Below are 57,671 nucleotides of genomic sequence, written 5' to 3' on the forward strand. Positions count from 1 at the left end.
GTTCGACGAGATTCATACTTGTTAGTTATCCATTTTTCTCCACCCTCTATAAATCATTATTATTTTTCTCTCGTTGTATGAAACCACCCTGCCTCTCCGAAACGGAAAGGGAGGAGAAACGAAAAATTAAGCTTTTTGCTCCCCTCTCCGCGTCGGAGAGGGGCTGGGGGAGAGGTCAAATAAGACTTGTCGAACTCACGTTAAAATCATTCCTTAAAAACAAGATTCCTGACTTATTTAAAAAGTTGGGAATCTTGGTATTTCAATTCTCACAAATCAGATTTAATTCGTATCAAGTCAGAGTTTTTACACACAGCTTTCAACGGTTCCTCTTGCAGTTTAAAGCCAATTCATAGTAGTTAATCTTCAACCGCTACATAAGGTTGTGGTTCCCGCGAACGTTGGGCAATTTGTTCTCGCCGATACTTTGCAAGTTCGCTGTAAAGCCTCTTACGAGAGAGATTTACACTTCCAACAGGCTCATGATCTAGAAGTGTATGCCAAGGGGAAAACAATATACCCTCATCTAAGCGTTTGCGTTCTTCAAAGTCAAATTTCTGACTAGGAATGCGAACAGTTGCAACTTTAATAAATGGTGAATCTGCTTCTTGCCATTCCTTAACGTGGTCTTCAATCGGCGTTTTTTGATCATCTACATAAAACTGAATTAGAAAGTCAAAAGACGCTTCTCGACCTTCTTCAGTCAAATATTTTACCAGCGTTTCTCGAAGGTAATTTTCTGATTCTGGAAGTGTTTCTGGTGGTTGTTCAGGCTGTTGAGATTTTACAGATAATTTTACAATCCGCTCACCAAATTTAAATGGAGCCATACTCCAATATTGAATTAAAAGTGGATTGCCTACCTTTTTGCTCCCAATTTTTTGCAAGATAGCAAAGGCGTAACCAAGTTCTTCCAGCCGTTCTGAGGAAAGTTTTCCACTACCTGCTTGGGAAAGATCGGCGTAATCACGAACGTCTTTAGTCAAGAAAATAGGATAATTGTTAAGTATAAAATCTTGAGTTTTTTCTTCATCATCCAGCACTTTTTGCCCGTCCACATTCATCACCTTAATGGCTATACCGCGAACATCAGGCTGGCTATCGGAGTGAAATTTACCACGTTTTTCAGGCGAACCACCACTAGAGAAACGAATCCACGCAGGATAGGTTTGGGGCGTTTTGAACAAACCTACTTTCAGATATTCAGGAAGATTGGGTTCAATAATGAACTCTCCCCAAAGGAGTCCATGACTTTTGCTATGAATTTGGCGGAGGTCTGGACCTGTTTTTTGTTGAGCTTGGAGGCTAGTTGCGATAATCTCGTCAATTATTGCTTCCTGCTCAGTGGTAGATGACGTTGGGTTAGTCATAAAACATTTGATGAGATATCTTCATTATCCTGAACGCTTCAACCTTTTCAAGTCAATCCGGTTTCCGTACAAATAGCTTGTAATGGTTTATCCCAAGGTTCAATCGGTATTTGGGACAAATAGGCAAAATCAAAGACAATTCCGATAGTCGGCTTTGTCTGCCACTGCGGTAAACTGAACAAGCGATCGTAATATCCACCGCCATAACCCAAACGATATCCTTGATAGTCGCAAGCTACACTGGGAACAAGAATCAAATCTACTTCGGCAGCATTTAAGATTGGAGCGTCGGGGTGTGGTTCAGTAATGCCATAAGTGCCGCTTTGGACAGAATCATTCGGTGTCCAAATATGCCAAGACAGAGATTTATTAACGCAGCGAGAAAATCCCCAACGGTATTTGGTGTTTGCAAATAGTGGACTGAGGTCAGGTTCTTGGCGAAAGCTAAAATAAGCGAGTATTGTTTTTGCTTGGGTAAACAAAGTAGAGTTTTGTAAATGAGAGCTAATGCGATCGCTTTTTTCTCTCCATTCTCCAACGGACATTGATTGACGTGTTTTGAGTAGAGTGCGGCGCAGTTCTACTTTATTTAGTTGATGATTAACTTTATCCATAAAAATAGTCAAAAAAATAAGCTGGGTATCACCCAGCTTGTATCACTCTACATTCACCAGTACATAGTTATGCAGCGTGTTGACGATACCACTCAATAGTATTCTTTAGCCCTTCTTCAAAGCTTACCTGAGCCGTGAAATCAAAGGCTTGCTTTGCCCGTTCAGTATCTAAACATCGGCGGGGTTGACCATTAGGCTTGTCAGTTTGCCAAACAATTTCACCCTTAAACTCCATCAATTCGCAGATTAGAGTTACTAAATCAAGAATGGAGATTTCATAACCGGTTCCCAAGTTAACTGGTTCCGATTCGTTATAGAATTGAGTCCCCATCACAATCCCCCGCGCTGCATCTTCTGAATACAGAAACTCACGGGTAGGACTGCCATCACCCCAAACTGCAAGTTGTTTTTCTGCATTAATTTGGGCTTCGTGAACTTTGCGAACTAATGCCGGAATGACGTGGGAACTTCCGGGGTCAAAGTTATCTTCTGGGCCATATAAATTTACTGGCAGTAGGTAAATCCCATTAAAACCGTACTGCTGACGGTAAGATTGCAATTGAACTAAAAGTGCTTTTTTGGCAATTCCGTAAGGGGCGTTGGTTTCCTCTGGGTAGCCATTCCAAAGATCGTCTTCTTTGAATGGCACTGGAGTGAATTTGGGATAGGCGCAGATTGTGCCAACACAAACAAATTTTTCTACTCCAGCTTGATAGGCAGCGTGAATTAGCTGGGTTCCCATGATCAAGTTATCGTAGAACAGCTCTGCGGGTTTTTCGCGGTTCAAACCGATGCCACCGACATGAGCTGCTAGATGTATGATTATGTCTTGCTGGTCAACTGCAAATTGGCTATTTTCCCAGACACGCAAATCGCGATCGCGCGATCGCGGTATTGTAATTTTCTCGCGGTCGGCTCCTGCTTTACACAGTTGATCTATCACCTGACGACCTAGAAACCCCGACCCACCAGTGACGAGAATCCGTTTATTTTTTAATACTAAGGCGGTCATATTTTATCCTCTGTGATGCGAATCAGAAGTGCAAAGCGCCCAGTGTTTGACGAATAGTCGCAATATCATCTGGAAATTGCGAACCTTTTCCATTGGGTGAAGTATGACCCAATGCTTGTAAGTCTGCTTCTACCATTAGGGAAACTAGTTCTTCAAAGGTTACTGATGGTGCCCAGCCCAAGTTCTGACGTGCTTTGGTAGAATCGCCAATCAACAACTCTACCTCAGATGGACGCAGGTAACGCTCATCAAACTCTACATAATCTTGCCAATTAAGATTCACATAACTAAATGCCAGTTCTAAAAACTCGCGCACCGAGTGGGTTTCACCAGTAGCAATTACGTAATCGTCTGGCTGGTCTTTCTGTAACATCAACCACATTGCTTTGACGTAATCTTTCGCATAGCCCCAATCTCGCTTGGCATCTAGATTACCCATGTAAATCTTTTTCTGCTTCCCAGCAACGATACTAGCTACCGCTCTAGTAATTTTGCGGGTTACAAAGGTTTCACCGCGGCGGGGTGACTCGTGGTTAAAAAGTATACCGTTACAAGCAAATAAATTATAAGATTCACGATAATTTACAGTTTGCCAGTGAGCGTAAACTTTCGCACAGGCATAGGGACTGCGGGGATAAAAGGGCGTTGTCTCAGTTTGAGGTATTGCTTGTACTAAACCGTACATTTCTGAAGAACCCGCCTGGTAAAATCGCACCTGAATTCCGGTACGATGCTGGTAGTCTCGAATTGCTTCCAACAGACGCAATGTCCCCATTCCTACTGCATCTACTGTGTATTCTGGTGAATCAAAGCTTACTCTGACGTGGGATTGGGCGCCGAGGTTGTAAATTTCTACTGGCTTTACTTCTTCTAAAATACGCCGTAACGTTGTACCATCCGTCAAGTCGCCGTAGTGAAGAAACAACCGTACTCCCTCTTTGTGGGGGTCTTCGTAAATGTGGTCGATACGGTCTGTGTTGAAGGTAGAAGTCCGGCGAATGATGCCATGAACTTCATAACCTTGTTCCAACAAAAACTCACTTAGATATGAACCATCTTGTCCAGTAATACCAGTAATCAACGCTCGCTTCTGTTGCGTCATACTTAATTATCCCTTATTGTCTTTGATTAAAAATTTACAGCCAATCTGATACAACCTAGCAACTAATTGCTGAATTGCCTAATGGGAAACCTACGAGTTCTTATGGTTATGAGACTTTTTCCGTAAATAAATATACTTAAAAAAAAGTAATCTAGCACGTAAGTTCAACATTAGATAGCTCAAGATTATTTAATTATGTATATTTTCTTTTACCAGATAGATCGAAATTATTTTTATGTATGTTGTTTTTTGTCAAAACTTCATATATCTCTAGTTTTATGAAGACTTAATAAAATAGCCATTTTAAAATTAGACTTCTGGCAAAAGTGCCAAAGATCCACACTTACAGAAGGCTGAATATAAGTACAAAAGCACAAATTATAGAAACAAAGATGAACAATCCTTGAGCTTGAGGGGGGAATTGGTACTTAGGGGCATTAACTGCCCCACAGAATCCACCCTAAGTAGTTACTCAGTATGCGCCGTTATTTTTGGGTAAAATTACCACATCAACAGTTTTCAAGATGATCCATAAATCAAGCCAGAAATTCCTAAATTTGACATAATGCAGGTCTATTTGGACTCTCCGAGGATAGGGAATGTCATTACGCCCAGATACCTGCCACAAACCAGTAATTCCTGGACGGATTGTTAAAATCTCGTCAATGTGACAACCGTATTTTGGCAGTTCTTCTGCTACCAAGGGTCGGGGACCGACTACACTCATGTCCCCTTTTAAAACGTTCCAGAACTGGGGAAATTCGTCTAAGCTAGTAATTCGCAAAAATCGACCAATTTTGGTAATCCGGGGGTCTTGTTTCAGCTTAAAACTGCTCTCAAATTCTTGCCGCAATTCGGGTGATGTTTCCATCATTTGCATGAGGATTTCGTCCGCATTGCTTACCATTGTTCGGAATTTAATACAACTAAACGCTTTGTAATTTTTCCCTACCCGTTCCTGGACATAAAAAATTGGTCCTTCTGAGCTAAAGGCAATCAGCAAGGTCAAAATTAAGTAGACGGGGAAGAACAAAATTAATACCGACAGCGAAAACACTATATCGAACAGTCGTTTGGCTAACTCTCCGTTTAAACCCTGAAAAGATAAACCTTTGGGCTTAACTTTTGGCGTCTTTGTTTTTTGACCGCGTTTTAAGAAACGCGTAGACGCTCTAGTGTCTTGCCTTACGCCTCGCTTGCCGGAGAGGAGTGAGCTCTGGGCAGTCATCATACTCCTTAATAATCCACACCACACATAGTCCCAATATTAAAGCCAAAATGAGATGCTTCTGGGGGAAATTGCCAAAAGCCTAAAAAAATAAGACGTTAATCAAGACCATCATTCCGAAAACGGTCTTTTTCGTTGCACTTGTTTACAAAATCTAGATAACGATCTGCAAAGATTTGCGGTGAAAACTGCGCGGCGTGCGATCGCATATACTCGGAATTGAACGAAACCTCATACATTTCAAACTTTTCTACTGCCTCCACCAAAGCCGCCTCTGTTTGCGTCTTGAAAAATATACCTGTCCCTGTATCCGCATTAGAGCGGATATCTCGTACTGTTTCTAAAGCACCCCCTGCACCATAAGCAATTACTGGCGTGCCGCAGGCTTGTGCTTCCACTAGGGCAATTCCAAAATCTTCACAAGCTGCATACACAAACGCCTTAGCCTTAGACATATATTTTTTTACCACATTATCGGGTTGCCAACCGAGTATTTGGATATTTGAGTTTGCCATCTCGCGAATCTTATTCATTTCATCTCCTGTACCAATGACTACTAATGGTCGTTTTAGTTGATTAAAAGCCTTGACAATCAACGATATTTGCTTGTAACTCACTAACCGAGAAACTGTCAGGTAAAAGTCCTCTTTCTCAGAGAGAAACGGAAATTCCGCAATATTCACTGGTGGGTAAATGACTGTTGCTTCTCGCCGATAGCAACGCCAAATCCGCCGAGCTGTATGCTGCGAGTTGGCAATGAAGTAATCAACGCGATTGGCACTCAATACATCCCACTGGCGCAAACGATGTAATAAATATCGCGTCAACCATCCAGGTAAACCATTACCCAGTTTGCTGTGGCGCAGATAATCAAAGGTCAAGTCCCAGGCATAGCGCATAGGGCTGTGACAGTAGCAAATATGCATCTGTTCGGGAGTGGTAAGGATTCCTTTGGCAACAGCATGGGATGAAGACAGAATGACATCATAATGCCGCAAATCCAGTTGTTCAATTGCCAAGGGCCACAAAGGCAAGTATTTTTGTATACCGTTGCGGGCATAGGGAAAGTTCTGGAGAAACGTCTTGCCAATTTGACGTTTGTATAAATAACTTTCTCTATTGCTGGATTCAAAATCTATGAGAGCATACAAATCAGCATCAATGTGATTCAAAATTTCTCGTACAACGAGTTCTGAACCACCGGTGGCTTTAGGTGTTAGCCACTCATGAACCAGAGCATATTTCAAGGGCACAGCTAACTTGAATAAGTGGAAAATACAAAGGCTAACTTGATGACGTTAACTGAAAAGTTTCCCCTTGTGATTAATTAATGGGAAGCGCCCCAGATTAGCACATAAGACGGAATCTTTCCCTCAGAGGTTCCAGATGGATGCGGCAACCTGATAATCTCATGAATGGGGAGTCGGGAACTTGTACTGAGCGCAGCCGAAGTATGGGGAGTCGGGAATAGAGAATAACCAATAGTTATTCTTCCCTTGCTCTCCCTGCTTCTCCTGGTTTTCCACTCCTCTACTCCCTACTCCCTTGATAACAACTGATATAAAAAGGGTGAATTTATGCGAATTCTGATTATGGGTGGTACTCGGTTCATTGGTGTCTATTTGACTCAACTACTAGTGGAAAAAGGACACGAGGTAGTGCTGTTCAATCGTGGGAATCGGCCAGCACCTTCTTTAGAGGGAGTAGGACAAATTATAGGCGATCGCACAGATGCTACTCAATTAAAAGCAAAGTTATCACAAGAAAACTTTGATGTCATTTTTGACAATAACGGGCGAGAACTTACTGATACTCAACCACTAGCAGAAATTTTTCAAGACCGAGTGCAACATTTTGTGTATATGAGTTCTGCGGGGGTTTATCTCAAATCCGATCAATTACCACACATAGAAGGCGATGCTGTAGATCCCAAAAGTCGCCATAAGGGTAAACATGAAACAGAAGCTTACCTGACTCAATTGGGATTACCCTTTACTTCTATTCGTCCTACTTATATTTATGGGCCCCGTAATTATAATGAGTTGGAAGGCTGGTTTTTTGACAGAATTGTGCGCGATCGCCCCATTCCCATCCCCGGAAATGGCTTGCATATTACGCAGCTAGGTCATGTAAAAGACTTGGCGCTGGCAATGACTCAGGTTTTGGGCAATAAACAAGCCGTAGGGCAGATTTATAATATCTCTGGCGATCGCTTTGTCACTTTTGATGGTTTAGCCCGTGCCAGTGCTGTAGCGGCTGGTAAATCACCCGATGCTGTCAAAATCGTTCACTACGACCCGAAAAAGTTTGATTTCGGCAAACGCAAAGCTTTTCCAATGCGGGTGCAGCATTTCTTTGCTTCGGTGAATAAAGCGCAAACAGAATTAAACTGGCATCCTGAATATGATTTGATTTCTGGGTTGCAAGACTCTCTGGAAAATGATTATTTGGCTAATGCAAAAGACAAAGCTGATGTTGATTTTTCTGTAGATGAGGAGATTTTACAAGCGTTGTGAGTTGTGCAGCCAGGGCGAATAGAATTCGCGGCTATACTGGCATTGTCCGCCTCCGCGGACTAAGGTCAAATTAAGGGTTTGAAACCCACTTCCGTGGGTTTTGTATTTCGACTCCGCTCAACACAAGTTTGTGTAGACGCGGTTTCTAACCGCCCGTTTCGCTTAAGTTGACTGATGCGATCGCATTTTCATAAATCATCAGGGTTAACGCCTAACTCGCGCAGTTGTGCTGCTAATCTGTTAGCACATTGACTTTCTCGTTCTAGCGGCGTGAGAAGCCAATTCCCGGATGCATCATACCAACGTAGCCACAATCGCTCAATTCCTTGGTAAGAACCTTGCCAAAGTCCTAATCCTAGTTCCAAACCCGGCATCCACACCCGCGGGGTACTCAAGTCCAATTCGCTGTAGCGGTCTGCAACTAATTGGAATGCTTGGAGTTTGTCAGTGTAGCGGTCAAACACAATGTAGTAAGGAACTCGCAAAATCCGCTCATAAACTTCCCATTTGGTCGGTGGTTGGTTAATCTCCCGCAGAGTTTGTCCTAAGTCTTCTTTTTCAGTGCCAGGAGAAAGCAATTCTACCACTACAAAAGGAGCGACCCCTTCTTGCCAGATAACATAACTCAGACGCAAGTTTTGCTGTTCGTAGAGACGCGAAACTCCCACAGCAGCAAACCAGTCTGGGCGTTTGTACCACAGTGTATGCCGGAGGTCGTAGTAAAGATTTAAGTCAGTGGCAACAAATACCTCCTCTGTTGGATAATTAGGAGGACAGAAGGTTTCCCGCAGAAGTTGGGGTTGAAAAAGGTGAAATTCGTCAGGCAAACCAGAGTCCTCCGGGTATTCACTGGGAAGATCGTACATGGTGGGTAGGGTTTCTTTTGGAGGGCGTGGCGGGTCTGTTTGGTACATAAGCGGAATCGTGACCGACTAAACTTAAAGTTAACGGATCGCGGTAAAGGTTTAGCAAACTAAACAACAGATATGAATAAAGTTGAGTACCTGATTCTCAGGTCTGCTTTAGAGTTTTCTGAAACTCTCAAAAATGTTGCAGAAGAGCATAACATCTCTCATGCTGAGGTGGCATTAGCAGCAAATTGTCTATTTCAGAATGGAGATATCTTGGCAGAGATAAACATTAGTGAAGACGAGATTCGAGATGATGTAGGAGTCCATCAAGTTAGATACGATCTAGATGGATATGAGGGATACCCTTCACCCCTAGCCCCTTTTCCAGAAGAAGGTGAGAATGATAACGATCAAATCTCACGAATCTATAAATGGCTAATTCCTAACTATAAAGCTAAAAGACCACTAGTGTTAACCCTGTCAGAAATCGAGGCTTCTTTAGAAGGGAAACTTGGAGCTTGGTACTACTTAACTCCTCAAGGAGGAACTCGTTGGGAATCGGTGACTTATCCTGATTGGAATCGTTATCATACGCAGCGTCTTGGTTGTGGCCCTGGTGAAATATCTGTGTCACAAATAGTAAGTCCCGATCGCAAATTTATAGAAAAATTTCTTAACATCGATTGCTATGTGTGTGCCGTGGTTCATATTTCAGGGACAGAGGTCTGGGATATGCTGGAACCTTGGCAAGCAACTTACTGGAAGATTTTACCTAGAGGCTACATAGTTCGTTACCAGAGTAGGCAAAGTGATTGGCATATAGACTCAGATACTTCACCAGAGTGGATTGAAGCAAATGACCAAGCTAATAAATGGTACTGGGAATTTCGGAAATGGTATAGAGATCCTGAATTTGAATAAAAAAGAAGAAGTAGTGTAAATGTTTTTCTGCAATTTTGTGAAGTACAAATATATTTGAAAATGAATGAGCGCGAAAATATTCAACAATATTTCAGAAATCTTCTAGAAATTATTGAAAATCAAAGACCTGGATACATTGCTGTTTTAAAAGAAGGTTTACTCGATGATGAAATTCAGAATAGCATTACAACTCATCCAATTCCTGAAGGTTTAATCGCTATATATTCATGTGTTAAAGGATGTTGCTTTGAACTTCCTAATAATTTTGATTTTCCTACATACTTACTTCCTGGATACAATTTAATCGAAATTGATAAAGTGGATAGCGTTATAAATCGTTTGCATAGCGTACATAAAAATCCAGATTGTTGGGGATGGCAACCAGATATGATTCCTTTTTTATACGGTAGCGGAGGTGATTACTATTGCGTCAGAACTTTGTCAGACGATCGATCGGTTGTACGGATTCCTAAAGATGATGTTTTATATATAATTTGTCAAAGTATTAAAGATTTTATTTTAATACTTACGGAATGCTATAAACAAAGTGCTTATTTTTTGGATGAAGATAGATATCTGGAATGCGATTATGATTTAGAAGAAAAAATTATAGTAAGTTTAAACCCTAATTATTATTATCAAAATGATTTAGATTAAAAAGAATGATAAAACGCATAAAATCCATTTATTATTAAGTTAAAGCAAGAACTTAATAGTATAGATTGAGTTGATATTGGGTAAAGATGTATACTTGATTTAATATTTAAATTAACTGCTTATGGGACAATATCCACTCCACAATGTTCTAGGAGCCAGAGCGCGTTTAGGTGAAGGCCCCATCTGGGATTCTACCCAAAACGTAATTTACTGGGTTGATATATACAACCATCGCGTACATCAGTTCAATCCTGCTACAGGGAAAGATTTGTTTTTTGATGTGGGAGATGTTGTAGGTGCGATCGCAACGGCAGGTAAAGATAGATTAATTATGGCACTGCGTCATCACCTGGCATTCCTCAACACCCAGACAGGTGAAGTTACTCCTATTTTGGAGATTGAAGGAAATTTTGCAGATAACCGTCTCAATGATGGCAAATGTGACCCTCAAGGTCGATTTTGGATCGGCTCAATGTGTTCTTTGGAAAAACCCCAGGCTAGCCTCTATCGCTACGATCGTGATGGTTCATTACATATCATTGAAACAGGATTGACGATCTCTAATGGTCTGGGTTGGAGTCCGGATCAAAAAACTTTTTATTTGAGTGATTCTCCTCACAAAAAGATATACGCTTACGACTTTGACTTAGTAACAGGTCGCATTACTAATCGCCGGATTTTTGTTGATTTAACTCATGAATCTTTCTACCCAGATGGGTTGACTATAGATAGTCAAGGAAATATTTGGTCAGCGATGTGGGATGGTTGGTGTGTGATTCGTTTCAACCCCAAGGGTGAAGAGATATTGCGGATAAAACTACCTGTGCAATTACCAACCAGTTGCACTTTTGGTGGCGAAGATTTGCAAACACTCTACATCACTACTGCTTCAGTTGGGCTCAGCCAAGGCGAGATAGAAAAAAGTTTCTACTCAGGTGATTTGTTTGCTCTCCAAACTGATGTTACTGGATTACCTAGCTATGGTTTTGATAAATAAAGTAGTATCTGTGTGCAAGTGAAGTGGATTGAGGGTTTAAGTTTAAACGCATAGGCGCTTCTCTACGAGACGCTACGCGAACGCCTTCCCGCAGCGTAGGGGCGCAGAGGAACGCAAAGTTTTTTGAGTCTATTGGCTATGAATTTAGGCAAAATTTTATTCAGGGAGTTTTAAATAGTAAACATCAGTCTTATGCAGCTTTTTTTGAGTTCACTTTGTACCTAACGGTGTATTTTCACTAGTTTGATTTTGTGGTAATAGGTAAATAGCTCCAGATATTAAAGTCAAAGCAACAGAAATCCAAAAGGCAATCAGAGAGGGACTTTGCCATACTTCAGGTAGTGGTGCAATCAGAAGTGCGATCGCAACTATTTGACTAACAGTTTTGAGTTTACCCCAAATATTCGCTCCGGTAATTGTTGTTTGATTTACTCGCCAACCAGCGATCGCTAATTCTCGCGCTAAAATCAAAAACACTCCCCAAGCTGGCACTTTTCCTAGTTCAATAAAAACCATCAACGGCGCAAGTACCAAAAATTTATCCACTAAGGGATCGAGAAATTTACCCAACTCACTAATTTGGTTGAGTTTCCGCGCTAAATAGCCATCTAACCAATCAGTTAACGCAGCGGTGATAAAAATCGCCAAACATATCCATCTAGCTTGAGGTGTGGGGTTGTACAAGCCATAAAGCAGAAATGGTACACCCAGAAGGCGAGAGAAGGTAATCCAGTTGGGTAGGGTCATTGAAAATTCAAAATTAATTAGTGTAAAGCAACAAATAGCCAAGCAAATATGCAAAATATATGCAGATTAGTGTATCTGAGTGTGGCTGCGTGGGAAAATCTGTTTTCTGTAGCTCTCTTAAAACAATACTATGACTGAACACACAGATTCCCAATTCCGCATCGAACGCGATTCGATGGGCGATCGCCAAATTGCTAGTAGCGTTTATTACGGCATTCAAACGCTACGAGCCATAGAAAACTTCCCCATTAGCGGCATAAAGCCTTTAGCTACTTACGTAGATGCTGGATTAATAATTAAAAAAGCTACAGCGATTGTCAATGGAGAACTAAATTGCATTCCCCAAGATATTAGTCAGGCGATTGTGCAAGCAACTGATGAAATCTTAGCTGGGAAGTTCCGCGATCAGTTTGTTGTGGATGTTTATCAGGCGGGTGCTGGAACATCCCACCACATGAATATCAACGAAGTTTTGGCAAATCGCGCCTTAGAAATACTTGGTGAAGAAAAGGGCAATTACAAACGTGTTAGTCCCAATGACCACGTTAATTATGGGCAGTCTACCAATGATGTGATTCCAACTGCAATTCGCATTGGTGGATTATTGGCATTATCTAAGACATTACACCCAGTAATAGATGGTGCGATCGCATCTTTAGAAAAAAAGGCTGTAGAATTTCAAGATATCGTCAAATCTGGCAGAACCCACTTACAAGACGCTGTACCCGTGCGTTTAGGTGAGAATTTTCGGGCTTGGGCGCAAATTCTTACAGAACATCAAAACCGGATTTACACCGCCTCTGGGGATTTGATGGTGCTGGGTTTGGGAGGTAGTGCAGCAGGAACGGGGTTAAATACTCATCCCTTATATCGCGCCCGTGTGGTAGAAGTTCTTTCAGAATTGATTGATACTCCTTTAGAACCTGCGCCGCATCTCATGGCAGCTATGCAAAGTATGGCGCCATTTGTGAATGTTTCTGGTGCGTTGCGGAATTTAGCCCAGGATTTAGCCAAAATATCTCATGATTTACGGCTGATGGATTCGGGGCCAAAAACAGGCTTGAAAGAAATTCAACTGCCTCCAGTGCAACCCGGTTCCTCGATTATGCCAGGGAAATATAACCCCGTGATGGCAGAGATGACATCAATGGTGTGCTTTCAGGTGATGGGTTATGATAGTGCGATCGCTTTAGCCGCACAAGCCGGACAATTAGAATTAAATGTGATGATGCCGCTAATTGCCTATAACCTAATTCACAGTATCGAAATTCTCGGCAATACCATCGCTGCACTCACCGAACGCTGCATTGAGGGAATTACTGCCAATCGGGAACGTTGTTTAGCTTATGCCGAAGGCAGTTTAGCTTTAGTAACCGCCCTCAATACCCACATCGGTTATTTAAATGCCGCAGCTGTCGCCAAAGAATCTTTAGAAACTGGTAAATCTCTGCGGCAAATTGTTTTAGAACGAGGATTAATGAGTGAAACAGATTTAGCCACAGTGTTAAATCTAGAACAAATGAGTGGTATCTTACCGCTCAAAACAGAATAATAGGTTATGGGTTTGGGTTACAGGTTATAGGTTACTAGCCTCTATTACCTGTTCCCTGTCCCCTATTCCCTATCTCCTACCTATACCATGCAGACTCAAAAACCAGCTGTTAGTCTCATTCGGGCTACATCTTACGAACGAGAGGCTTTACGAGAATCCTTAGTCACGTTGCTGGAACCTTTCGGAGGAATAGCAGCGTTTGTAAAAAAAGGCGATCGCGTTTTACTAAAACCGAATCTACTTACAGGATCGCGTCCTGGTAAAGAGTGTATCACCCGTGCCGAACTAGTTTATGAAGTTGCCCAAATGGTAATTGAGGTTGGCGGTAAGCCATTTTTGGGCGATAGTCCTGCTTTTGGTAGTGCCAAGGGCGTAGCAATAGCAAATGGCTATCTGCCTATTCTAGAAGAACTCAATCTTCCCATCATCGATTTTCACGGTCAGCGTTACCAAACCGTCAGTGACAATTTTAACCATCTGCGACTGTCTAAAGAAGCAATGGAAGCAGATGTAGTAATTAACCTACCGAAAGTGAAATCACATGCCCAGTTGACATTAACACTGGGCGTAAAAAACTTATTTGGTTGCGTCCCTGGCAAAATGAAAGCTTGGTGGCACATGGAAGCAGGAAAAGACGCGAACAGATTTGGTGAAATGTTAGTAGAAACTGCCAGAGCGATTAACCCTGACTTAACCATATTAGATGGCGTCATCGGTCATGAAGGTAATGGCCCCAGCAACGGGGAACCTCGCCAACTAGGCATTTTAGCAGCCGCATCAGATATATTTGCCTTAGATCGCGCAATGGTGGAAATCCTCAATGTTTCTCCTGAACAAGTGCCCACAGTTGCAGCTTCTCAAAGGTTAGGAGTTTGTCCAGAACTTGCTGCCATAGAGTTTCCGCATTTAAATCCTGACTTATTAAAAATAGAAGATTGGCGGCTACCAGACAAGTTAATGCCCATCGATTTTGGTATGCCCCGCGTAATTAAGTCTACGTTTAAGCATCTTTACACCCGATTTATCAAGGAACCAATCAGTGTTTATGGAAGGGAGTGAGGAAGAAGCTGGGGAGCCAGGGGAGCAGCACTTCTCTACGAGAGGCTTCTCTTTCAGAGACGCTAACGCGAACGCCAACGGCTACGCTCAGTGACCGAGGAGAAGTTGCAGTAAGTTTTTCTCTGTCCCTCTGCTCCTCTACACCTCTGCCTCTCATGCCCAATCCCTAATCAATCCTTAATTTAGTGCAAACGTCGTTACAGCAAATTCATTTATTAGCAGAGTAATCTGTAATTACCCTCCGATTGCTTAACCAAACCGCCCTATTATATTTAGTGGCGGTTTTTTTAGCTGATTAATTTGTTATACAATTTTTCGTCTTAGATTTTGATTTATTCGAAAAGTTATACGGATTTAGGATCTGGAAATTGGGATTGAGTATTTTGTTCAGATATGGGTAAAGTTTGGTAATAACTTACTACACCTCTAGTCCATCTTCTAAAACTTATTTACTCTACCTTTATATAGATTGACAAAATACCTGTGATATTACACAGATTTCAAAATTTAAATTCTTAAATATTTGTTTAGTGATATCACTGAATCCATTCTGCCTTATACAGTTGACGTATCTGTATTTATTCGGTAGTTATAGTTGGTTATAAAAATCATTACTACTTATTTCTTCTCTGGCGTCAAATATTTTGAGTATAACTACTATATAACAACCAAAAGTACGGAGAAATATTCAGTGCAATTGCGGTTTTGTGTCCTGTATCACAAATTAGCAATTCCAGTAAAATGACCTTATCAAAGGCTTTATAGGATGTTATAATCATGAAGTATCGGATAAATATGTTTTGCTAATTAATCTTTAATCAGCGAAAAAATGTAACTTATGATGCTGTCAAAGTTTGCTTTGCGTATGCAACCCGTTACACCATACAGGGAAACATCTGAAAATAATAATTACAAAATAAAACATGATTTGTTTACTTGTAACTTTGTATTAAGAAGTCCATGTATAAAAAGACTACTATGACAGTTGTATAACTGGTTTAAATTGTAGAATGCTACACATTTTACAGTTTAAAAATAGCTAAAATAGCATTAATACTCTCACTCAGAGAGTAAACCTACACAGTGTTACGAAGAACTTCAATTTTGTATGAATTCAAATAGCCAGTCTGCCAATGCCGCTACATATTCCCAACGTTTGGCAGACATTGTGGGAACTGCGATCGCTCTGTTGACTCTTACCCTACCCGTATTTGTCATCGCCCACTATTCTTCAACTAATGTTCAAAATAACCAGCAACCTCTGATCCAAAACATACAAGGAAATCAAGATTGATCGAGCTTCACAGCTGCATTTCCTCATGAGGAGACCTACAAAAAAGCAGAATACTGATTTTGTAGATAATCTCTGTAGATGTGGATGTAGTTCGTCAAGAGTAAGCTAAATCTGGATTGTGTGACTCCAGATTTAAGTTGTCTTAACAAAGTTCGGACAGAAATTCGTATAACAGCAATTAAGGGCGGAGGATATCCATAATACCCTCTTGGAAAAAGCGTTGCGAAGTTTGCTCGTAACGCTTTTTCTATTTTTTGGCTAATTCAAGGGAATAGGTTACATCTGAAAGTTTCTTCCCCAGTGCGCTATGCCATAGATAGAACAAATACCTTGGGAAGAGATCCATATTGCCCTAAAATTCTACACGGGGAGCGAAGCTGACAGAGTGCCCCCATGATTCACCGTTATCAGAGGAGTTTTTTGTGGACTTATCTCGTATTCCTGCCCAACCGAAACCTGGTCTAATCAACGTTCTCATTGAAATTACTGGCGGAAGTAAAAATAAATACGAATACGACAAGGAACTAGAAGCTTTTGCTCTAGACCGAGTACTTTATTCCTCGGTACAATATCCTTATGACTACGGCTTTGTACCTAATACTTTGGCTGATGATGGCGATCCCCTAGATGGTATGGTCATAATTGACGAGCCGACCTTTCCGGGCTGCATTATTGCTGCACGACCAATTGGCTTTTTGGAGATGATTGACGGTGGCGATCGCGATGAAAAAATCCTTTGTGTTCCTGACAAAGATCCGCGCTACACTCAAGTAAAATCCCTGAAAGACTTAGCACCACACCGCTTAGATGAAATTGCTGAATTTTTCCGTAGTTATAAAAATTTGGAAAAAAAGGTGACTGAAATTCTCGGTTGGCAAGATGTGGACAAGGTTGCAGCTTTAGTAGAAAAATCCGTCAAAGCTTATAGAGGATAATAGAAAAGTTAGGAGTTAGGAGTTAAGAGTTATGAATTTTTATTCTTAACTCCCCTACAGACGCGATTAATCGCGTCTCTACTCATAACTTTCGCTTGTTACGGTTCGCAAAAACTGCCACCAAACCCAAACCAGAATGCAGCGTACTCTCCTTTTGGCAAAAATTCATAATTGCACCCTTACGGGGGCGAATATCAACTACGTGGGTAGTATCAGCATTGATGAAATCCTTTTGGAAAAAGCTGGTATCTTACCTTATGAGCAGGTGCAAGTAGTTAATAGTGCCAACGGTCAGCGCTTTATTACTTATGCGATCCCCGCTCTAGCTCATTCAGGAATCATTGAGCTAAATGGAGGTGCGGCACGTCTAGGCATTATTGGCGATCGCTTGATTATAATGACTTACGGGCAGTTCACTCCAGAAGAGTTAAAAAGTTACTCTCCTACGGTAGTCATTGTGGACGAAAAAAACAGGCTGTTGGAAGTGCGGCGCTACGATGACCTGCTCAGTAAGGTCTAATTTCAAGAAAAATGTCAAATTTTGAGTTGTCGGATTCCCAGAGCTACATACCTGAAAAGTCATCTACCCTGCCAAGTAGCCCAGCAGGTGAATTTCTCGTGCAATTCTGGGGTGTAAGAGGTTTGATTCCCACTCCCAGTAGCAATACCAGTCGTTATGGTGGTAATACCGCTTGTGTAGAAATACATGTAGCTGGGAAACGCTTGATTTTTGATGGCGGTACAGGCTTACGCATATTGGGTAAAACTTGGCAAGAACTGCAACAGCCACTAGAAGCCCATTTATTTTTTACCAACTGCCAATCAAACCGAATTCAAGGATTTCCCTTTTTTGCTCCTGCATTTATTGGGGAAAATTGCTTCCATATTTATGGCACAGCTGCCTCAAATGGAGCCTCAATTAAACAATGTCTGTACGATCAGATGCTCCAGCCGCACTTTCCTTACCCTTTACAGGTAATGCAGTCAGAATTGCAATTTTACAATCTGACTCCAGACAGTGACGTGAAGTTAGATGATGTCACCATTACAACTGCATTAATTAATCAAACTCAGCGGTCAGTTGGCTACCGAATTACTTGGCAAGAGTATAGTGTTGCCTACATCACGGATTTGCACCAGAATGCCGATCAATTGGAGCGAGAGCGGATTTTAGAGTTTATTCAAGGCGTTGACTTGCTGATTGCCAATGCCACTTACACTCCTCCTACATCTCACAACCATGATTCTGCTGATTTACTCTGGCAAGCTGCGGTGAACGCAGCTCTGAGTGCTGGCGTCAAACGGTTAGCCATTTCTCATCATCATCCAGATGACCATGATGATTTTCTCGATCGGGTGCAAGTCGATATTAAATCTGCTTTTCCTCAAGCCATATTAGCCCATGAAGGTCTAGTATTATCTGTTGGTAAGTGATTTTTTTGATACTTGTTGGTAGAGCGTCCAGAAAGAAGACCAGGGGGCAGAGGGGCATCCGACAAATGTATTGTAGATTTATTTAGATTTTGCGTTTTGACCGATGCCCAGAGTTGTCTGAGCATCGGCTTAGGGCGATAGCGCAGCCTCTTTGAGTCCCTTGGCGTCCATCGGTGAGAGGTTAAGATAATCTTACTTTTGTCAATTATAAATTACGCTGAAATTGGAGGAAAAGCACAGGTATGAAGTTAACTCTTGTACTAAGATGTAGTGCAGGAGATATTTGTTTGCCAAGGGCTATATAGGCTGACGTTAGGTGCTTGAGCCACTAGCTGGATGTCTCCATTAGGATCAACTACCCAGCTTTGGGCTTCCACAATCTGATTAGTAGATTTGGTAACAGATGTAGTAGATTTTTTATCTGTAATTTCCACAGATAATTTATCCGTTATTCTCTCTGTTGCTTGTGGGGGCAAATCTACCCAACTTGTAATCACTGCTCGTCCCCGCAGAGGCTCGTTAGGACTAAGGGGTAATCCACCGCGTCCTGTGGCGATAAAGCGACTAGCGGTTTGTCCTCTTCTGGGAGTGCAACCTTGAGCGATTTGTTGGGATGCATCGACGAGGTTAGAGGGTAGTTGAATTAAGCCACGACTAGGGTCTACATCGGGTGTGTTTAGTTCTACAGTCCCAGCCACCCCACGTTCAGAACTAGCAGTGATATCACTCAGGGAAGTTGGGCGTGAGCGAGATTGAATCCCAAAGAGACCTTTGACTGTAATCTCAACATTACCACCCTTACCAGTGAAAGCATTGGCGCTGATGTTGCTATCTTCGCTTGGAACAGCAACAATGAAGGGGGTCTTGATAGTAACATTACCACCATCGCCTCCTGCTTGAGCAGTGCCAGCAGTGGAAGATATTTGACTATTACGGCGGAGTAAGAGCAAGTCTTGCAGGCTGAGGTTAATATCGCCACCTTGATTGCTAGCTGTTTGTGCCGATATTAGCCCTTGGTTATCTAAAGTCAAATTTTCTGCTTGAATTTGAATATTGCCACCTTTTCCGCTACCTTGGCTATTTACAGCGATTCTTGCATCGTCTTGAACTGTGACCGTTTTGGAGGGAGTGATATTTCTAGGTTGAATGAAAATATTTCCGCCATTACCTGTAGAGCCAAGTTCAGTGTTAGCAAACAACCCACTGTCCTTTCCTGTTAAAATCAGATGGTCTTGTACCCTTAAAGAAATGTCCCCGGCTTGACTGTTAGTGGAAGTAGATGTGCGTAATTGACCGCTATTGACTACTTCAACTGTGTCTGCCGTGACCGTAACACCACCTGCGTCTCCCTTTCCCTCGGTTTCCGCAGTTATTACAGCACCATTTGTTACAGACAGTCTAGCAGTAGTAATGTCGAGCTTACCCCCTTTACCTATACCTGTTGCATCTACTGAGCTAGCAATGAAGCTGGCAGAGTTATTAATACTATCTACTCCATCTAAGGAGACAGCTTTACTGGCTCGAATTGTTAAGTTGCCAGCATTTCCACGTCCAGAAGTAGAAGTGTTTATTTGAGCGCCACGAGTCAGCGAAAGCAATCCTGTGCTGATGTTTATATTACCTCCATCACCGACTGCACTTGGTCCCACTCCATTAGTTATTGCACTACCAAACCTATCGAATGAGATTAGCCCTGAAACCTGAATTGTCACGTTTCCTGCATTTCCCTGCCCTTGAGTGTAAGCTGAGATTCCACCACCATTTGTAAGGGAAAGTGACTCAGCGATGACCGTGACGTTTCCTCCTTGTCCTGAGCCTTGTACTAAGGTGCTGAAGGCACCACTGGGTAATTCATTACTACCTACCCCCTTTATAAACACAGGTCCACGGATTTGAATCTTAACGTTGCCTCCTTTCCCTTGTCCAAAGATACTAGTTGCCAGTTCACCACCATTTGTAAAGGAAAGTGACTCAGCGATGACCGTGACGTTTCCGCCCTGACCTACTCCTCCAGGATTCACTGTACTGAAGACACCACTGGAAAAGTTATTGCTACCTACTCCCTCTATCAACACAGGACCACGGGTTTGAATCATAACGTTGCCTGCTCTCCCCTGACCGGAAATGCTAGCGGCTAATTCGGCACCATTTGTAAGGGAAAGTGACTCAGCTACAATAGTAATATCTCCTCCCTGTCCAATAACTCCAGGTCCTATCAAGCTGCCCACCCCGCTGGAAAAACCACTAAGCGGAGAACTGCTCCTGCCCACTCCATCCGCAAAGACAGAACCGCGAGCTTGAATCGATACATTGCCTGCGTCTCCCTGTCCATAGTTGCTCACATTTAAAACACCGCCGTTGGTCAAGGAAAGCAAGCCAGTAGTAACTGTGATGTTTCCAGCTTTACCTACACCTCCTTTACTTACAGAACTGAATACAGCACCTCCATTGAGGGAAACTCGATCGCGCACATTAATTACGACGTTACCCAGATTTCCACGCCCACGATTGTTTAATGCAACAATCAAGGCAGCATCATCAGCGATCGCAAGTGACTCAGCAGTAATACGAATGTTGCCACTGTTGCCAGTGGCTCCAGTCTGGACTAAGTTCTGAATGAGACTGCCACCAGCAACAGTTACTGTTCCTGTAGCATTGAGGGTTATATCTCCTGCTTTGTTATCAACTTCTCCCAGTCCTGCGTTTATTCCAGATATGAGAGCACTTCCCTCCAAAATTTCTATATTCCGCGCATTAACTATAATGCTGCCCTCTTTGTCATCAGGAACAACAACTCCACCACTAGTGAGGGAGACATCTGCCCGTGTTGCTCCCTCTGGAAAGCTTAGACTCAGATTATTGCGATCTACCTGAAGCCCAATTGTTCCTGCTCCTGCTAATCCTCCTAACTCTACTCGCCCACCAAAGGCATACAAACCTGCACCATTAATTTTAATGTTGCCACCGACGAGTAATAAACTTCGACCATTGGGAACACTCAGACCAAAAACTGATGGGTTTGCTGCTGGTGCGATTGAATTGTTTTGAATCGGCGCAGCAACAATTTGATTAAATAGCAAAGCCGAAGGCTTGACCGTCAACAGTGGAGGAATATTAGGATTTGAAGCGCTAAAAAAACCTTGATTACCAAACCCAATAGCATTTGCAGTAGTTGCTACAAATGAACCTCCGATATTTAGGCTGGCATTTGGCCCAAAAATTATCCCATTGGGATTCATCAGAAACAAGTTGGCTGTACCATTGGCGCTGATTAATCCATCAATATTCGATACTGATTTACCTGTTACTCGACTAATAATATTCTGAATATTTGAAGCGTTATTGAAGTAAGCCACACTCTTGGTGGGCACAGAAAACTCTTCAAAACTATGGAATAAGTTACTTCCTGCTTGGGTGCCACCTTCAATGATTCTAATGTTGTTCTGTAATGTGACACGAGAATTATTAAGTAGAGTGCTATCAGGGGTAATTTGGGCAGAACCACAATTTGCCCAAAAAGCGATCGCAATACCCATCCCCACACAAACAGCAGTTGTTGAATCAAGGTTAGTTTGCATAGTGATTGTAGTGATGGGTATTTTAAGCTGTGTCATCGCTTTGGCGTAAGCGTTGCTCGCCGTTGGCGTTCGCGTTAGCGTCTCTGAAAGAGAAGCCTCTCGTAGAGAAGGCATCGCTTCAATCCTTTTGCCTGATTTTATTCTGTTAAGAGTAGTGAAAAGAAATAACTTTTCTTAAGAAATACTTAGATCAAGTCTATATCCAACTATTTCTTGTGCGATGGGCGTCTCGCCACTGGTGTCAACTTCATGTGAAAGTTACTAAGCGAGAATGCTTTGAGATCGTTACCTCGAAAAGAAGTCTCTGACTCTTCACGCCCCTCATTGAGGCTCCACCTCCCTTACTCGAAAAAGAGCTGCAATGACAAGCATTTCCAGCCAGAGGCTCTTAACAAGGTTTTAAAAGGGTTTTGGCTTAAGTTGACACCCAGCTTTTTCTGTGCGCCTACTATTCCACACAATTAAAATCGCCTATATTGACCCTACGAAGCATTTTGCAACTCGGCTGTGCGTATTGAAAGCTGCTCTGTCTTATTACCCCGTTGCACTTTTACTTGTAATACTTGACCAAGGCGACTGTCTTCCACAACATTCTGCAATTGTTCAGCACTGGTAATTGCTTTACCATCAACTTGCAGAATTACATCCCCGCGTCGGATACCCGCAGATGCCGCTGGAGAATTGGGGACAACTCGCATGACAAAAACACCATTAATTTCTGGTATTTGAATAGGAGAGTTGGGATCGGTGTTATTTTGCTTGGCGAGATCGGGTGTCAAAGTTAGCATTTGTACACCTAAATAAGGGTGAGCAACTTTGCCATCGCGTTGCAGTTGCGCGGCGATCGCTTTGGCTTTATCAATAGGAATTGCAAACCCAATACCCATCGCATCAGGGCGAATGGCTGTATTAATACCAATTACTTCACCTTGACCATTCAACAGTGGCCCGCCAGAGTTACCAGGGTTAATAGCAGCGTCTGTTTGAATGAAATCCAAACGTTTGTCACTAATACCGACTTGGGCGCTGGAACGTTTGAGGGTACTGACAATTCCCAAGGTAACGGTGTTATCAAATCCCAAAGGATTACCAACTGCGATCGCCCAGTCTCCTACTTGGACATTGGTGGAAGAACCCAAGGGCGCTACTGGTAAATCGTTACCAGCGTTAATCTTGACTACTGCCAAATCTGTAACTTCATCAATACCTTGAACTTTACCTTCAAAGGTGCGACCATCTTTGAGTCGGACTGTTACTTTATCAGCCTTATCGACCACATGAGCATTAGTCAAAACTAAGCCGCTCTTGTCAATAATGAAACCTGAGCCTAAACCGCGTAACTGCTCAGAAGGCATCTGTTGGGAGAAACCGTCACCAAAAAACCGCCGGAAAAAGGGGTCTTCCATAAATGGATCGACGCGGCGAGTAATTGTTCGCTCAGTATCAATGCGGACAACTGCTGAACCAACACGATTCACTGCTGCTGTAACAAAGCTAGTACTACCGATCGCAGCGGTGGCTGGTGATTGCCGTTGAGCAATTAAATTTGAAGTATCAAGAGCAGTTATTGTGGGTGCTGGTTCGGCTTGGGAAGGTAACACCTGCAATGTGCTAACCGCTAGCACAACTCCTAGCGCGATCGCTAAAACATGAGTACTGAGTTGACGTAGAGACCGAGATATTTTGGGAAATCGCATAATCACAACCTAATTTATAAGCCTAATTGTTGCTTAGTCGTGACAAATCTATTTACAGTTATTTTTATTTCAGGTTTCGCCTGCTCTTTTCCAATACTGGGGTTAGGGCATTTTGCGAACTACCTGTAATCAACTTAATAGAAAATTTAACCCAAAAGCTATTATGGACATTTACCCTTTACAAGTTCGGTTTTTACCCATCAATAAAACTTTTGGATTGCTAATAAGACTAGTCCGCTCTCTGTTCTAACTCTAGACTATGGATGAACTAACTTTTGTATAAGATTTCATTCCGATTAGCTGCACCTAGCTGGGGTAAAGAGTTGATGGCTGAGTGGGGAGTGAGGTTAACAGGAACGGTGAGAGGTAGTTGTAATTGTTTAACAACATTTTGCAAAAGTTGATCTTGTCCAGTCCGCAAACCCCAGACATTTGTCCCACGGTTGATAATAGCAAACCAAACCAAACCGCGATCGCGTGTGGGCATCACTCCCGCTAAAGCGCTCACATCCCGGAGAGTACCAGTTTTGATCACAGTCGCCAGGGGAATGTGTCTAGTGTGTAGTGTCCCCCGATGATCGAATCCAGACATGGGAAACAAGTCAGCCAGATTCAGTTGATGGGCAGATGCCTCAGCTTGAATAGCCATAAACATGGCACAAACAGCCCTGGGGGAAATGCGATTTTCCGGGCCCAATCCAGAACCATTGATTAACTGGATTTCCGCTTGTGGCACCCTCGCCAGGTTAGCAGCAGTTGATTGGACTACAGGTGCTCCCCCTACTGAATCTGCCAGCATCTCTGCCATATCGTTGTTACTATAAACGTTCATTTCCTTGAGTAGTTGCTTCAAGGGCAATGAGCGATGACGCAGTAACAAAGTTTGTTGAGGGTTTGGTTGCGCCTCAACTTTCACCCCGCCGGAAATCACAACTTGAGGCTTGGGCGTTCCCTTGGGCATGATTGAGTATGTATAAAGAGCGGGACGACCCCAAGTTGCACGATTTAGCGTTTGCTTGAGCATCAAACCGGCTAGCATTGGCTGACGTTGAAAATTCATGGCAAAACTGCCAGTAATAATCAAATTCCCCTTTACTTGCTTGATGCCCATTTTATTGAGAGTATTACCAAGAGCGATCGCTTCTTCCCAAACAAACAAAGGATCGCCACGGCCTGTAACCACCAAATCGCCCTGCACAACTCCATTTACCACTGGGCCAGTGACACTAACCAAAGTATCAAATTGGTAATCTGGTCCCCAAGTTTTCAAAGCAACTAATGAAGTGGCAATTTTAGTTAAAGAAGCAGCCGGCAGAGGTGTCGTACCTTGGTGATTTGCCATTAGCATCGGCCCCGACTGCATCCAAATCCCCTGACTCTCAGCCAGATTTTGCGCCACCACTTTTGATGCGATCAGCTTTTTTAAATATTCCTGCACCGTAGTCGCCCCAGCTGGATTTGGATCGGGGGCAAGAACCAAGCCAGGGCTACTTTGCCAAGTTAGTGCATCTAAGGCATCTAGAGGTTTGATTTGTACCCCAGCCATTTCCAGCCAAAGCGACACCAAACCTGAACCCAATAATTCCAGCATTTTTTATTCCTCTGTTAGGATCTCAAGCGTTGTTTACTGTGCTAATATACAAGCTTTTTTACAAAAATCAGTATTGAGTCATAATAACTGGTGTTTTTCTCATCTGTAAGGAGGGTGAATTATATTGTTTTCGTGGCTTGCTTGGATAATGCCAAAATGCCCATTGCTCATGAAGATAGCCGTATGAAAATAAAAATGCATACTCCCAATACCGTTCGGTTAAGGTTTTTTGATGAAAATTCTAGATCGCTAAAGATGCGATAAATCATCACAAAGACGCGATAAATCGCCGTCAAGACAAAAGACTGATTATTGTAGAGACGGCGATTCATCGCGTCTTTTGCCTTAACCGAACCGTATTGCGCATACTCCTGCAAAGAAGCAAGCTACGCGCAGGGTGTCGCAGCCTGAGAAGAAAAGGCTTTACGCTGTGCGATCGCTCTTGGTAATTCTATAACCTTGAAACCAGGAAAGGGAAAGTATTCAAAATTCTCCCCCTTTTTCCTCTGCCTAGAGTGACAAAAGAAAGTTACCCTACTTTCTTTCTGGATGCGCTGCATCCTCTGGTGAAGGAGTACCCATCCGGTTAATTGTGGCAATCATCTGATACAAGCGCCCCAAATCGCGTTGATTGAAGTACAAAATGAGGCGAGGTAATCCAACAGTTTCATCTTGTGCTTCTTGAGGTAATGCCTGACTTTTTTCAATTTTTCCTTGAATAATAATGTCGCTAAAATCAGCATTTAGTTGTTCTAATAGAGCGTCTGATATATCTGTCTTCAGACGGATGACTAACTTCTCGCTTACATAGCGGCTGGAATGATAAACTTGGTAAAAACGGGTGATAGCATCACAAGCCACATCCAGGTTATCTGTCACCGTGTAAAGGCTAGGGTCTTCAGGATTGACAAGACCATTTTGCACTAATTGCTTATCAATATATTCGCTCCAAGAGCGCCAGTAATCACCACCAGGGCGATCGATTAGAACTAAAGGTACTGGCCCAAATTTACCAGTTTGGCTTAATGTCATACATTCAAAAGCTTCATCTTGAGTACCAAAGCCTCCTGGAAACAAGGCTACAGCATCACTTTCTTTGAGGAGAAACAGCTTGCGGGTGAAGAAATATTTGAAGTTAATTAGCTTGGGATCGCCCTCGATAAAAGGGTTTGCTTGCTGTTCAAAGGGTAACTGAATATTTAATCCAAAGGAATTTTCTCGCCCAGCACCTTCATGACCCGCCTGCATAATTCCACCACCACCACCAGTCATCACCATAAATCCTAATTGAGAAACAGCGCGAGCAAACTCAAGAGCCATTTGGTATTCTGGTCTATCTGGCGCTAGACGAGCAGAACCAAAGATGGTGACTTTACGAACGTGTCGGTAATCATAAAAAAGCTGGAAACCGCGCTCCATATCTGCTAATGCAGCGGATAATATTTTCCAATCGAGACGCTCAATTTCGTTATCAGCTAGACGAACAATAGTAGTAAGTGCTTGCTGAATAAATTGCCGATTTTTTAATGTCGGTAAACGAACGATCAATTCAGCGATATCCGCCTGTAAAGACTCTAATGTGTCAAACGACGCAGATGAGGTCATGAGAACTGCTGCAACAATGGCATTATATTTTACGTGAACTACTCACACTCTAGCAAGCGGGAATAGCACTCTGATGTGCAGTTAGCAAATTAATTCAGAACTGGCAGAACTGGTTTTGAAGCTGAAAATTCTAAAATTTTTTTGATAAGGCTTGTTGTGATACTTCAACTTTTGAAAACCATAGCAAGTTCTCTCGGTCGATCAATTGACATAACTCCCTCACTTAGGTTATTCGTCGTCACAATATACAGCAGATTTCAAGTTGGTGAGGTACACAAGCTAAATCTGTTGCCCAAATATAAAGCGTCTTTTACACCTGAATTCGGAATTCTGTATTCTGTATTCTGCTGTATATCAAGGTTTGTGTAAAATGCTATGACTTACATCTATAGCGTATATCAAAAGAAAATTTTGTATCTTATTGCCAGATTTTTTGGGAATTAATGCCCATAATAAAAGCACTCTAACCCTAATCTAAGAAAGTAAAAAAGCTCTCTAGACCACAATACCGTTTAGTTCAACCTAAAATCCTTGGTAGAGACACGAAATTGGACTGGGCAACTCTTGGAGATGCGATCGCGAACACCCCGCCATGCTAACGTCCTGCTGCGCTAATGCTTCTTTACAGGTCAAAAATCAGTACCAAAAATCCTTAACAAAGCGTATTGCTCTAAAGGATTGTTGCTCGAAAACTGTCTCAATTACACTTCGACACATTAATGCATAATGTGAGCTATTTGTATAGTGCCTAAATCCTAGTAGAATATTTTCGCAAATCTAAGTAGGAAGATAGATGGAAGTTTCTGGACGCATCAATTACCCACTGAATCCTCCTCCCCCTCTTGAAGATTTTCCCGTCCTTCAAACTGAAAAATATATCCTACGGCTGGCTTCAACTGAAGAAGAATTAGAATCAATTTTTCGGTTGCGCTTTGAAGTTTTTAATCTTGAACTAGGCTTGGGATCTTCTGCTTCTAAGTTTACCCAGATGGATATAGATAAGTTTGATGCGGTTTGCCATCATTTAATCCTAATCTCCAAACATACGGGTAAAACGATTGGAACTTATCGGATGCAGACCTATATAATGGCTTCTCAAAGACTAGGCTTTGATGCTACCGATATATTTAATCTTAATGGAATTCCTAATTCTGTGCTTCAGGTATCAGTGGAAGTTGGGCGTGCATGTATAGCTAAAGAATATCGCAATAGTCAGACACTTTTACTACTCTGGGAAGGGCTGGCAAATTATCTCATTTGGAGTAAAAATCAATATTTCTTTGGTTGTGCATCATTACTAACACAATGTCCTGGGCAAGCTACTTGGGTTTATGATTATTTTCGGCAGAATAACTTGATGCATCCAAGTATTTTGGTTTATCCAAATTCACAATTTTGTCTAGAACTGACTCAAAATTGTCCAGATTCATCTAATGTTGAGATTCCGAAAATTTTGCAGGCCTACTTGAATATTGGAGCTAAAATATGCAGTCTTCCTGCTATTGATCGGCAGTTTAAAACTATTGATTTTTTAACTATATCTAATATTGCAGACTTTGCCAGATGGCGTTATCCAAGTCCTTTCAAAAAACCCTTACCACTGAGGATTTTTCACGATTAATGCTAATGTTGCCGACTTATCTAAGGGACGCGAGAAAAAATATCCTTGTCCATATTCACAGTTCAACTTCTTCAGAAATGCTAGCTGCTCTTTTGTCTCTACTCCTTCGGCGGTAACATCCATACCTAATTTGTGTGCCAGTGTGATAATTGTCTCAATAATTTCTAAATTCTTGCCATTAGTATCTATCGGGCTAACAAAAGAACGGTCAATTTTCAACACACTAATCGGAAAGCTATGGAGACGGCTTAATGAAGAGTAGCCTGTACCGAAATCATCAATTGATAACTTAATGCCCATCTTCCGAAATTCTGATAGTGCGGCATTTGCCTCATCGCCATTTTCCATAATTGCACTTTCAGTAATTTCTAACATCAGACTGCTAGCATCAAGACCAGTCGAGTGCAAAATTTCTCCAATCTGTTCAATTAAATCCCGTTGAGAAAATTGCTTGACTGAAAGATTGACGCTGATTTTCTCTAACGAGTTTGTTGGATGGCTCACCTGCCAGCTTTGCATCTGGCGGCACGCCTCATATAGTGTCCAGTAACCAACCTCGACAATCATTCCGGTTTCTTCTACTAGAGGGATAAAATCTGTTGGAGAAATAAAACCACGCTCTGGATGCTGCCAGCGGATTAGAGCCTCAAAGCCTATAAGCCTGCCATTCGTGAGGGAAACAATCGGTTGGTAATAAAGCTGAAACTCGTGGCGTTCGATCGCTCGGCGTAGATCGTTCTCTAACTGCAATCTAACCAGAGCCTTAGTATACATCTCTTGGTTGAATAGTTCATAGCGAGCTTTGCCCAGCGCCTTGGCTCGATACATAGCTGTATCAGCGTCTCTTAGCAAGTTCTCTGGTTGGTCATAGTCTACTGTCGAACTCAGGGCAATGCCAATACTTGCCGTTGTAAATACTTCTTGCCCATTAAGCTCAAGGGGTAATGTCAGTTCTTGTTGAATTCGTTCAGCTACTTTGATGGCTTCTGACACATTCTGGATTTCGTCAAGCAGGATGGTAAATTCGTCTCCCCCAAGTCGTGCGGCTATATCCGTGGAGCGTATGCATACTTCTAATCTATTTGCAATAGCAATTAGAAATTGGTCTCCTTTTAGGTGTCCAAGACTATCATTGATCACCTTAAACCGATCCAGGTCGAGAAATAGTACAGCAAATAAATAATTCTTCTGTCGCTTGGCTCGCTGAAGTGTGTGTTTTAAGCTCTCCATAAAGAAAGCCCGGTTTGGTAGACCTGTCAGTGCATCATGAAACGCATTATGTCGTAACTGTTCTTCTACCTGCTTACGCTCGTTAATTTCAGCTTCTAATTGCCTGTTAGCCTCTAAGAGTCCAGTAAATGAATCTTGTAATTGAGCAGCCATTTGATTATGAGCTTGAGCAAGAACTCTTAGTTCGTTGATGCCCTCTACTGTAACGATTTGGTCTAACTTCCCATTAGCGATTTCCTGAGAGGCAATGCTCAAACAGAGAATTGGTTGAGTAATCCAATGAGAAGTAATCACTCCTATGGCTGTAGCCAATATCAACGAGCCCAAACACAGCAACATAGTGGTTCGGGTGTTAGCTTCGATATGCTCCATAAAGTCGGCTTCTGGAACCACTACGATAATCAGCCAATTTAGCCCACAGTCGGCTGTAAGGGGCATTAACTGTACAAATTGCCGCTGCCGATCAATTTCAAATTCTAGCTGTTGGCTAGAAGAAATGTTTCTAAAATTACCAAATTTTGACTGCAAATACTGTGTTGTCAGATGAGTGATCCGATCGCTGCTAGCGATCGCTCTGAGCCGTTTGGATGTCTTTTTTCCTCCCTCATTACTTAAGATAAAAGGTTGCTCCGCCGTTGAAGTTGCTACCAACTCTCCAGAATGCTCGACAATAAATGTCTTTCCTGAGCGACCAATCTTTAAACTGTGCAAAAACTCACTCAGCTGTGAGAGAGATAACGTTGCATTCGTCACTCCAAGCAAACTACCTGTCTGGTCATAAAGAGGTTGGGTTGCACTGAACGCTAGACCTGATGAAGAAAAATATGAATAAATTTCTGTGCAAGTAGTTTTACCTGCTTTCACAGCATTTGTATACCAGGGACGAGTGCGAGGATCAAAGGTTTGGTTAACTTGAAGTAACCTGACAATATTACCTTGATTATCAGTGGTGTAAGTATAGTAATTGTAACCAGTTGATTGGTCTCTTTTTCGGATGACTAGTGAACCGTCGTTAAGGCGATCGACCGAATGAATTTCTCCTTGTGTACTTGCAAAAGCGATCGGCTTTAAGGGCTTGAATAACTGCATTTGATGCCATAAATAGCGTTTTAAACTTTTTGCATCTTTTAAACTTAACTGACCAATATGGACAGCATTAGCGTTAATCTGAGTGACAAGTTGGGGAGTCTCTATGTAATTGGTAACATGTTGATGAATCCGAGTTGTAACCTCATTCCGCAGCTGAGTAGCAACGTCATTAACAGCTTTCTGACCATTTTTTAAAGATAAGAACGCTGTTAGGCCTACAGCAACAGAAATTTGCACGACGAAAGGTACTACAAGAGCTACACGGAGTGGCACTCTCAAGAACCTTTTGGGAATCGAACGCAAGAAATTCTGCTGTCGCATCTGTGCGATCTTAGCCTCCGAGAGCTTAAAAGCAAGAGTTTATCTTCTTGCCAAGGGAGTATTATCAATCTGCTCTACAGCTACTTTAAACTGCTACCTCGAATTCTGATCGGTTAACAATACCAAGTGGCGTAGCCCGCCGTAGGCATCGCTCGTTCTATACCCTGCCCTGTGTGCCCTGTGCTGGAGGCAAAAAACAGTCCTTTATTCGCCGTTCGGAGAATTGAGAACTATAACCCGCAAGCAAAGCGATCGCTCAATGCACGGTAGCTATGGAGTGCCCTGACCACAGATGCGGCTATACCTAGCGTATTTTACACTCCATTGATATCTCGGTTTCAAAACCAAATCCAGTTTTGCGGGATTTGATACAACCTTGCCCATGTCTTTTTGTAGTTAATAAAGGAGAGGTGTTGATTGCCAATCTTACCAATCAAATTTAAAGTCTGGTTGGCAATGTCGACGACGGGCGTAGCTGCGGCACGTCATCCAGCCCCCTTAACTAGATGATTTGAGAAAACTTTTAAGGAAACCCACTTATGCGCCATCTCAAATTTGCTCCGAGTTGGTTGCGATTTTTAACTATCTTCTTATTGACGATGGGTATATTGTTTCGTTTTTCTAATCTTGATAGCAAAGTTTACTGGCAAGATGAAGTTTATGCCTCATTGCGAATTTCTGGTTACACAATTAATGAAGCTAAACAGCAAATTTTTAATAATCGTGTGATTGGCAAAGAAAGTTTTGCTCAGTTTCAAGGTGCAAATCCAGAAAAAAGCTTAAATGACACAATTATGTCTTTGGCAAAACAAGATTCTCAGCATCCACCGTTATATTACATAATAGCCAGATTGTGGGTGGAAATCTTTGGTAATTCGGTGACGGCGATTAGAAGTTTATCAGCCTGTATCAGTTTGCTGGTTTTTCCTTGTGTTTATTGGCTATGCCGAGAATTATTTAATGTGCCATTATCGGTTCCTAGTGTTGCGATGCCTGCGGCGGGCGTAGCCATCGCACTCATGGCTATCTCTCCAATTCACCTAGTATACGCCCAAGAAGCACAAGAATACATCCTTTGGTTAGTCACCATTTTACTATCCAGTGCGTCTCTGCTGCGAGCCATACGGCTAGAAGATGAGCTAGCAAAAGAACGACAAAAACCCGATTTGTTCGCTATCTGGAGTATTTATGCAGTCACTTTAGCCATTAGTCTTTATACATTTCTTTGGAGTGCATTTGTAGCAGTTGCTCACGGAATTTATGTGATGATAACTGCCAAATTTCAGTTTACTGAAACTGTGAGAACTTATCTGCTAGCATCACTAGTAGGTTTTTTAGCTTTCATGCCTTGGATAATAGTTGTAATTGGTGAATTTTTTCAATTTTTGATTTCAGCAGATAAAACAACAGCGCAGGCAGATTTAATACCTATATTTCCATTTTTATTAATGCAGCTAAGTCGGATTTTTTTTGATATAGACCTTAGATCAGAGAATTCTCTAGGCTATTTAATTGCACTGGCTTTTTTAACTTTGCTAGGATATTCAATTTATTTTATTTGTCAATCAACTAACTATAAAACTTGGTCTTTTATCATCACATTAATTGTAGTACCAGCATTACCCATAATACTGCCAGATTTAATTGCTGGGAGTATACAATCGTCTATCGAACCATATTTAATCCCATCTTATTTAGGAATCCAAGTAGCTGTTGCTTATCTACTAGCTACGCAACTATATAATGGGAGCGGATCGCGTCGGAACTTTTGGCATATAATCATGGCATTAGTGATTATTTGTGGTTTGATTTCTTCTAAGGTGAGTTCACAGGCAGAAACTTGGTGGAATAAGGGTATGAATTATGGTAATCCTCAAGTTGCCCAAATTATTAATCAGAGTAATCTTCCACTTTTGATTAGTGATGCTTTGGGCAATAATTATGGTCATGTCTTTTCTTTAAGTTATCTTTTGGAACCAAAAGTGCGATTTCTGTTGGTGAACAATCAAAAAATTCCTAAAATTCCTAATGGGTTTACTGATGTGTTTTTACTTAATCCTTCAGAGGCTTGGGGTAAAAGCATAGAAAAAAAGTATAAATTCAAGACAGATATTGTTTATAGTGATAACTATTATTCAATCTGGAAATTGGCTAAAACTCATAATTTGCGGCGACGTAATATCTCACCTAATAATCAATTATCTGCCGAGCTATCAACTAGGCAAACAATTCTTCCATAGCTGACACACTCTTGAAAAGTTCCTTGTTGCACAAATAAGCCTGCTTGAAGTACATAAATCCACTTTTCCCACTTCACTAAATAAGCCTTTTTGTAGCTAAATATACAATTTTTATCTTGCACAAACAACTATTGAGTTTTAATTAATACCTTCGTTACTTAACTAACTTACTATCTACAATTGCAACCCACCACTGTGGAAACTTTGCCAGCAATTTCTTGATAAATATCAAAAGTGCCCGATCGACTTCCAGCACTTGTGCAAGAACTCAAACCCCCAATTGTGTGCAGAATTTACTACCACTTTGAGTTTCTGCATAGATAGAGATTGGACATTTGACTGCGCAACAATAGCCTCGTATGATGATCGTTTATCAGGATTTGGCATAGGCGCGGCGGAACCTTCACCCTGATAATTTGCTTTGAGCGATTGCCTCTATACTACGTCTATTTGGTTAGACATTTTTAATAACTAGTTTTGAGAGTCATAAAGTTGTTTCGTTAAAGTAGATAATTGTTGTACAAGTTATTGTGAAATTTAGTTATGCGGCATCTCCAACTTGCTCCAAATAGGTTGCGGTTTCTCATTGTAGTTCTGTTAATGGTGGGTATATTTTTTCGTTTTTTTAACCTTGACCGCAAAGTTTACTGGCACGATGAGACTTTCACTTCATTGCGGATTTCTGGTTATACGGCAAATGAAGTCAGGCAGCAAATATTTAATGGTCGCATAATTAATAAGGAAAGTTTTGCCAAATTCCAAAGTCCCAATATGGAGAAAGGCTTACGTGACACAATTATATCCTTGGAAGTAGACGATCCACAGCATCCACCACTGTATTATATACTCGCTCGGTTTTGGGTGGTAATCTTTGGCAATTCGGTGACAGTAATTAGAAGTTTATCTGCCTTTATCAGCTTGTTGATTTTTCCGAGTATTTATTGGCTGTGTCGAGAATTATTTAAAGCATCAGCATGGGTATCGGAGGTTGCGATCGCACTCATGGCAATCTCCCCTATTCACTTAGTATACGCCCAAGAAGCACGAGAATACATTCTCTGGATAGTGACTGTATTACTATGCAGCGCTTCATTACTACGAGCATTACGTTTGGAATCAAAAGATCGAGTACTACGCATATTAAATTGGGGAATGTATGCAATCACTTTGGTGCTTAGTCTCTATACATTTTTGTTCAGTGGATTTGTTGTAGTCGCTCATGGGATTTATGTAATTGCCACTGCGAAATTTAGGTTTACTAGAACAGTAAAAGCTTATCTATTAGCATCTTTAGCAGGGTTTTTAGCTTTTATACCTTGGATACTGGTTGTGATAGTTAACTTGTTGCACTTAAAAAGTTCAACAGCTTGGACAAAAAGACATATACCCTTAGATGCTTTAATTAAATCTTGGCTTTTACAGTTAAATCGGATTTTTCTTGATTTAGACTTAGGCTTTGAAAATCCGTTGAGCTATCTAATCACACCATTTTTTATAGTTCTTGTTGGATATTCTATTTATTTTATTTGTCGAAAAACTAACTATAAAATTTGGTTGTTTATTGTCACGTTAATTATGATTCCTGCATTACCTTTAATGGTACCAGACTTACTTTTTGGGGGTATACGCTCACTTGCCGAACGTTATTTATTGATTTCTTATTTAGGAATTCAACTAGCTGTTACTTACTTACTAGCTACGCAGCTAAACAATAAGAGTTTTGCACGCCGGAGAATCTGGAAAATAATCATGGGAATAGTGATTATTTGTGGGCTAGTTTCTTATGGAGTGAGTTCTCAGGCTGAAACTTGGTGGAGTAAAGTTATTAGCTCTGGTAATCCACAAGTTGCAAAAATTATTAATCAGACTAATCATCCACTTTTGATTAGTAATGATTCTGGTATTAATTATGGTAATGTCTTTTCTCTCAGCTATCTTTTACAGCCAAAAGTGCAGTTCCAATTAGTAAAAGACCATTCTATTCCCAATATTCCTGATGATTTCACTGATATTTTTTTACTAAATCCTTCAGATACCTGGCGCAAGCAAATAGAAACAAATTATAATTATAAAACATTTGTTGTATACGGTGACAATAATTACTTGCTCTGGAAAATAGAAAATCCACGTAGCGACAGATTTTTTGAAAAAATTAGGACTTAACCAAAACTAGACGCTGTATTTATGGGCAATTCATATAAATGAATTCGCGTCATTTAGAGAAAAAACTTAATTTATTTTCGACTATTATTTGCTACAATAACCTGAGTTCTGGATAAGCTGAAACCCTCATTACGCCGTTGCTTGATTCTAGTATCTGTCAACGTGCTTATGCTGTTTCAGCCATTTAACATTGAATAAACCTCCTTAACCCGAACTGAGGTTACAATAATTATCTTTTATAAGATATTTAAATAGTTTCTTAATTAAAATCAGCTAAAAACAACAAAAATAAATATTAAACAAATTCTCATCTGAAATTAATTTAAGTAATGATACGATGCTTTAAATTATCCTTTGTGATGAATTCAATGATTCATTGAAAGGTGTTCTATGCAAATAACAGATTTTCTTGGTCTTTTACATCCAGCGATCGCAATTATATTCGTGTTTCCACTCATCGGTACAGTAGTTAATTTTGCTTGGCAAACACGCCAACGTAGATTGCAAATTTTAGCGGGTAGTAAGAGTAAAATTCCTCCAGTGGTGGGTGCAGAACATAAGCAGTTAGGTGAAAGGCTCACAAGTGCAGTTGTTGGATTAACTTTAATCGGATTAAGCTATCCTATTGGCAAAAATATTATCAAAAATCAATTATGGAATCAAACACCTTTTCAAGTTATTTTTATCCTGCTAATATTTGCTGCCACCATCGCTTCATTAGTATTTCTTTATCGGGCAAAACAGCGGGTGTGGCGGGCAGTTTTTGCAACTTTAACTGGTGCAGGTTTAGTAATTTTAGGCTGTCAAGATGGAGTCTATCGCCGCACCAATGAGTGGTATTGGTCACATTATTATATTGGCATTACCGCAGCACTGCTGATGATTTTTTCATTAGCAATTGTTCAAGATATTTATCAAGATAAGTCCAATCGGTGGCGTCTCGTCCATACGATTTTAAACTGCATTGCTTTGTTACTATTTATTGGACAAGGTATGACAGGAACGCGAGACTTGTTAGAAATTCCCCTGAGTTGGCAAGAACCCTATATTTATCAGTGTGATTTTGCTAATAAAACTTGTCCAATGCCAAATGCCCAAGCACCAAAATAAGCAAGGGAGAATAACCCATATCAATGTCCTTCAGGAGTGCTGAGTGGAGAATCTCATTTATTTACTCAGAACTCGGAACGGGCTAAACCTTAGCTATACGCTAGCGTAACCGTTTTGCCCAATGCCTAATCATTGTAGTGGCAAAGTAACAATTACTGTTGTGCCAACACCCTGCTCACTTTCTAATTGAATATGACCACCATGTAATTCCACACATTTTTTAACTATAGTGAGTCCTAGTCCTGTTCCTTGGATTACACCCACATTGCTAGCGCGATAGAAGGTTTGAAATAGATGAGTTTGATCTTTGAGAGGAATCCCCATTCCCCGATCTTTGATTTGGAAAATAGCGAGGCGATTTTTGCAAATCAAATCGAACCAAATAGTATCATTTTCAGGGGAATATTTGATGGCATTGGAAATCAAATTGGTTAAGATACAATTTAGTAAGTCTTCATCCATTTGAGCTTGGGTCGATTCACCTTGACAAGTAAAGATAATATTGTGCTTACTACCTGCATTAAGTTGAAGAATATCTGTGAGTTCGCTACAGAAATTTTCTAAATTTAAAAGTGTAGGTTTGTATTCGAGTTTAGCTGCTTCCGTTTTACTCAAGAATAATATCTCATCTAAGAGATTAAGCATCTGGTTGATAGCATTTTGTATTCGATCGAAATATTTAGTTCTCCGGGCATCAGTTAGTTTATTGCTGTTGTATTCAAGGATATCTACAGCCGTCCGAATTGTAGTCATCGGGGTGCGGAACTCGTGAGAAACCATTGCTACAAAATTTGACTTTAACTCGTTGAGTTCCTGTTCTTTTGCCAACGCTTGACGGGTGCGTTCTTCACTCTCGCGTAGTTGGTTGAGAATTTCACTTCTTTCAATGGCATAGCGAATTGCACGCACTAACCGTTGTATAGTTATTTTATCTTTAACTAAATAGTCTTGCGCTCCTTCTGCTAATGCTTGCAGTGCTAAATCTTCATCATCAATACCTGTTAATACCACAACTGGGATATCAGGTACTGCTGCCCTAAATTCTTTTAATGTGTCCAGTCCAATAGAGTCTGCAAGGCTGAGGTCTAACAAAACTAGGTCGAATCTGCGTTGCTTTCTATTCCCTATCTGAGAATTATCAAGGGTGGACGCAGAGTTTTCCCTGCTAGCTTCTATTGCCTCAGATAACCGTTCAACATGTAACATCTGCCATTGTTCTTGCTCTGCATTTATAAATATCCGGTGTAGCAAATGAGCATCACTTGCACTATCTTCTACTAATAGAATGTGAATTGTGAGCTTTTCCATAGTACAGGGCTATATCAATTTGTTAGATAATCACCTGATTTCCTATTTTTTAGATAGGGATAGAAATCATGCGCTTATTAAAATGTTAATAAGCGGTTATTAGACATATATTTAAAGATACCTTAATTTGCGTTGAGGTAATATAAAATACTGTTCCTATGCCCGGGCCGGTTCCAACTTAGCTCAGATGCGATTGCCATAACGCTCAACGATTTTTTTGTAGATAGCTAGACCAATGCCTGTACCAGAAAATTCTCGACGAGTATGAAAATGGCAGAAAACCTCAAAAATTCGCTCAAGAGATTGAGACCATTATCCAGAGCGATCGCTAGATGTAAATTACTAAGAGCTAGACTGAGGGTAGTATCACAGTCAACGAGAACAAATTTCTGACCGCGAGTACCCATATGAGAATAAACATAGCTGCGGTAAGCTACGCTAATGCACCAACGTAGAGACAATGCAAGTTTTTGACACAAAAAACAAGTGGAGATGTAGTGTAACACCACATTTCCACTCTAAATTTAGTGTATTAGGGTTACAACAAAAGACCCCACGAGCTGATTAAATGTTGGGAAAGTTCAAATTAATTAACGTGACTCAGTTCCTTGATTGGGGCTACCTGCTACACCATCGTTTTCTGGAGCTTCTGGAGTAGCAGTGGATTTAGCATCACTCTTTTCCGCATCACCAGTTTTGCGGATACTTTCGTCGACAGGGGTTTCGCCGTCAGCAGAAGCAGTAGACGCAGGTTGTTCATTATTAGATTTTTGTTGTTCAGCCATGATTACATCCCTTATTATTTATCCTTGGCATTATCTTAAAAAATTAGGAGTATGAGTGCATCTATCTAGAATATAGTTATGGCTGATTCCTCCCTCTATCCTAAGTATTGTTTTGTACTACTCATGTCTGCTGACAAAAATCCATAAATATAGAAGTTGTTAACCTTAGAACCCTTGCTATCGTTAATGGAGAACCTAGAAGGGGTTTTATCTCCAAGATGCTTTTAAAATTGCCTTATTGATAGTTGCCAGGAAATAGCAAGCGATCTGAGTCTGGCTAGGCGAATAATATGGTGTGATGATGGTGATACAAACTACCAAAGTCTAATTAATGAACCAGAACAATCTATCGTTACCATCTGGATGTATCCTTCGCAAGGCAACCTCTGGGGATCAGTGGTCGATTCGATTGCTGGTATTTTCAGCCAAACTCGATCCAACCCAATTAAATTGGCAGCAATTTTGGGTAATTGAATACAATGAGAATCTGATAGCTTGTGGACAGCTGCGTAATTTCTCAGGGGCACAAGAACTTGGTAGCTTGGTCGTTGCATCAGCTTGGAGAGGTCGCGGTTTGGGTAGTTTGCTAACGCAGCATTTGATTAATACAGCAACGCAACCACTTTATCTGGAATGCTTAGGTAAACGACTGGTGCAGTTTTACAGTCGCTTTGACTTTGTACCAATCTCTTTTGAAGACTTGCCACAATTTCCCAAGACCATAGGGTTATCTACGCTCAAGGAGAAATTTAGATTCTCGCAGTTAGCTAAAAAGCTGCTCAAAGTTCCTGTGGTATTTATGGAATATCGAGGTGAGACTAATTCGTAATTTTAAGATATGCAGAACAAAGCTTGATACAAGATGTTTCCAGCCTTTTACCCTCCCCATTTCCTATTTCAACTTAGAGGTTTAGCAAAAATCGTTAGTAAGACAGGCCCTAGTAAATAATGGTGATTCAAACACAATAGCCCAGCAGAGGAGCCAAGAAGTTGACGTTGATTAGGGCTGTAGAGTCTAATTCCACGGGGAGAGATAGGCAATAATTGAGGTTCTGTCTCTTTTTTGGAAGTAATGTCAACCAAATAAAAGCGTCCACCAGGAGAAAGTACCCGTGCTATCTCACTAACGACCTGCTTAGGTTCCAAATAGTGCAAGAAACTGATAGTACTGAAAACGGCATCAAATTGACCATCAGCAAAGGGAAGAGACTCAGCTTTGCCCTCAATATAAATTAAGCGTGGACGGTGGCGGTTGCTTTGTCTTGCTACCCGCAACATATTAGCAGATAAATCCAATCCGGTAGCTTGTAGATTGGGAAACTGAGTAGCAAGGCGCTCAAGTAAGCGTCCAGTACCACAGCCGATATCAAGTACATTTGCTGGCTCTGGTAAATCGACGTACTCCAGCAACCGTTGGTGAACGGCTCGATAAAACACTGAAGGAAAGAACCAATCGTAACTTGATGCCCATAGGTCAAAAAGTAGCTTTTTATTATTGAAAAAGTCATCAGTCATTAGTTTTCACAGCTTTCTTAAAGCTTGATGCTTTTTGAGGGTAAGTTTAGCTGCGCCTCCAAGAATTTGGTTAATAACACAAATTAACTATAGCGGTTCAGAATTAGTTGTAATATCGGGTTTTTGTTGGCTTAGGTGATTTCTCATAAAAAAAATACCTCTGTTGACGAGTTTCGACTTCTCTGCGAGACGCTACGCGTTAGCGGAGCTTTCGCTTTAGCGATACGCTCAACTCTCGACTGCTCAGTTGGTTGAGCGGAGTCGAAACCAACGGCTATGGTAAATTTATTACTAGAATTCACCTTAGTTACACGAAGCTAAAGACTGGCTAATATCTAGGTTCAATCCCAGATAAAATCAATGTTTCTACTGACTTGCTATCGAGGGGTTGAGAGAAAAAATATCCCTGTGCATATTTGCATTTCATAACTCTAAGTTGCGCCAGTTGCTCTAGTGTTTCTACGCCCTCTGCTATGACATCTATATTTAGACTCTGTGCTAGAGCGACGATCGCTTGAACAATCTCTAAGTTTTCTCCATTAGCACCAATCTTAGCAATAAAGGAACGATCGATCTTCAAGGCATTACTAGGAAAGCGATGCAGATAACTCAAGGATGAATAGCCGATGCCAAAATCATCTAAGTGTAATTGGATATTCATCTGTTGCAGCTGCAAGAGCATAAAAGTTGCTAATTGAATATTTTCCATAAGTACGCTTTCGGTAATCTCCAGCTTTAAACTGCCAACTTCCAAACCAGTCTCTTGCATAATTTGGTTAATTTTATCAATCAGGCTAGGTTGTGAAAACTGCTTAGTAGAAAGATTTACGCTGATTGTTAAGGGTGGGTCAGTAGGAAATTGTAGTTGCCAAACACGCATCTGCCGACAAGCCTCGCCTAGTACCCAATAACCAATAGGGATAATCAGCCCAGTTTCTTCTGCCAGGGGAATAAAGTTGTCTGGAGATACTAATCCATGTTGCGGGTGCTGCCAGCGAACGAGAGCCTCGAAGCCAATAATTTTGTAAGTTTCTAATAAAATAATTGGCTGGTAGTAAACCTGAAACTCCTGGCGTTCAACTGCCCGTCGGAGATCCATTTCTAACTCTAATAGCTGCGTTACTTGGGTGTACATGGTTGAGTCAAATATTTCATGGCGTGCTTTACCCAATGCTTTAGCGCGATACATTGCAATGTCAGCATCGCGCAAGAGTTCCTCTGGTCGGTTATAACTACCCTTGCTCAGGGCAATGCCAATACTGACGGTGGTAAATACCTCGTACCCACTGAGTTGGAACGCAAATGTCAGAGTTTCGTGTATCCGCTCCACTACGCTGATTACGTCATTGGGATTTTGGAGATCGTCGAGCAAAATTGTAAACTCATCTCCCCCTAGACGGGCAACTGTGTCTCCAGTACGCAGGCAATTTTCCAATCTGCGAGCAAGAGCAGTTAGTAGTTGATCGCCAATTGTATGGCCGAGACTGTCGTTGACAACTTTGAAGCGATCTAGGTCTAGAAAGAGAACAGCGAATGTATAGTTCGCGCGTCGTTTTACCTGCATGAGCGCCCGCTCTAGCCGTTCCATAAATAAGGCACGGTTTGGCAGGCCAGTTAGGATATCATGAAAGGCATCATGAATTAATTGGGCCTCCGCAAGTTTTAGGGCAGTAATATTGCGAGCGATACTTAAAACAAAATATACTGAACCATCGTTAGCTAGTTCAGGGACAAGACGGGCATGGTAATGTTTTGTTTGCTGCCCGATCGCTAAACTGCATTCAAACTCCGTTTCTTCCTTGGTTTGGAAAACTTGCCCAAGCTTGCGATCGCATATACGACAAAATTCTTCTGGTAGACTTAACTCTACATTTGTTTTGCCGATAAATGTCTCGGCTGATATTCCTGTAACTTTTTCAATAGCTGGATTAACGTAAACGTAGCGCAATTGGGAGTTAAATCTGGAAATAATATCAGGTGCATTTTCAACAAGTGCTTTGAATTCTTGCTGGCGACGCGCCAGTGCCTCCAGAATTTGGTTGCGTTCGGTGATATCCTGAAAGACCAAAACTGCACCAGTGATGTTGCCGTTGTCATCTTTAATCGGTGCAACACTATCATCAATTGGTATTTCTGTACCGTTTTTAGCAATAAGTATCGTCTGTTCTGGTAGACCTACAGTAACGCCCGATTGAAGGACTTGCTTTACAGGACTTTCAATTACTATACGAGTTTTTTGGTGAGCAATATTGAATACTTCTGTTGCTTCTTTACCAAATGCATCTGCATAATTCCAACCCGTCAGTACCTCCGCAATTGGATTCATAAAAGTGACAGTTCCAGATTCGTCGCTAGTAATCACAGCATCTCCAATACTTTTAAGTACGGTAGTTAGCCATTGTTCATTCTGTTTGATTTTTTTTTCAGTTTGATGTTTAGAAAGGGTAATTTCAATCGTGAACTTTAATTCTTTTTCTTTGAAAGGCTTGAGAATGTAGCCAAACGGTTCTGTCACCTTGGCTCGATTCAATGTTGATTCATCTGCATTAGCAGTCAGATATATGACTGGAATATCAAAAAGATTATGAATTATTTGAGCAGCCTCCACACCGTCCATTTTTCCTTTGAGGTGAATATCCATTAGAACTAAATCAAGAGAATCATCTGCTGCTTTCCTAATTGCCTCCTCTCCCGAATCGGCAAGCCCCATAACACTGTATCCAAATTTCCTGAGCCGACTTTGTATATCCATTGCCACGATGATTTCATCTTCAACAACTAATATATTTACTGGGTTCATGATTTTGTTTAACTTATAAAGTTAGAAATTTTTAGTCGGGAATATAATTTTATACTCTACTCCCTTGTTACTGGTAAAGTCGATATTGCCTTGTAGCTGATGTATTAGACCTTTGACTAATCGTAAACCTAATGATTCTGTAGCTTGAAAGTCAAAATCTTGGGCAAAACCGACACCATTATCACTGATAGTAAGTGTAAATAAATTGGGTTTTATGGAGCAAAATTCAATACAAATTTCTCCCGGTTCTCTTTGGGGAAAGGCATATTTTAGAGAATTTGAAATAAGTTCGTTGATAATCAAACCGCAAGGAATAGCTGCATCAATGGCTAGAAAAACCTCCTCAACATTCATTTTCAAGGTAATATCGCTGGAATTAACGTTGTATGAATAAAATAAATTAGTTACTAAATCTTGGATATAGTCGGCAAAATTAATCTTTGCCAAGTCTTGAGATTGATATAGTTTCTCGTGGATTAGAGCCATTGATTCAATCCGGTTCTGACTATCTTTGAATACCTCAAGGGCTTGATTGTCCTTGAGATACTCTGCTTGCAGGTTGAGCAGACTAGAAATAATCTGCAAATTATTTTTTACCCGGTGATGAATTTCTTTCAATAGCACTTCTTTTTCTTGAAGCGATGCTTTAATCTGCTCCTCTGCTTGTTTACGCTCCCGCCTCACCAGTGCCTCGCGCAACTCGCGGGCAACAGCAGGGGTAAGTCGTGCTAGATTGCCTTTGATGATGTAGTCATGGGCACCAGCTTTCATGGCGGCTACTGCGGTATCTTCACCAATAGTTCCTGAGACGATAATGAATGGCAGGTCAAATCCACTTTCCTTGACCTGCTTCAATGCAGCAGGGGCGCTAAAGGTGGGCATGGAGTAATCGCAGATCACGATATCCCATGTTTGCCCTGCGATCGCAGCTTTCATGGCTGTGGGTGTATCAATCCGTTCAAAGGTTACTTCGTAGCCACCACGTTGCAGTTCGCGCAGCATCAACAAAGCGTCGTCTTCTGAATCCTCAACAAGTAATATGCGCAGAGGTATACCCATATAATTCGTAATTCGTAATACTTCGGCTCCCTTCTCTACGAGAGGCTGCGCCAACGGCTTCGCTCGGCACAAGTCAGGGCAAGACGTTCAGTACAAGTTCGTAATTCGTAATTAAGAAAGTCAGCCTTACGTCTATAATCTGATTTTGGAGGATTGGTAGAAGCTATATCCTTGGTGGTGATTCGTTTAAGACAAACCAGTACAACCCTAGTTGTCGCACTGCTTCACTGAATTGGGAAAAGTCTACTGGTTTGCGAACATAGCTGTTGGCTCCCAAGCTGTAACCATTGATTAAGTCTTGCTCCTCTTTGGAGGAGGTGAGAATGACCACGGGAAGAATTTTTGTCCTGTCGTCGGTTCGCAGCTGTCGCAAAACTTCCAGACCATCCATTTTAGGCAACTTCAAATCTAGAAGGATGAGATTTGGCATAACGTTCATGTCGCGATCGGCGTAGACACCTTTACCAAAGAGATAATCTAGGGCTTCCACCCCATCGCGTGCCACCACTACCTCGTTCAAAATATTGTTTTTCTTAAGTGCGCGTAGGGTTAGCGCTTCATCATCAGGATTGTCTTCTACCAGTAAAATCATGCTGTATTCCTCTAGTTAAAGGGTGAAGTAAAATGTTGCGCCTTGTTCCACTGCACTTTCAGCCCAAACACGGCCACCATGACGGTGAATGATCCTCTGCACAGTAGCTAGTCCGATACCAGTACCTTCAAACTCAGTCATGGCGTGTAGGCGCTGAAAAGCACCGAAGAGTTTCTCAACATAGGCCATATCGAAGCCTGTGCCATCATCACGGACAAAATATACATAGGTATCATCTTGCAGCAAAAGCCCAAATTCTATCCGTGCTTTTTGATGTTTTCCTGTAAACTTCCAGGCATTACCTAGCAGGTTTTCTAGCACGATCCGTAACAGATGAGTATCACCATTAGCAACCAATCCCGGCGTAATGATAAACTCTACTTGGCGTTCAGGTTGGGTTTTGTGCAAGTCTGTAGCGATCGCCTCTACCAGTGCGCTCAGATCGACCTTTTCGTAACGCATCTCACTACGCGTTAATCGTGACAGATTTAGTAAATCATCGATGAGTTGTGCCATTCGCTGGGTGGCTGCACGCACTCGCTGGAGGTAGTTTTGACCTAGTGCGTCCAGCTTATCAGCATAATCTTCTAGGAGTGCTTGACTAAAGCCATCGATGCTCCGTAAGGGGGCGCGCAGGTCGTGAGACACAGAATAACTAAATGCTTCCATCTCTTTGTTAGTGGCTTCGAGTTGTGCTGTGCGTTCTGCAACTCGCTGCTCAAGCTGGACGTTCAGACGCAGAATCTCTGACTCCGCCTTTTTACGCTCATTAATTTCAGTTTGTAATTCTTCGTTAGTGTTTCTTAGTTCGGCAGTCCGTTTGTTAACCTCTATTTCTAATTCATCGCGAGCCTTTTGGAGAGAATTTTCCATCCGTTTGCGTTTGACGAGTTCCTGATTGGTAATCGTAGCTGCTAAACCGACGATCGCAGAAGCGATAATGCTGCCAAAAATAGTCAGCAAAGTTGTTTGATGAGCGCTGGCATTTGCCTCCATTGACCGCTGTTTCAACAACTCATTTTCTTCGTTCTCCATAGCTGTAGTCAGCATTCGGATGTCCTCCATAATCTGCTGACCCCGATCTGTCTGAACTATTTGCAACGCGGACTCTAAGTTTTTGCTCCTAGCGTTAATCGTCTGTTCAATCAAAACCAGTTTTTTAGTTATCAGAGGTTCAAGGCGATCGAGCCGCCGCTGTTGATTGGGGTTATCCGCAGTCAATTGGCGTAGAGTCTTAAGTTTCTGAGCAATCTCGCCAGTTGCACTGCGATAGGGTTCCAAATACCGTTCTTTGCCTGTGAGAAGATAGCCTCGTTGTCCAGTCTCTGCATCTTTAATCTGTGACATTACTTCTTTTGTCTTTTCAAGCACCTCGCGTGTATGTGTTACCCATTGAGCGTTTTCTCTATACTGAAGCAAACTAAGATATGAGATGATGCCAACACCAGTCATAATTGCGACTGCTATTACAAAACTGCCTGTATTCTTTTTGTAAATAGCCCATTCCATTTTTTACCTTCCTAGTTGAAAAAGTAGCTGCTGACTAAAGTGGTAAAAACGGTGAGCCAGCTTTTCTACGAGAGGCTGCGCCAATGTGACGCTTTGCGATCGCAGCGTTAGCGCTGTTAGGAGCTAATTAGCTCTAATAAAGGATATCTATAATCAGTTAATGATTGTGACCGTATATTTTCTGAGACATGAGAAGGCAAATAATAAATTTTGTTAAATTATTAAGTATATTTTCGCAGACATATTCACAAGATTTTCGCTTGCATAAATTATGTCAATATGTTATGCCACATCAGTGATTGCACTTAAAAACCTTTATTTATATTAGCTTGATATTAAATTGATTTAAAATAATACGTAGGCTAAATAGAAACATAAACTACTGTCAGTAACCGGAAAAATTTTGCATCGTTAAGGGATTGAGCTGAAATGTTTGTCAAATAGTGGCAATTTGCCCAAAAGCGTTGTCCTGTCTACATTTTTGCCCTGAAAATCGAGCTTCTCTACTAAGGAGAGGTTAGGGGGTTAGGTTTTGGATGGGTTTGTCAATATGAAGTGAAAAGTAAGGACAAATTATCGGGAACTGTAGTATTTGAATGTGTAGTTAATAGTACTCCTTCTAGCTCTGTAGAGAACCAAAGAAAAAGTCATAAATGCATAAAACTACAAAAGCGAACTGTATTTATATATAGAGGTTCAAATACAAAAAACTCAATCTAGTTTGAAATTATCAAGGTAAAAAATTATGACAAGCTTTATTCAAGTTCACTCACACAACGATCTACTGCACCCAGTCCGCGAGTGGTTGGAAACTATAGAAATTCATAACTCCAAATTGGCTCATTTCCTATGCAAAGCTATTCCTGCTCAATGTCCCTTTGAACGAGACATCACGCTGTTTGGTCGGAAGCTATTACATATTCCACCTATGTGTAAATTAAATCCTCTATACGAGGAAGTGGTTGGTTTGCGTTTTAGAGCGCTCTGTTATCTCGCCGATAAATGTGGTGAAGATATCACAGCTTATTGCTGATAGCCAGTTGGATTGTTCTTCGATCGAGCAGCGATCGGTAATTGCAGATTTACGGTTGTTACTTACTCAGGTTTATACTAAGCTAACGTACACCTAATTAGATGTTTGGCTATTAAGTAGCTAGCACTATTGTTGCTTTCCGTATCCTGCTGAAATTATTAAGATCATCATGACGCACATCTTACTGATTGAAGATGAGGTCAAACTGGCACGATTTATCGAATTGGAATTGAATTATGAAGGTTATCAAGTCAGTATTGCCTACGATGGATTAACTGCACTCACCGCAGCCAGGGAGTTGCATTTGGATTTAGTAATTTTAGAGTGGATGTTGCCTGGTTTGTCGGGGTTGGAAATTTGCAGCCGCTTGCGAAGTATAGCTGAGAAAGTGCCGATAATCTTATTAACCGTCAAAGATGAACTGAGCGATCGCATTGCAGGTTTAGACGCTGGCGCTGATGATTACCTCGTTAAACCCTTCAGCGTTGATGAATTATTAGCCAGAGTCAGCGCTCGCCTACGAAGAAGCAATCAAGTAGAGTACGCAGATGTTTTAGAATTTGAAGACCTGAGTTTAAATCGTCGCACGCGGGAAGTGTATCGAGATCGGCGGTTAATTGAGTTAACTGCTAAAGAATTTGATTTATTAGAATATTTACTGGCCCATCCGCGACAGATAATTAGCTGCGATCGCATTTTAGAGGAAGTCTGGGGTTATGACTTCATGGGCGATACCAACATCATTGAACCTTACATTAACTACCTGCGCTTGAAACTTGAAGCCAATAATGAAAAATGTCTCATTCAAACTGTGATCGGTGTTGGCTACACATTGCATGATTGAATTGAGAATTGGGGAGAGACAAGCAAAAGACTTTCCAATAATTCTTCCTTATTCCTTCTGTGCCTATTGCCCAAAAGCAAAGCCTTACAACATAGCAAATTTTGGCGTTTTTGGCAATCTCCACAAAAACTCATCCAACTTAGAGTTAATTATATTAGGATGCACAAAGCTATCATCATCCAAAATCCAAAACTCAAAGTGGCATGACCTATCTAGAAACAGCAGCGCAGTTCTACCGCGAAGTTGCCCAAACCCCACAAGTTGGACTTTGTTGTGTACAAAGTACGCCCCTGCAACTACCAGGATTAAAAATTCCTTTGCCAATGCAGGAAATGAATTATGGTTGTGGCACCACTGTTCACCCCACCGAACTAGGAAACCAACCTACAGTGCTGTACGTCGGCGTTGGTGGCGGCTTAGAAGCGTTGCAATTCGCTTATTTTTCCCGTTATGCAAGTGCTGTAATTGCCATTGAACCGGTTGGGGCCATGCGGGAAGCAGCTGCACGTAATTTGGAAATTGCTGCTCAAGAAAACCCCTGGTTTAACACCAGCTTTGTCGAGATCCGCGAAGGTGATGCTTTTAACTTACCTGTTGCTGATGCTAGCGTTGATATCGTGGCACAAAATTGCCTTTTCAACATCTTTGAACCAGAAGATTTAACTCGTGCTTTAAAAGAAGCATATCGGGTGTTAAAACCAGGTGGACGCTTGCAGATGAGCGATCCAATTGCGACTCGTCCCATTCCAGCACATCTTCAAGAAGATGAGCGACTAAGAGCCATGTGTTTATCAGGTGCGCTCACATATCAAGAGTATACTGAAAGGATTATAAATGCTGGTTTTGGTCAAGTTGAAATTCGTGCCCGTCGTCCTTATCGCCTACTAGATTCCCAGACTTATAATTTAGAAGAAAACCTACTTTTAGAAAGTCTGGATTCAGTCTCATTTAAAGTTGTAATTCCAGAAGATGGTGCTTGCATTTTCACTGGGAAAACGGCAATTTATGCTGGTTCTGAACCCTTCTTTGACGATTTGGTAGGTCATATACTTCAGCTAGGTATTCCGGCTGCGGTGTGTGATAAAACTGCTGCTAAACTTGCTGCTACCAAGCCAGCAGAAATAATTGTTACCGATTCAACCTGGCACTATAGCGGTGGTGGTTGCTGTTAATTTCTTAACAAAGAATTCAGGAGTCAGAATGGGCTAAACGCCACGCTACCGCTAACAGAATAATTCTGTGCGACACTTCTCTACGAGACGCTCCGCGAACGACAAGCTCAGTGCATCGCTGGGTAATAAATGCACAATTTGAATATTTCACTAATTACATTCTGAATTCTGATTTCTTGTTTATAAACTCCAAAATGTTGTTAATTAGTCTGTTTTTAGCTACGCTTTTTTTAGCATATTCAAATGGAGCAAATGATAATTTTAAAGGTGTAGCAACGCTGTTTGGTAGCCGGACTAGCAGTTATCAAACAGCAATTTTGTGGGCAACTTTTACAACTTTTGCTGGTGCAATAACTGCGACTTTTTTAGCAGGAGCATTAATTAAAAACTTCTCTGGAAAAGGACTATTACCTGATGCGATTGCTAATTCTCCAGAGTTTCATCTTGCAGTCGCGATCGCTACTGGATTGACTGTAATTATTGCTAGCCTCATGGGGTTTCCCATTTCCACAACTCACAGTTTAACAGGTGCGTTGGTTGGCGCTGGATTAGTTGCGATCGGACTACAAGTTAATTTTGCAGCTTTAGGAACTTCCTTTGTTTTGCCTTTATTACTCAGTCCAATCATTGCTATTCCCTTGGGAGCAGGAATTTACAGCTTATCTGGCTATATTAATTCAAAATGGCATCTACCAGTTAACCAAAAAATGATTGATGGTTGTCATTTTTTTAGCGCTGGAATTGTCAGTTTTGCTAGAGGATTAAATGATACTCCTAAGATTGTTTCACTCATCCTAATTATTGAATATTTCTCTATTCAGGGAGGAGCGATCGTGATAGCGATCGCAATGGCACTTGGCGGTTTACTCAACTCTCAAAAAGTTGCAATAACCATGAGTGAAAAGATTACCTCAATGAATCATACTCAAGGCTTATTAGCAAATATAGTAACTGGAGTTATGGTGATTGCAGCTACTCGGTTTGGGCTTCCAGTTTCTACTACTTACGTTTCAGTTGCTTCTATTTTTGGTGTAGGATTAATTAGTAAAAAATCTAAATCTAATACTCGCATTTTTTATCAGATTCTACTATCGTGGATTTTAACTTTACCAACTGCTGCAATTATTAGTGCAATAACATACAGATTATTACAAGGTTAGAAAAATTGAATATTGTGCAATTTATTAGGAGTAGTAACTAATGCAAATTCAACCAAAAATTATACGAGATACAGCAGTCACAGCCTTTAAAAACAAACTCAGTTCACCTTTGACAAAAAAAGGAATCACTGTTTTACAAGTTAATCTAGGTAAGCGTTGTAATCTTGCTTGTACACACTGCCATGTCGAAGCCGGGCCAAAACGTACAGAAGAACTTTCTCCTGAAATTTGCCAACAATTGATTTCACTAATCCATAAATTTCCCGAAATTAAAATTGTGGATTTGACTGGTGGCGCACCTGAAATGAATTATGGATTTAAGCCACTGGTAGAAACAGCAAAAGCAACTGGTAAACAAGTCATTGTCCGGTCTAATTTGGCCATTTATTTTGAAGATGGATTTGGTGATTTACCAGAATACTTTGCTAAACACCAAGTAAGAATTGTGGCTTCTCTACCCTGTTACCTAGCAGATAATGTTGATAAAATGCGCGGTACTGGTGTTTTTGATAGTTCAGTCAAAGCTTTGCAGTGGCTTAACCAACTCGGCTATGGTAAAGACCAAAATTTAATTTTGGACTTGGTTTTTAATCCCCAGTTGCCCACCGATGAAAAGTTTTCTTTAGCTCCCGAACAGAGTAACCTAGAACGAGATTACAAAATGTTCTTACAAGAACATTTTAATATTGTGTTTAACAACCTCTTCACCTTTACCAACTTACCAGTTGGTAGAACCAAAATGCATTTAGAACGGAAAAAACTATACGCTAGCTATTTACAGTTTTTAGAGTCGCATTTTAATCCCAGCACAGTTGAACATTTAATGTGTCGCGATGAACTTTCAATTGACTATCTGGGCAATGTATATGATTGTGACTTTAACCAAATGATGAATTTGCCTGCAAAAACTCGTAATGGTGAAACTTTGACAGTTGGCAAATTGTTAGAAGCTGGCAATTTAGACTTGATTAATGAGGTACAAACTGCTGCTTATTGCTATGGTTGTACTGCTGGGTGTGGTTCTAGTTGTGGTGGCGCTTTGCTCTAATGTCTTTTATCGATGAAATTAATCCTGTCAATGCTTTGATTGTGGGAGCCAGCCAAGGTATTGGTTTGGGCTTTGTGAAAAATTGGCTACAAGATCGCAGAATAGCTAAAATTTATGCAACTTCTCGTCAACCGAAATCGGCCTCAGAGTTAATAGCTCTTGTAGACAAATATCCTCAGCGATTAATTTGTTTGGAGATGGATATTACTGACGAGTTACAGATTATTGAAGCTGTTCAAAAAATACATACTCAAGTTGACAAACTGCATTTGGTAGTCAATTGTGTAGGACTATTACATGAAGATACTTTGCAACCTGAAAAAAGCTTAAAACAGATCAATTCAGAAAATTTGCTACGCTATTTTCAGATAAATAGTATTGGTGCTGTCTTACTGACTAAACATTTATTGCCTCTGCTTCGTCATGGAGAACGCAGCGTGTTAGCCACTATTTCTGCTAAATTGGGCAGTATTGGCGATAACCAACTTGGTGGATGGTATGGCTATCGGGCTTCTAAAGCAGCACTCAATATGTTGATGCGAACTGCGGCAATTGAGTATAAAAGAAGTTGTCCGAAAGCATTAATAGTAACATTACATCCTGGTACAACTGATACCCGCCTTTCTCGTCCTTTCCAAAGAAATGTACCTACGGAAAAATTATTTTCAGTGGAACGTACTGTTACCCAATTATTGGCTGTCATCGAACAGCTTCAAGAAGGTGATAGTGGACACTTTTTCTCGTGGGATGGGAGCAGATTGCCTTGGTAACTGCGTTACGCTTGTGCTAGTAAAACTCACGTTACTTGTAACCAAAGCCTATGAAGTTTTTTGTGCCAGCAGCTAGGGATGATATCAAAGCAGAGCAAGTGTATAGTGCGATCGCTCAGTCTGTCAAAGCACCAATAACCGAAAAGCGTATTTGGAAGTTACAGTGGCGCGATCGCGAAATTGATATGGAATGCGAGGTAGGTAAACCCTTACCATCCTCTTATCAAACCGGGAAAGAGCTAGTTATGGCAATTTTTGAGTGCGAAAACCTTTATAAAATTTGTACTCTTACCCGTGGAGGAGTAAAGGGAGAACCTATCTTGGTTGGCAAAAACTCTGTATCCTCAGCAACATATTTTTCAGATAATGTAAATAACTGACTCTGCATTTTAATATGCGATCGCTCTGGTAATGTAGTAGATAAAATCGCCCACCAGATATATCAAGGTATGATTAACATTCAGATTTTCTTACCTGAGTCGATGAAAGTCTTCGTCGAAGAACAAGTAGCTAAAAGCGGTTATAGTTCAGCTAATGAATATCTTCAAGAGCTAATCTTTCAAGACCAACAGCGCAAGAGTCAACAAGGAAAACGCGCTCATTTGATGGCAAAGCTTCAGACACAGAGTCAACTGAACGATGAAAAGTTTGAAGTCGTTGCAGATAAGTTAGCTGACGAATTTGCGCTATGTGTTGGGTCAAATTTAGCAATGCTGTCAGATTATGCTGTGACTCGTGAGAGCATTTACGAGGATCATCCTTAGCAGTGGTATACCTCATAGATACTAATATCCTGGTGCGTTTTATAGATCGTACTTTTGTTACAAATTTTATAGTACAAATATACTTAACTAGATAAAGGTGCGTTACTCTGGTGCTAATGTACCTTGCTTAATAGTAAATTAAAGCTAAAAATGGGAAGTATCTATAATCAAGATTTCTTTAATAATTTAGTTTTGAATCCATCTGAAAGTTTATCTGTAGAGATTAAAAGATGGATCGATCCTCAATCTAAAGAGGGTATGGCGAAGATAGCCAAGGCTTGCATTGCCCTCAGAAATAATGATGGAGGTATATTTTTGATTGGTTTCAACAATGATGGTTTGCCTGATATTCAAGGAGCGCATCAAAATCCAAGAGAAAGTTTTCATCCTGATGTTATTCAGTCTATTGCCAGTAAATTTTGCAGTCAACCTTTTGAAGTAACAATTCACTATCTTAAAAAAGATGGTCAAGAGTATCCAGCATTAGAGATTCCTTCTGGATTTATAACACCTGTAGCAGCAAAGGCTGGCTTAAAGGATGAACAAGGTAAGGATCTAATTAAAGCTCATAGTGTTTATGTGCGAAGTCTGAATACAAATAATACTGTTAGCAGTTCAGAACCTCGCTGTAATGACTGGGAACGCATCATGAATTTATGCTTTGAAAATCGTGAAGCAGATATTGGTCGTTTTTTACGCCGCCATCTTGGTGGTGTCACGCCTTCTCTGCTCCGTGAATTGGCTTTCACAATTGCACAAGGAATACAACCAGAGGAATCAATTGAAGATATACTGCGATGTTATCTTCAAGAAAGTGAAGAAAGATTTAACACCGTAGTTAAAGAACGTAGTATTACTTTACCGGAGCATGGTACTTCGCAGGTAGCATTAATAATTATCGGAGAAGTGCCTCAACACTCTGCAAATGAGCAATTCTTTAATCTCTTGAGTTTTAATAATCCTAAATATACTGGTTGGCCTGTGTGGCTAGATAGTCGAGGTTTCGTTGACAAAGACCAACCTTATGTTTATAACGGAGCTTGGGAAGCGCTTATTGTTAGTCTGAATTCAGGTTGGAGCAGGGACATTGACTTCATGCGGTTCGATCCAAAGGGTAAATTTTATCTGAGGCGAGCATTAGAAGATGATATGTCAGTCAAGAATTACGCACCTCCCCCTATGACAGTTCTTGATTTTGCTCTACCTGTAATTAGAACGGCTGAAGCTATAGCAGTTGGTATTGAGTTTGCAAAGGCAATGGGTTGTGAGCCAGAAAAAACGCAATTAGCTTTTGCATTTAAATGGACTGGCTTGCGGGGACGTAGACTTAGTTCTTGGGCAAATCAACAGCGTTCTATTTATTTACAAGGTTCAGCATATCAAGATGAAGTTTTGGCGTTTGTTAATCTACCGCTTGAAACACCTCGCTCCGCGTTAGCACAGTACGTTAATCAGGCTGTTAGCCCTTTGTTTACAATTTTTAATGGATATCAACTGAGTATAGATGTAATCGAAGATTTAACTCGACGGTTGATAGAAAGAAGGTTGTAGTCAGAATACTAAGAACTAGGAAACTCTAACTCAGCGTTTCCCCGTCCTAACTGCACCACCTCAGATGATAGGTGTCGCTCTAACCAATCTTCCAAATCAGCCATTACCTCTCGATAATTGAGGTCACGCTGAATTTCGTGATAGGCTTCTGGATACTCAATTCTCAGCTTATCTGTATAGTTTACCCGTTGATAAAAGATGTCGCTTCCCGCAGGTAAAGCTACTCGGTCTGCACCACCGTGGAGAATCAATAATGGTAATTGCCAATCACCTGCGTGAGCATTAATCCAATCAACTGTTGCAAAAAATTCTGTAGCTAGACGAGCAGTACCAAGAGTATGTCGCAGTGTATCCTGAGCGATCGCAGCTAAAACCTGCGGATCTCGTGAACCAGCACTGATATCAATGCCTGTATTCAGGGTGAAACGCGGCCACACCCGTGAGAGCATTTTTCCTAAAAGTACCCGAATCGGTGAAACTCCAACTTTCCCCAAGGTTGGCGCAAGAGCGATCGCTCCCTGCAATAATGATGCTTGTTGGGGATAACGCAGAATGTAATCTAAGACAATCACCGCGCCTAAACTGTGACCCAAGAGAAAAATTGGGCATCCAGGATTCTGAATCTGAATTAACTGTAAAAAAGCTCCTAAGTCTTCACGAAACTCACTCCAAGCCTTGATATAGCCTTGCTGACCTGGTGAGCGTCCATGACCACGCAAGTCTAAGGCGTAGACAGCGTATTGCTTGGGTATCAAATGCTCAATTACATTACTGTAGCGATCGCTGTGCCCTCCGAGTCCATGCACAATGGCTAATATTACCCGTACTTTACCCTCTGGATGCCAGCTTTGATAATACAGTTCAAGTCCTCCCACACCCTGGAATCTGCCTTCTTTATGACAAGCTAGGCGATCTCTATGGTCAATCATCTGGTTAATTTTTTACGTATTTTCCCAACAAGCTACTAAAAAGTCAACATCTAATAGAGTAATTACAGTGAATTGAGTTACCCTCATGTAGTTAAAATACCCTGAAAATAATTCCACAACTTCTAACCGTGGGTTAGTTAATAATACGATCTCAAGAATTACTATTATTTTATGAATTCAAAGAGGGTATTATCAAAAGTTCTTCTAGCGAGTCAGTTCAAGAAGACTTAGCTGATGGGGCAACTTCTGAAGTTCACACCGACTCAAAATCTAGCCATCAGCAGGAAAATAGAAAACAATCAGCAACTTTGCCATCCTTGAGTACCGCAGCAATCAAGCGAGTAAAAGAGGGTGTAGCTGCGGCTGGCGATCGCGCTGTTCGCCAAATTATCGAAAAAACTCTCAATCGCCTCGAAGCTATAATTCAAGGGCATTCCGAACCTAGAGCCAACCCTGAGCTGCGTCGTTTTGTGATGCGATCGCTCATCCATTTCTTTTTTAAAGTAAGGATCGAACACCTCGAAAGGATACCTCAGAAAGCTGCAATTCTAGCAGTCAATCATCTCCACCACATCGATCCTTTACTCCTTTTAGCTGAACTCCCCACGCAACCTTACTATTACATCCTGGGCGATGCTCGTACTCTGTATAACAAGTGGTGGAAGCGCTTCATCCTGGATTTTTCAGGAGGCGTGATTCCTTTGGAACGGGTATGGAAAGAAGAAATTGCTGTCATAGAAGCGGCTAAAGCAGGAAGGCAAGATTTAGTTGAGCTAGCCACAGCAATTAAACAGACAGTACCCACAGGGGAAGACATGCATACACTGCGACAAATAGACCGGATTATTCTGGCAATTTTGACTCGTGGGGATGGGATGATTCTCTTTCCTGAAGGAAGACTAGGAACTGCTGAAGCTCAATTACATCTCCCCTTGAAGCGCGGGACTGTAATTTATGCCTTGCGGGCTGGTGTACCGATTATTCCAGTTGCGCTGATTGGAACTCACGATCTCTATTTAGGAAAAGAGTTAACAATTCGGGTAGGCGAACCATTAGACTTTCCCCAAACAACCAGACCAAATCGCCAGGAAGTAGACATCGCTTTGGAAAAATTGCAAAATGCGATGCTAGCTCTTTTACCAACCGATTACTCTGAACCAACCGGATTAAAGCTGTTACGTTATTTACTCAATCATATATTGTGGTGAGAGATTATTTTTCTAAAAAGTTTGTCACTTTGAAATTTGATGTCCCCTCCCAACAGTGGTTCAAAAACGCATTTACCTGAGCATCTGCTGCATCAACCGATTCACTAGATGCATTAAATTGCACTGCTGTCACAATGTATTCAAAGATAATTACAAACTGCTTTTGGGGTGAAATTCTTTCGACTACAATTGTTTCACCTATCTTCGGAATTTGAGGTAGATTTACCACAAACGTCTCAATTTTCGGTTTATCTAATGGATTTTTAAAATTGAAGTATTTACAGTAAACAATAATTTTCACTTAGACAACCACCAATAACATTATAGATAATCAAAATTATCCTTAAATTGAAAAATTGTAAGCCCCGATGAAATCTGATAAGTATTAATTACGAATTACGAACTTGTGCCGAGCGAAGTCGAGGTATTACGAATTAGTATTATTTCCCCTGCCATAACTGCCGCAACGACTGAAAAATCTTGACAAATCTCTCTTCTAGCCAGACCATAACATAATCAAGCCATTCCAGAAGTTGCTCTAAGGGGTGCTTTTCATAGCCAGTTGAAGTTGCTTTCGTTTCTATCCAGTCTGGCTGCGCCTCAACTTGACTGCTTTGGTGAAATTGCTGTTGCAAAATTTCCCCTTTACGACTCTCACTTTTAGTTTGGGAAATACGGGTTTGAGTTTGTTTTACAGAGGCGACTTTTCCAGATGTTTTTCGACTTGAGGTAAGATTACGACTTGGTTCTTTTCTTTGTACCAAACCAGATCCGACTTTAGGTTGTTTTACACTCAAATTCTTTTGTGGAAAATGCCCTATTGATAAACTTGGGGCTAAAGCAGGATTTATTCCCCCAGAAAGTGTAACTGGTTTTTCAGCAACGGTTTCGCTGTCACCAAATAAATCATTCCACGTTAGCCAAGGATCGTTTGTTAAATCCTGATTCTCTATCAGAGGGCTTTTGGACAAAGCTTTTCTAAGGCGTGATGGAAATAGTTTACTTGGCAATCTCTCATTACTGGTGGTTGTCTCAAGTGTTTTTCTATTACCAACACCAAAAAAGTAATTAAGTGCCGCCTCAATCAAAG

50 protein-coding genes (1 of these 50 running past the window's edge) are annotated in these 57,671 nt (G+C 41.1%); 25 read left to right on the plus strand and 25 right to left on the minus strand.

All coding sequences use genetic code 11. From position 1 onward, the window contains the following. Positions 1–359 precede the first annotated feature (359 nt). The 6 genes from V7K53_RS31705 to V7K53_RS31730 form a co-directional block, all read right to left on the minus strand. Positions 360–1,370: a catalase family protein gene (locus tag V7K53_RS31705; RefSeq protein WP_335201453.1), complete on the minus strand. Its 1,011-nt coding sequence runs from the start codon at positions 1,368–1,370 to the stop codon at positions 360–362. Between the two features lie 47 nt (positions 1,371–1,417). Beyond that, positions 1,418–1,984: a 5-formyltetrahydrofolate cyclo-ligase gene (locus V7K53_RS31710; protein ID WP_335201454.1), complete on the minus strand. Its 567-nt coding sequence runs from the start codon at positions 1,982–1,984 to the stop codon at positions 1,418–1,420. 67 nt (positions 1,985–2,051) lie between these two features. Then, complete coding sequence (locus V7K53_RS31715) at positions 2,052–2,996, minus strand: GDP-L-fucose synthase family protein (protein WP_335201455.1); 945 nt, start codon at positions 2,994–2,996, stop codon at positions 2,052–2,054. A 22-nt stretch (positions 2,997–3,018) separates the two neighbouring features. Continuing rightward, positions 3,019–4,098, minus strand: a complete 1,080-nt coding sequence (gene gmd, locus V7K53_RS31720; RefSeq protein ID WP_335000054.1) for a GDP-mannose 4,6-dehydratase — start codon at positions 4,096–4,098, stop codon at positions 3,019–3,021. A 472-nt stretch (positions 4,099–4,570) separates the two neighbouring features. After that, positions 4,571–5,326 carry a sugar transferase gene (locus tag V7K53_RS31725; protein WP_289799924.1) on the minus strand — a complete coding sequence of 252 codons (756 nt, stop codon included), beginning with the start codon at positions 5,324–5,326 and terminating at the stop codon, positions 4,571–4,573. A gap of 98 nt (positions 5,327–5,424) precedes the next feature. After that, a complete protein-coding gene (locus V7K53_RS31730) occupies positions 5,425–6,579 on the minus strand; it encodes a glycosyltransferase (RefSeq protein WP_335201456.1) in 1,155 nt (384 codons plus the stop codon). 324 nt (positions 6,580–6,903) lie between these two features. Between V7K53_RS31730 and V7K53_RS31735 the strand changes: the two genes are divergently transcribed. Beyond that, a complete protein-coding gene (locus V7K53_RS31735; protein ID WP_334934697.1) occupies positions 6,904–7,842 on the plus strand; it encodes an NAD-dependent epimerase/dehydratase family protein in 939 nt (312 codons plus the stop codon). Positions 7,843–8,030: 188 nt separating this feature from the next. Here the strand turns inward: V7K53_RS31735 and V7K53_RS31740 are convergent, their stop codons facing one another. After that, positions 8,031–8,756, minus strand: coding sequence for a Uma2 family endonuclease (locus V7K53_RS31740; RefSeq protein WP_335201458.1), 726 nt, complete (start codon positions 8,754–8,756; stop codon positions 8,031–8,033). Between the two features lie 72 nt (positions 8,757–8,828). Between V7K53_RS31740 and V7K53_RS31745 the strand changes: the two genes are divergently transcribed. The 3 genes from V7K53_RS31745 to V7K53_RS31755 all read left to right on the plus strand — a co-directional run bounded on the left by V7K53_RS31745 (position 8,829) and on the right by V7K53_RS31755 (position 11,268). Continuing rightward, complete coding sequence (locus V7K53_RS31745) at positions 8,829–9,614, plus strand: hypothetical protein (RefSeq protein ID WP_335201459.1); 786 nt, start codon at positions 8,829–8,831, stop codon at positions 9,612–9,614. A gap of 60 nt (positions 9,615–9,674) precedes the next feature. After that, entirely contained in the window at positions 9,675–10,271 is a 597-nt protein-coding gene (locus V7K53_RS31750) for an SMI1/KNR4 family protein (RefSeq protein ID WP_335201460.1), read from the plus strand. Positions 10,272–10,392: 121 nt separating this feature from the next. Then, the gene (locus V7K53_RS31755; RefSeq protein ID WP_335201461.1) at positions 10,393–11,268 is read left to right on the plus strand and encodes an SMP-30/gluconolactonase/LRE family protein; all 876 of its coding nucleotides are present in this window, start codon (positions 10,393–10,395) and stop codon (positions 11,266–11,268) included. 210 nt (positions 11,269–11,478) lie between these two features. Here the strand turns inward: V7K53_RS31755 and pgsA are convergent, their stop codons facing one another. Then, a complete protein-coding gene (gene pgsA, locus V7K53_RS31760) occupies positions 11,479–12,015 on the minus strand; it encodes a CDP-diacylglycerol--glycerol-3-phosphate 3-phosphatidyltransferase (RefSeq protein WP_335201462.1) in 537 nt (178 codons plus the stop codon). A 130-nt stretch (positions 12,016–12,145) separates the two neighbouring features. Here pgsA and V7K53_RS31765 point away from each other — a divergent pair, with 130 nt between their 5' ends. The 6 genes from V7K53_RS31765 to V7K53_RS31790 all read left to right on the plus strand — a co-directional run bounded on the left by V7K53_RS31765 (position 12,146) and on the right by V7K53_RS31790 (position 18,289). Continuing rightward, positions 12,146–13,567 (plus strand): aspartate ammonia-lyase, encoded by a 1,422-nt coding sequence (locus V7K53_RS31765; RefSeq protein ID WP_335201463.1) that lies wholly within the window; start codon positions 12,146–12,148, stop codon positions 13,565–13,567. 87 nt (positions 13,568–13,654) lie between these two features. Further along, positions 13,655–14,626, plus strand: a complete 972-nt coding sequence (locus tag V7K53_RS31770) for a DUF362 domain-containing protein (RefSeq protein ID WP_335201464.1) — start codon at positions 13,655–13,657, stop codon at positions 14,624–14,626. Between the two features lie 1,108 nt (positions 14,627–15,734). Then, positions 15,735–15,920: a hypothetical protein gene (locus tag V7K53_RS31775; protein WP_334839187.1), complete on the plus strand. Its 186-nt coding sequence runs from the start codon at positions 15,735–15,737 to the stop codon at positions 15,918–15,920. A gap of 422 nt (positions 15,921–16,342) precedes the next feature. Further along, the gene (locus V7K53_RS31780) at positions 16,343–16,855 is read left to right on the plus strand and encodes an inorganic diphosphatase (protein WP_229464783.1); all 513 of its coding nucleotides are present in this window, start codon (positions 16,343–16,345) and stop codon (positions 16,853–16,855) included. Positions 16,856–16,991: 136 nt separating this feature from the next. Continuing rightward, positions 16,992–17,375: an aspartate 1-decarboxylase gene (gene panD / locus V7K53_RS31785; protein ID WP_292729447.1), complete on the plus strand. Its 384-nt coding sequence runs from the start codon at positions 16,992–16,994 to the stop codon at positions 17,373–17,375. 11 nt (positions 17,376–17,386) lie between these two features. Then, complete coding sequence (locus V7K53_RS31790; RefSeq protein WP_335201465.1) at positions 17,387–18,289, plus strand: MBL fold metallo-hydrolase; 903 nt, start codon at positions 17,387–17,389, stop codon at positions 18,287–18,289. Between the two features lie 260 nt (positions 18,290–18,549). Here the strand turns inward: V7K53_RS31790 and V7K53_RS31795 are convergent, their stop codons facing one another. The 5 genes from V7K53_RS31795 to V7K53_RS31815 all read right to left on the minus strand — a co-directional run bounded on the left by V7K53_RS31795 (position 18,550) and on the right by V7K53_RS31815 (position 26,760). Then, positions 18,550–21,981, minus strand: coding sequence for a two-partner secretion domain-containing protein (locus tag V7K53_RS31795; RefSeq protein ID WP_335201466.1), 3,432 nt, complete (start codon positions 21,979–21,981; stop codon positions 18,550–18,552). A gap of 368 nt (positions 21,982–22,349) precedes the next feature. Then, positions 22,350–23,564, minus strand: coding sequence for an HhoA/HhoB/HtrA family serine endopeptidase (locus V7K53_RS31800; RefSeq protein WP_335201468.1), 1,215 nt, complete (start codon positions 23,562–23,564; stop codon positions 22,350–22,352). 268 nt (positions 23,565–23,832) lie between these two features. After that, positions 23,833–25,155 (minus strand): D-alanyl-D-alanine carboxypeptidase, encoded by a 1,323-nt coding sequence (locus V7K53_RS31805; protein WP_335201469.1) that lies wholly within the window; start codon positions 25,153–25,155, stop codon positions 23,833–23,835. Between the two features lie 167 nt (positions 25,156–25,322). Beyond that, positions 25,323–25,532 (minus strand): hypothetical protein, encoded by a 210-nt coding sequence (locus V7K53_RS31810; RefSeq protein ID WP_335201470.1) that lies wholly within the window; start codon positions 25,530–25,532, stop codon positions 25,323–25,325. A gap of 157 nt (positions 25,533–25,689) precedes the next feature. Continuing rightward, the gene (locus V7K53_RS31815) at positions 25,690–26,760 is read right to left on the minus strand and encodes an LOG family protein (RefSeq protein WP_335201471.1); all 1,071 of its coding nucleotides are present in this window, start codon (positions 26,758–26,760) and stop codon (positions 25,690–25,692) included. Positions 26,761–27,553: 793 nt separating this feature from the next. Here V7K53_RS31815 and V7K53_RS31820 point away from each other — a divergent pair. Continuing rightward, entirely contained in the window at positions 27,554–28,381 is an 828-nt protein-coding gene (locus V7K53_RS31820) for a GNAT family N-acetyltransferase (RefSeq protein WP_335201472.1), read from the plus strand. Here V7K53_RS31820 and V7K53_RS31825 read toward each other — a convergent pair. Then, the gene (locus tag V7K53_RS31825; protein ID WP_335201473.1) at positions 28,355–30,973 is read right to left on the minus strand and encodes a bifunctional diguanylate cyclase/phosphodiesterase; all 2,619 of its coding nucleotides are present in this window, start codon (positions 30,971–30,973) and stop codon (positions 28,355–28,357) included. The genes V7K53_RS31820 and V7K53_RS31825 overlap by 27 nt on opposite strands. A gap of 587 nt (positions 30,974–31,560) precedes the next feature. Between V7K53_RS31825 and V7K53_RS31830 the strand changes: the two genes are divergently transcribed. The 3 genes from V7K53_RS31830 (at position 31,561) to V7K53_RS31840 (ending at position 36,534) form a co-directional block, all read left to right on the plus strand. Beyond that, positions 31,561–33,261 (plus strand): glycosyltransferase family 39 protein, encoded by a 1,701-nt coding sequence (locus V7K53_RS31830; protein WP_335201474.1) that lies wholly within the window; start codon positions 31,561–31,563, stop codon positions 33,259–33,261. Between the two features lie 543 nt (positions 33,262–33,804). Then, positions 33,805–35,424: a glycosyltransferase family 39 protein gene (locus tag V7K53_RS31835; protein WP_335201475.1), complete on the plus strand. Its 1,620-nt coding sequence runs from the start codon at positions 33,805–33,807 to the stop codon at positions 35,422–35,424. Positions 35,425–35,814: 390 nt separating this feature from the next. Continuing rightward, entirely contained in the window at positions 35,815–36,534 is a 720-nt protein-coding gene (locus V7K53_RS31840) for a DUF4079 domain-containing protein (RefSeq protein ID WP_335201476.1), read from the plus strand. 129 nt (positions 36,535–36,663) lie between these two features. On the opposite strand, the gene V7K53_RS31845 is transcribed toward V7K53_RS31840, so the two are convergent. The 3 genes from V7K53_RS31845 to V7K53_RS31855 all read right to left on the minus strand — a co-directional run bounded on the left by V7K53_RS31845 (position 36,664) and on the right by V7K53_RS31855 (position 38,627). Then, complete coding sequence (locus tag V7K53_RS31845) at positions 36,664–37,842, minus strand: hybrid sensor histidine kinase/response regulator (protein WP_335201477.1); 1,179 nt, start codon at positions 37,840–37,842, stop codon at positions 36,664–36,666. A 227-nt stretch (positions 37,843–38,069) separates the two neighbouring features. After that, positions 38,070–38,351 (minus strand): hypothetical protein, encoded by a 282-nt coding sequence (locus V7K53_RS31850; RefSeq protein WP_335201478.1) that lies wholly within the window; start codon positions 38,349–38,351, stop codon positions 38,070–38,072. 81 nt (positions 38,352–38,432) lie between these two features. Then, on the minus strand, positions 38,433–38,627 hold the full coding sequence (locus V7K53_RS31855) for a hypothetical protein (protein ID WP_335201480.1): 195 nt from the start codon (positions 38,625–38,627) through the stop codon (positions 38,433–38,435). Between the two features lie 331 nt (positions 38,628–38,958). Here V7K53_RS31855 and V7K53_RS31860 point away from each other — a divergent pair, with 331 nt between their 5' ends. Further along, entirely contained in the window at positions 38,959–39,456 is a 498-nt protein-coding gene (locus V7K53_RS31860; protein WP_335201481.1) for a GNAT family N-acetyltransferase, read from the plus strand. A 68-nt stretch (positions 39,457–39,524) separates the two neighbouring features. Here V7K53_RS31860 and V7K53_RS31865 read toward each other — a convergent pair whose 3' ends face one another. From V7K53_RS31865 to V7K53_RS31885, 5 genes are all read right to left on the minus strand, one after another. Beyond that, complete coding sequence (locus tag V7K53_RS31865; RefSeq protein ID WP_335201482.1) at positions 39,525–40,142, minus strand: class I SAM-dependent methyltransferase; 618 nt, start codon at positions 40,140–40,142, stop codon at positions 39,525–39,527. A 328-nt stretch (positions 40,143–40,470) separates the two neighbouring features. Next, the gene (locus tag V7K53_RS31870; RefSeq protein WP_335201483.1) at positions 40,471–42,942 is read right to left on the minus strand and encodes a GGDEF domain-containing response regulator; all 2,472 of its coding nucleotides are present in this window, start codon (positions 42,940–42,942) and stop codon (positions 40,471–40,473) included. A 21-nt stretch (positions 42,943–42,963) separates the two neighbouring features. After that, positions 42,964–44,001, minus strand: coding sequence for a sensor histidine kinase (locus tag V7K53_RS31875; RefSeq protein ID WP_335201484.1), 1,038 nt, complete (start codon positions 43,999–44,001; stop codon positions 42,964–42,966). A gap of 163 nt (positions 44,002–44,164) precedes the next feature. Then, positions 44,165–44,593, minus strand: coding sequence for a response regulator (locus V7K53_RS31880; RefSeq protein ID WP_335201485.1), 429 nt, complete (start codon positions 44,591–44,593; stop codon positions 44,165–44,167). Positions 44,594–44,608: 15 nt separating this feature from the next. Further along, positions 44,609–46,102: a sensor histidine kinase gene (locus tag V7K53_RS31885; protein ID WP_335201486.1), complete on the minus strand. Its 1,494-nt coding sequence runs from the start codon at positions 46,100–46,102 to the stop codon at positions 44,609–44,611. A gap of 745 nt (positions 46,103–46,847) precedes the next feature. Here V7K53_RS31885 and V7K53_RS31890 point away from each other — a divergent pair. From V7K53_RS31890 to V7K53_RS31930, 9 genes are all read left to right on the plus strand, one after another. After that, complete coding sequence (locus V7K53_RS31890) at positions 46,848–47,135, plus strand: Mo-dependent nitrogenase C-terminal domain-containing protein (protein WP_322735747.1); 288 nt, start codon at positions 46,848–46,850, stop codon at positions 47,133–47,135. Between the two features lie 169 nt (positions 47,136–47,304). Next, positions 47,305–47,979 carry a response regulator transcription factor gene (locus V7K53_RS31895; protein ID WP_335201487.1) on the plus strand — a complete coding sequence of 225 codons (675 nt, stop codon included), beginning with the start codon at positions 47,305–47,307 and terminating at the stop codon, positions 47,977–47,979. Positions 47,980–48,182: 203 nt separating this feature from the next. Next, complete coding sequence (arsM, locus tag V7K53_RS31900; RefSeq protein WP_335201488.1) at positions 48,183–49,151, plus strand: arsenosugar biosynthesis arsenite methyltransferase ArsM; 969 nt, start codon at positions 48,183–48,185, stop codon at positions 49,149–49,151. Between the two features lie 194 nt (positions 49,152–49,345). Beyond that, complete coding sequence (locus V7K53_RS31905; RefSeq protein ID WP_335201490.1) at positions 49,346–50,311, plus strand: inorganic phosphate transporter; 966 nt, start codon at positions 49,346–49,348, stop codon at positions 50,309–50,311. 61 nt (positions 50,312–50,372) lie between these two features. Continuing rightward, a complete protein-coding gene (gene arsS, locus V7K53_RS31910) occupies positions 50,373–51,359 on the plus strand; it encodes an arsenosugar biosynthesis radical SAM (seleno)protein ArsS (protein ID WP_335201538.1) in 987 nt (328 codons plus the stop codon). Continuing rightward, positions 51,359–52,129 carry an SDR family NAD(P)-dependent oxidoreductase gene (locus V7K53_RS31915; RefSeq protein WP_335201492.1) on the plus strand — a complete coding sequence of 257 codons (771 nt, stop codon included), beginning with the start codon at positions 51,359–51,361 and terminating at the stop codon, positions 52,127–52,129. Before arsS ends, V7K53_RS31915 begins: the two co-directional genes overlap by 1 nt. A 50-nt stretch (positions 52,130–52,179) precedes the next feature. Further along, positions 52,180–52,509 (plus strand): hypothetical protein, encoded by a 330-nt coding sequence (locus tag V7K53_RS31920; protein ID WP_334999986.1) that lies wholly within the window; start codon positions 52,180–52,182, stop codon positions 52,507–52,509. A gap of 69 nt (positions 52,510–52,578) precedes the next feature. Beyond that, positions 52,579–52,893 (plus strand): ribbon-helix-helix domain-containing protein, encoded by a 315-nt coding sequence (locus V7K53_RS31925; protein ID WP_335201493.1) that lies wholly within the window; start codon positions 52,579–52,581, stop codon positions 52,891–52,893. A 150-nt stretch (positions 52,894–53,043) separates the two neighbouring features. Beyond that, a complete protein-coding gene (locus V7K53_RS31930; protein ID WP_335201494.1) occupies positions 53,044–54,444 on the plus strand; it encodes an AlbA family DNA-binding domain-containing protein in 1,401 nt (466 codons plus the stop codon). Between the two features lie 8 nt (positions 54,445–54,452). Here V7K53_RS31930 and V7K53_RS31935 read toward each other — a convergent pair whose 3' ends face one another. Further along, the gene (locus V7K53_RS31935; RefSeq protein WP_335201495.1) at positions 54,453–55,373 is read right to left on the minus strand and encodes an alpha/beta hydrolase; all 921 of its coding nucleotides are present in this window, start codon (positions 55,371–55,373) and stop codon (positions 54,453–54,455) included. A 317-nt stretch (positions 55,374–55,690) separates the two neighbouring features. On the opposite strand from V7K53_RS31935, the gene V7K53_RS31940 reads away from it, so the two are divergent. Then, entirely contained in the window at positions 55,691–56,581 is an 891-nt protein-coding gene (locus V7K53_RS31940) for a lysophospholipid acyltransferase family protein (RefSeq protein ID WP_335201539.1), read from the plus strand. Positions 56,582–56,585: 4 nt separating this feature from the next. On the opposite strand, the gene V7K53_RS31945 is transcribed toward V7K53_RS31940, so the two are convergent. Both V7K53_RS31945 and V7K53_RS31950 read right to left on the minus strand, forming a co-directional pair. Then, positions 56,586–56,810, minus strand: coding sequence for a hypothetical protein (locus V7K53_RS31945; protein WP_335201496.1), 225 nt, complete (start codon positions 56,808–56,810; stop codon positions 56,586–56,588). Positions 56,811–57,021: 211 nt separating this feature from the next. Further along, on the minus strand, positions 57,022–57,671 hold the 3' portion of the coding sequence (locus V7K53_RS31950) for a hypothetical protein (protein WP_335201497.1). 991 nt of this gene lie beyond the right edge of the window; 650 of the gene's 1,641 nt are visible here — the last part of the coding sequence; its start codon lies beyond the right edge, outside the window; its stop codon occupies positions 57,022–57,024.

The sequence above is a fragment of the Nostoc sp. genome (assembly GCF_036917355.1).
GTDB lineage: Bacteria > Cyanobacteriota > Cyanobacteriia > Cyanobacteriales > Nostocaceae > Nostoc.

Excerpts from the sequence above, each read along its gene's own strand:
- V7K53_RS31800 (WP_335201468.1), bottom strand. The coding sequence starts at position 23,564 with ATGCGATTTCCCAAAATATCTCGGTCTCTACGTCAACTCAGTACTCAT.
- V7K53_RS31835 (WP_335201475.1), top strand. The coding sequence starts at position 33,805 with ATGCGGCATCTCCAACTTGCTCCAAATAGGTTGCGGTTTCTCATTGTA.
- V7K53_RS31830 (WP_335201474.1), top strand. The coding sequence starts at position 31,561 with ATGCGCCATCTCAAATTTGCTCCGAGTTGGTTGCGATTTTTAACTATC.
- V7K53_RS31870 (WP_335201483.1), bottom strand. The coding sequence starts at position 42,942 with ATGAACCCAGTAAATATATTAGTTGTTGAAGATGAAATCATCGTGGCA.
- V7K53_RS31930 (WP_335201494.1), top strand. The coding sequence starts at position 53,044 with ATGGGAAGTATCTATAATCAAGATTTCTTTAATAATTTAGTTTTGAAT.
- V7K53_RS31820 (WP_335201472.1), top strand. The coding sequence starts at position 27,554 with ATGGAAGTTTCTGGACGCATCAATTACCCACTGAATCCTCCTCCCCCT.
- gmd (WP_335000054.1), bottom strand. The coding sequence starts at position 4,098 with ATGACGCAACAGAAGCGAGCGTTGATTACTGGTATTACTGGACAAGAT.
- V7K53_RS31915 (WP_335201492.1), top strand. The coding sequence starts at position 51,359 with ATGTCTTTTATCGATGAAATTAATCCTGTCAATGCTTTGATTGTGGGA.
- V7K53_RS31890 (WP_322735747.1), top strand. The coding sequence starts at position 46,848 with ATGACAAGCTTTATTCAAGTTCACTCACACAACGATCTACTGCACCCA.
- V7K53_RS31805 (WP_335201469.1), bottom strand. The coding sequence starts at position 25,155 with ATGCTGGAATTATTGGGTTCAGGTTTGGTGTCGCTTTGGCTGGAAATG.
- V7K53_RS31925 (WP_335201493.1), top strand. The coding sequence starts at position 52,579 with ATGATTAACATTCAGATTTTCTTACCTGAGTCGATGAAAGTCTTCGTC.
- V7K53_RS31745 (WP_335201459.1), top strand. The coding sequence starts at position 8,829 with ATGAATAAAGTTGAGTACCTGATTCTCAGGTCTGCTTTAGAGTTTTCT.
- panD (WP_292729447.1), top strand. The coding sequence starts at position 16,992 with ATGCAGCGTACTCTCCTTTTGGCAAAAATTCATAATTGCACCCTTACG.
- V7K53_RS31860 (WP_335201481.1), top strand. The coding sequence starts at position 38,959 with ATGAACCAGAACAATCTATCGTTACCATCTGGATGTATCCTTCGCAAG.
- V7K53_RS31840 (WP_335201476.1), top strand. The coding sequence starts at position 35,815 with ATGCAAATAACAGATTTTCTTGGTCTTTTACATCCAGCGATCGCAATT.
- V7K53_RS31875 (WP_335201484.1), bottom strand. The coding sequence starts at position 44,001 with ATGGGTATACCTCTGCGCATATTACTTGTTGAGGATTCAGAAGACGAC.
- V7K53_RS31750 (WP_335201460.1), top strand. The coding sequence starts at position 9,675 with ATGAATGAGCGCGAAAATATTCAACAATATTTCAGAAATCTTCTAGAA.
- V7K53_RS31715 (WP_335201455.1), bottom strand. The coding sequence starts at position 2,996 with ATGACCGCCTTAGTATTAAAAAATAAACGGATTCTCGTCACTGGTGGG.
- V7K53_RS31855 (WP_335201480.1), bottom strand. The coding sequence starts at position 38,627 with ATGGCTGAACAACAAAAATCTAATAATGAACAACCTGCGTCTACTGCT.
- V7K53_RS31765 (WP_335201463.1), top strand. The coding sequence starts at position 12,146 with ATGACTGAACACACAGATTCCCAATTCCGCATCGAACGCGATTCGATG.
- V7K53_RS31705 (WP_335201453.1), bottom strand. The coding sequence starts at position 1,370 with ATGACTAACCCAACGTCATCTACCACTGAGCAGGAAGCAATAATTGAC.
- V7K53_RS31880 (WP_335201485.1), bottom strand. The coding sequence starts at position 44,593 with ATGATTTTACTGGTAGAAGACAATCCTGATGATGAAGCGCTAACCCTA.
- V7K53_RS31865 (WP_335201482.1), bottom strand. The coding sequence starts at position 40,142 with ATGACTGATGACTTTTTCAATAATAAAAAGCTACTTTTTGACCTATGG.
- V7K53_RS31790 (WP_335201465.1), top strand. The coding sequence starts at position 17,387 with ATGTCAAATTTTGAGTTGTCGGATTCCCAGAGCTACATACCTGAAAAG.
- V7K53_RS31775 (WP_334839187.1), top strand. The coding sequence starts at position 15,735 with ATGAATTCAAATAGCCAGTCTGCCAATGCCGCTACATATTCCCAACGT.
- V7K53_RS31920 (WP_334999986.1), top strand. The coding sequence starts at position 52,180 with ATGAAGTTTTTTGTGCCAGCAGCTAGGGATGATATCAAAGCAGAGCAA.
- V7K53_RS31735 (WP_334934697.1), top strand. The coding sequence starts at position 6,904 with ATGCGAATTCTGATTATGGGTGGTACTCGGTTCATTGGTGTCTATTTG.
- V7K53_RS31935 (WP_335201495.1), bottom strand. The coding sequence starts at position 55,373 with ATGATTGACCATAGAGATCGCCTAGCTTGTCATAAAGAAGGCAGATTC.
- V7K53_RS31710 (WP_335201454.1), bottom strand. The coding sequence starts at position 1,984 with ATGGATAAAGTTAATCATCAACTAAATAAAGTAGAACTGCGCCGCACT.
- V7K53_RS31725 (WP_289799924.1), bottom strand. The coding sequence starts at position 5,326 with ATGACTGCCCAGAGCTCACTCCTCTCCGGCAAGCGAGGCGTAAGGCAA.
- V7K53_RS31755 (WP_335201461.1), top strand. The coding sequence starts at position 10,393 with ATGGGACAATATCCACTCCACAATGTTCTAGGAGCCAGAGCGCGTTTA.
- V7K53_RS31770 (WP_335201464.1), top strand. The coding sequence starts at position 13,655 with ATGCAGACTCAAAAACCAGCTGTTAGTCTCATTCGGGCTACATCTTAC.
- V7K53_RS31885 (WP_335201486.1), bottom strand. The coding sequence starts at position 46,102 with ATGGAATGGGCTATTTACAAAAAGAATACAGGCAGTTTTGTAATAGCA.
- pgsA (WP_335201462.1), bottom strand. The coding sequence starts at position 12,015 with ATGACCCTACCCAACTGGATTACCTTCTCTCGCCTTCTGGGTGTACCA.
- V7K53_RS31740 (WP_335201458.1), bottom strand. The coding sequence starts at position 8,756 with ATGTACCAAACAGACCCGCCACGCCCTCCAAAAGAAACCCTACCCACC.
- V7K53_RS31795 (WP_335201466.1), bottom strand. The coding sequence starts at position 21,981 with ATGCCTTCTCTACGAGAGGCTTCTCTTTCAGAGACGCTAACGCGAACG.
- arsM (WP_335201488.1), top strand. The coding sequence starts at position 48,183 with ATGACCTATCTAGAAACAGCAGCGCAGTTCTACCGCGAAGTTGCCCAA.
- V7K53_RS31905 (WP_335201490.1), top strand. The coding sequence starts at position 49,346 with ATGTTGTTAATTAGTCTGTTTTTAGCTACGCTTTTTTTAGCATATTCA.
- V7K53_RS31845 (WP_335201477.1), bottom strand. The coding sequence starts at position 37,842 with ATGGAAAAGCTCACAATTCACATTCTATTAGTAGAAGATAGTGCAAGT.
- V7K53_RS31895 (WP_335201487.1), top strand. The coding sequence starts at position 47,305 with ATGACGCACATCTTACTGATTGAAGATGAGGTCAAACTGGCACGATTT.
- V7K53_RS31815 (WP_335201471.1), bottom strand. The coding sequence starts at position 26,760 with ATGACCTCATCTGCGTCGTTTGACACATTAGAGTCTTTACAGGCGGAT.